Genomic DNA, 57,671 nt, shown 5'->3' on the forward strand with positions numbered 1-57,671 from the left:
TCATCACCAGGCTCCTAATTAGAGAGACCCGTTGCACCAGTGCAGCGGGTTTTTTTATGCCTGTAGGCCAGGCTTCAGCCTTGCGTCACCCTAGTCAGGATAAATCCTGACCCACAACACAGCAGTCTAGTCCGGGTAAACCCCAACCTACAACACAGCACCACCTGCCACCATACTTGTAGGCAAGGCTTTAGTCTTGCAACATCTTAGTCAGGATAAATCCTGACCCACAACACAGCATCACCCTTTACCACACCTGTAGGCCAGGCTTCAGCCTTGCAGCATCTAGTCAGGGTAAAACCCCGACCTACAGCACAACCAAACAATTAAAAAAACCACACCTGTAGGCAAGGCTTTTAGCCTTGCAACATCAAGTCAGGGTAAACCCCGGCCCACAACACAGCAGTCTAATCTGGGTAACCCATGATCTACAATATTAGGCTTTTAAAAACATGATTAGGGGGTGCCAAATGGCTATATATTTTTGGTCTTTTTCGAGTGGAATTGTTAGGCTAGAGAACAGATTTTGAATTTATTAGGGCTGACTTTTGACCCTTCCGTTACTTGCTTACTTATTGATCTTTGCGCTGTTTGGTGTAGCTGCAACGTATTTCGTCAAATTCCTTTACTTTCATTGGTATAAGAATGAGATAAAGCCCAAATTTATTATTCGAGCTTTGGTTTGTATTGCCGCCGTTACTGTATTGTCGCTGGTGTTGAGCGCCTTCGGTTATTAATACGTTTCTTTATTGGCATTGCTCTGTACTGCGACGCACTGCTTTGCTTTGCATTGTGCTGCGGGTCGCGTAAGGTGCTGACAGATACTCACCATGCCTTTTTCAGCATTTAGTTGGCTTTCCTGAGCAGCCAAACTGTTTGCTAACTCAGACACTTGCTGCGGATCTGCTGATTTACTTGAATATACAAGATATTGGCTTGGACCGCCGCAAGCACGGCTACCCACTGCAACCACCTTACATTGGCTGGCACTGTCACAAGATTTGTCCTGCGTCAGTGCTTCTAAACGTTGATAATCAGCTTTGATGGATTGCTCGGTGGCACTAATGGCGCGCTCTTCGTTAATCGGTTGGCTAAGCTGTTCGCCGTCGATCCGCTTATCTTTTCCTAGGTTATCTGTTGTTGACTCAGAGCTAGCTCGCTCTACGGCTGTCTCTACTTCATCGGTCGTGTTTTGTGGCTCATTATTTTGACATGCAGTGAGGGAGAGCAGTGCAAGGGGGATAATTAAGTGGCGCATAGTATTTATAATTGTTGATGAGTATAGTGACCATAATACAAACATTGCGCTAATGCGCAAATGCAGATGTTATGGTCACCTAGCTCAGGCTATCTATTTTTGAATGCCCCCTAGGGTAAGCCCTTTAGGATCGAGTAATTTCTCTAGCTCTTTATAAGGAATGTCGGTTTGTGCTGCAGCTACATCGAGAATAGCTTTATTCTCTTTGTAAGCTTGCTTGGCAATAGCGGCCGCCTTCTCATATCCAATAATGGGGTTAAGCGCTGTTACCAGAATGGGATTCTTTGCTAAAGAACGCTGTAAGTTATCCTCTCTGACGACGAAGCTGGCAATTGCCTTATCAGCCAAAGCATAGCTGGTATTGGTCAGTAACTCGATACTCTGCAATACGTTATAGGCGATAACGGGCAACATTACGTTTAGTTCAAAGTTACCAGCCTGACCGGCTACGGTAATAGTACTGTCATTACCTATGACCTGCGCCGAAACCATGGCTGTGGCCTCAGGGATCACCGGGTTCACTTTGCCAGGCATAATGGATGAACCAGGTTGCAGTGCTTCGAGCTCTATTTCACCAATCCCACCTAAAGGTCCAGAGTTCATCCAACGTAAGTCGTTAGCGATTTTCATAAACGCGACCGCAGCAGTCTTTAGTTGCCCGGATACCGCAACCACCGAATCTTGAGTTGCGATGTGGTAGAACAGGTTTTCTGCCCCTTGGAAGTGACTATCGGTTTGGGCAGCGAGCTGTTTAGCGAAACGTGCCGAAAATTCAGGATCAGCATTGATACCTGTGCCTACAGCAGTGCCGCCTTGGGCAAGTTGATGTAAGTGCTCAGCACTAGCGCTGACTTGTTGCTTCGCCTTAACGACTTGTTCGCGCCAAGCCGACATGCTTTGAGCGAAGGTAACAGGCATGGCATCCATTAAATGTGTGCGGCCGGTTTTAACATGGCTGCCCACTTGTTCAATCTTAGCTTCTATCACACTAATGAGGTGATCCAGTGCTGGGATCAGCTCTTTCTCTATCGCCAGCGCACTACTTACGTGAATTGCTGTTGGGATCACATCATTGGAGCTTTGCCCCATATTTACATGATCATTGGGGTGTACATTATCACCCAGTAACTGACTTGCCCGCGTAGCAATGACCTCATTCGCGTTCATATTGGTACTGGTCCCTGAGCCGGTTTGAAATACATCCACAGGGAAGTGCTCAAGGTGCTCGCCAGCAATAATTTCGCGACAGGCATTGTCTATTGCACCACCCACATTGGCATCGAGATGCCCTAGCTCGGTATTAACGGTGGCGGCTGCGCGTTTTATCTGTGCCAATGCCTGAATAAAACGTGCTGGCATACGCATGGCACTGATGTGAAAGTTGTTCACAGCGCGTTGGGTTTGTGCTTGATATAAGGCATCTGCTGGGACCTGTAGCTCACCCATGCTGTCCTTTTCATGTCGGTACTCTGTGCTCATAATGTGCTCCTTAATAGGGGTTGAACTCATGACAGAGAACGCGAGCTTCTTGGCTGAGTGCTCTGTACTTATACATACCCTGTTGCTGGCGATAAAAACGCTGAAGGGCAAGCTGGGGTTTGTGCAGCTGACAAAGGCTTTGTTTCCTTACTTGCTGTTCCAACAAAGGGTCACAGATGATATTAACCAATTGGTAAAACGTGCGACGTAAATAAAGCTCTTGTAATAAATACATCTGTCGAGCTCCATAGTAGCGAGCCCAATGCAAACCCGTTTCAATAAACTGTGCAACTAAGTTGGGTGCTTGGCCTCGCTGACACCGCGATAGACGGCGCAGTTGAGCTCCAAGAAATTCAAGCGAAATCTGTGGCACGGTGCAAATCCCTCTTTGGCTGTATTGATAATAATTATCATTACAGCCAAAGAGGGAAGATGCAAGTGGTTTTGTGATTAATCCAAATAGGCTTTTAACATCCAAACAAGCTTCTCTTGTTCTTTAATGTAATCGCTCATTAACGCGGCTGTACCTTCGTCTTGGTTATCGCCGGCATCACTGAGCACCTTACGCTGCATTTTTATTAGTGTTGAGTAGCCATCGACGAGTGATTGTACGGCTTGGCCGCCGTCGCTGACATTTTTCACTTCGTTAATTTGGCTTAATTCGATAAAGTCCGAAAATGCGTGTAAGGGCTCACCGCCCAAGGTAAGAATACGCTCAGCTATTTCATCTACTTTTTCCAACAGCAAATTATAAATTTCCTCAAACTTCACGTGCAGCTCGAAGAAATCACGACCTTTGATGTTCCAATGGAAGCCACGGGCATTCATATACTGAATTTGATAGCAACTTAATAGCCGATTGAGTGATTCAATTACGTTTTGAGTTTCTTCACTATCTAATCCAATGGCATTGATTTGCGACATAGCTGTCTCCTGTGCATGGTTGTTTGCTGATAATCAGTATGGCCTAAAGGCATCTGATAACAAGCAGATAAATTCGATGCCTGACATCACTTTTAGCGATAACAACACCGACCCTATAATCATACTTGGGCATGATGTATGCCAAAAACAAGGCCGAGGAGATGAATTTTTGATCTAACGCAACAACTCGATACCGATGATTTATTGCCCAGTGAAAACTTGATTTAACGCAAGGTTACTTTCCTTGTGCAGGCCATACTGAAACCATCAACGATGAGGAGATAGGGCAATGACAAAAGCAAAAAAAGCAGAAATCACAGTATGTATTATCGCCGTACTAACCTTTGTAATCGGTCTTGTTGGTCATTTAGCTGGAGCCAGTTATGCCAACTCTGATGCGTTTGGCATTATTGCTGCGCCAATCCCATTGATAGTCGGTGTTATTGCGGTAATTGCGTATAAAATCGCAGCGGCTGCTGAGGATTAAGTCTTTAGCTGCGCCAAGATATAATCGACCACCTTACGCGAGTAAATGAGGCTGGTGTGGCTAAGGTGAAAAACTTTATGCTGCGCCATACCTGAGACGCGGGTTTCATCAACCATGACCGTACCATCTGACGGCTTGCCCTGCTCAAATAATGGCAGTAAGCCAAAGGGCAAGTCTCCGGCGATACTGTAGAGTTGGGCTGAGAAGGGCCAATCTTGGCTTTCACTCACGAGGTACTCAAGGCTATTCTTCAACAGTGCTTGCATGCCCCGGTCCTGCATATGGCGGGCTATTTGTGCCCCTTTGTGTGGGGTACCAAGGGTAAAGACCTTTTTTACCTGGTCCGTCTGTGGAAACGCCTGACTGAGGTATTGCCGAGCAATAAGGCCGCCCAAGGAATGACAAACAAAAGCGCACTGGTCATCGGCGATGAAGTCATTAATTTGCGCAAAGATTTTATCGGTATCTGGGTTCAGGGTGTTGTATGACACATTTAAAATGCCATACCCCTGCTTTTTAAGACGTGCGCAAAGAGGGCGCATTACGAAGCCAGACATATACAATCCGTGTAATACAACTACCTTAGTGATCATAGTGACTCCGTTGATAACAATGGCGTTAGTATTTAGCCTTGTCCTTGCAACAAGGTCAAGGGGATTTGTAAGCTGGTCTCGCTATCACTCACCCACACTTCATTATCTTCGATGGTAATCGTTAAATCTAAGCTTCTGGAGGCCATTGCTGCCAGCTTCTGCGTATCTTCATAAGCAAGGCTGACGATACGCAGGTTATCAAACCCAGCGAGTTTCGCTTGGTGTTTTTGCCACCAAGCTTGCTGGCTTCCTTCACCATAGGCATAAAGTAATACTTGCTGTGCTCGGCTACAGGCCTTTTTTAGGCGCTTGTCATCAGCGAGACCAAGTTCTACCCATAAGTGAATGCTATCATCGTCGTTTATCCACCACAGCTCGGGCTCATCATCGGCACATAAGCCTTTGGTGAAAACTAGATTATCATTAGCATTTAAGGCAAAGGCAAGCACTCTGATCATCATCCGTTGGTCGGTTTCTGATGGGTGCTGCGCGAGGGTAAAAGAGTATTGCTGATAATGATGGCGGTTTAAATCACTAATGTTCAATCGTGCCTTGATGATCGTTGCTTTTAGGGCCATGCCTGTTCCATAAGAGAGAAGAAAAGCGGGCAGTATACACATTAACGGGTGATCTTGGCGTGTCTCGAAGGTAAAATAATTATTCATCACTTAGGGGAGAGAAAACATGGCAATCCAGTGGTTCCCAGGCCATATGAATAAAGCGCGTAACGAAATTAAAGAGATCATGCCACAAATGGATGTCATCATTGAGGTATTGGACGCGCGAATTCCCTACAGCAGTGAGAACCCTATGGTTGGCGCGTTGCGCGGTGATAAGCCAGTCATTAAAATCCTAAATAAGGCTGACCTGGCCGACCCGCAGATGACCACTCAATGGATGGACTACCTTGAGCGCGAAAATGGTGTCAAAGCCATGCCGCTCGCGAACGATAAAGCGGGCCATACTGGCAAAGTCATTGATCTGTGTAAAAAGCTTGTGCCGCACAAAGTAGGTGCCGATAAACAGATTAAAGCCATGATTATGGGGATCCCTAACGTTGGTAAGTCAACGCTTATCAATACGCTTGCGGGGCGCATCGTTGCTAAAACCGGCAATGAACCTGCGGTCACCAAAGCGCAACAGCGGATAAAAATAGACGAAGGGATCATGCTTTACGACACCCCTGGGATGTTATGGCCTAAGGTTGAAAACGAGAACTCCGGCTATCGTTTAGCGGCAACAGGCGCTATTCGTGATACCGCTATTGATTATGAAGAGGTTGCCAGCTACACCTGTGAGTATTTGCTACAAGCGTATCCGGCATTATTGAGCCAACGCTATAAAGTGTCACCACTGCCAGAACATGACTATGACTTTATGCTTGCAGCGGGCAAAAATCGCGGCTGTCTGCGTGGTGGTAATCAGGTTGATCTTCATAAGTTCGCTGAAATTCTCATTAACGAGTTACGTGATGCGGTGATTGGACGTATTACCATGGAAACTCCGCAGATGCGTGAGCGAGAGGAACAGATGGTTGCCGAATTGCGCGCGGCAGCAGAGGCTAAAAAGGCGGCTAAGGAAGAAGAAAAGCGGCAACGACGTGCAAGAGCACGGAAAAACCGTCGCTGATATCACGACAAATTTTAGACATAAAAAAAGCCCTTTCGGGCTTTTTTGTTTTCATATCTACCGTCACCGATATGAGCAATGTAGCAAGTAAAATAGTAGGGTGGTTGGCGGCCTAACAGTTCAAGGGGCGTTGAGGAGTGCAGCCACCAACCAAAGCGCATTACGTGCGCAACACGTGTTTCAGGGTCGAGAAACAAAGTTGTCCGCAACAAAACGTTTAATGACATCACTGCTTTCGAATGCGTTCCCGTTTTGTTGATATTGATTATCAATAAGATTCGCCTTTGTGTCAACGCTTTTTGCAAATAATTCTCATTAATATCTGTGTTTTTCTATAACAACCTGAAATTATTAAAATTTATTTTTCTTCTTTTTTATTGGAATGGTTCTTGAGTAAGCATTAAGGACAGTAACGATAGAAGGAGCCATGTTATGGGTTTAAAAATTCCTACCTCTGTATCCAGTGAACAAGAGCAAGATATTGAAATTATTGATCAATTAATTGAGTCTTTAGAAAATGAGCGAGTCCTAATTCAAGATGTGCAAAAACACGCTGAAGACGAATCTTTGCAAGCACGCATGAAAGTCTTACATGATCATAAGCGTTATTTGCAAACCGAGTTAGCAAAAGCGGTAGGGCAACAGCAGCAACTCGACGAAGTCGACACCAGTTTATTAGGAGATTTGAAGGAGTGGCAGGCAAAGCTTGAGTCCGTAGTGGGCGACAGTGTGCAAGCTTTCCTCGAAGAGTTGAATTCACAGCAACACAAAACCTTAGTGCAATGTCGTAATGCCGCGCAGGTGATGAATGATAGTCAGGGAGCCCAACAGGTTGAGACCGTGATTGCCCAATTGGAAACTCATGAGCAGTACCTCAAGCGTTTTCTGAATGCGTAGTCTATGGTTAATGAAAACAACAAAAGGAAGTAATTTATGAGCGAGAATTACCCCCAGGGACACTTTTGCTGGACCGAATTGTGTTCATCCGACTGGCAAAGTGGGAAAACATTTTACAGTGATTTGTTTACTTGGTCGGCTGAGGACCAGCCTATCGGCAATGGGCTTTACTATACCATGCTGAAAAAGCCACAAGGGGATGTGGCTGCGATGTATCAAATGCCCGCCGATCAACATGCTCAGGGTGTTCCCAGTTATTGGTTGAGCTATATTGCCGTTGATGACGTAGACGCTATGGCAGACAAAGCAAAGTCGCTGGGGGCAACCATAGTACACGGTCCACATGATGTGCCCGAGGCGGGCCGCATGGTGTTGTTGTGCGACCCTGTGGGCGCCATGGTAGCGCTATGGCAGGGCCAGGGGCACAAAGGGGCCAGTGTGCAAAATGAGGTTGATACGCCGTGCTGGTTTGAGTTAGCGACCCGCGATATTGAATCTAGTACTAGTTTTTACAGTGAGTTGTTGGGCTGGCGCGCCGAACTAAAAGCCATGGAAGGAATGGATTACACCCTGTTCAAAGCGGGTGACACTATGGTCGGTGGTATGGTGGCCATGGATGAGCAGTGGCCTGATGATATTCCGCCACATTGGATGATCTACTTCAGTGTCAACGATTGTGATGCACAAGCAGAGCAAGCTAAAAAACTTGGTGGCGAAGTATGTGTGCAGCCCATGGATGTACCTGAAGTAGGCCGTTTTTGCGTCCTCACAGATCCACAAGGAGCAGTCTTTTCAATCATAAACCTTAATCAATAACTTGGGTTTTATTGATTTACCCCCACCCTAAACTCATCAACTTAAAAAGAGGATGAGTGATTATGAGCCAACATGTGGTGATCACCGGTGCCAATCGGGGCATCGGTTTACAGCTAGCAAAAATTTATAAAACTGCTGGAGCTAAGGTTATTGTCGTGGTCAGGCGTAGCAGCGATGAGCTTGATGAGCTAGATGTTGATGTGCGCACAGGGTTTGATGTAAGCCACGCTGATGATGTGGCCCGCTTGCGCACTGAGCTTAAAGACGAGCACATCGATTTATTGATTAATAATGCCGGTGTGTTTCGTAACGAAACCCTGGCAGAGATGAACTTTGACACCATCAATGAACAGCTCTCGGTCAATGCAGTGGCTCCTGTGCGTGTGACTCATGCATTGCGTGATAACTTTAACAAAGGCGCGAAAGTGGCGATGATCACCTCACGTATGGGCTCTATTGCCGATAATGGTTCTGGAGGCTACATAGGCTACCGTATGTCTAAGGCCGCGTTAAATGCAGCCTCAGTGAGCTTGGCCCATGAACTTAAAGCACAAGATGTGGCGGTGGGGTCAATTCACCCCGGATTCGTGCAAACCGAAATGGTCGGTTACGCTGGCGATATAGGCCCTGACGTTGCAGCACAGCGCATCAGTGAGCGTATTGACGAGCTAAACTTAAATAACAGCGGCGGCTTTTGGCATGCTAACGGTGAAACCTTACCGTGGTAAGCTAGCAATCGATACCATCTATCTCTAAGCAGGCAGCAAGCGTGTAGAGCAGCGTTTGCTCCGCCTCGTTAATGTGTGCATCGTGCTCTACGCATACACGACAAGCCTCCAGTAACTGTTGCCGTTTGACCACAGGGAGGCCTTTTATGACTCGCAGGGCGCGCTGCAATCGTGTCAGCTGGCATCGCGCTTCATGCTCTAAGCTAAGCGGTATCTGTAGATGCTGCGCCGCTGCAGCAAGCGCCAGGCGTTGTTGCTCTGGGTTAGCATGGCCATAGCTTGCCAAAGCGCCAAGAAGCTGCTCACAAGCTGCAACAATCACTGTTTTATTCATAACCGGCAATGCACCAACGGTTTTATCAGCGAGGGCATGAGCGCTCAGCTGCTGAAAAGACCAAGGAACAAGCTCCCAGTTCTCACACAGCGCAGCGAGCTCTTTTAGCTGGGCAAGAAATTGGCTGCGTTGCGCTTTGGGCAAACAGCGAATCGCACCAATGGCAACCTCAAGCAGGCGAAATTGAGGTTCGGTGCTGAGCTTCGTTAATGCAAGCTCAGCCCTATCCAGCTTATATATATCAACATAAGGAAGCGCGGCGATAAACGTTAGCTGTGCTTGGCGATTCGGCCAGTGTTGATGAAGGCACAGTAACATAACTAACCATCGCGCATCGCTCGGCTCATGAGCTAAGTAGCTTAGAGAGTCCTCTATCCCCATGAGTTTTTCTCGAAAGTCGCCATACACTACTTGTGGCTGCGGATTGCGCCCTTGGCTGGCACTAAAAGCCATGGTATTTGCTTGGCTTGGCGCCGTGCGTGGGCGCTCTTTTAATTGTCCATGCCAATGTGGATCAAGCCTGCGAATACGTTTCGTTAGCGGCGGGTGAGTGCTTAACCAGGTTAACCATGGACTCAGTGCATCACTAAAAAAATAATGACTGAATAGGTGCGCATTATTTTGCCTTAAGGTGTTTTTGCGAGGATTTTCGGCAATAGCCAGTAAGGCCCCGGCCAGTGCTTGTGGGTTACGGGTAAACTGCGCTGCACCAGCGTCAGCAAGGTATTCCCGCTGGCGACATACCAGCGCTTTGATAATGTCGCCAAGTTGTGTCCCCAGCCACCCAAATAGTGTCAGAATAACGCCGAACACTGTGGTAAACCCTGCGCCATCTGTGCGTTGCGCGTTGTGGCGACGGGACGCATTCATGGCGCTATAAATTAAGTTTTCACCGGCTTGGCCTATAAAGGTGATGCCATAAAGTAAGGCAGACATACGCACATTAAGGCGTACATCACCATTGACTATGTGGCTGAATTCATGGGCGACGACCGCTTGTAGTTGCGCTCGGCTGAGCTGCTCGAGCGCGCCTTGAGTGATGGCAATGACACTATCGCGACGATGGTAGCCCGCTGCAAACGCATTAATACTGGGCTGGTTGGCAAGTAAATAGGTGCTCGGAACGGGCATCCTGGCGGCAATAGCGACCTCTTCAACAACATTCAGTAGCACCCGCTGTTGTTCATGGTAGGTGTTTGTTTGCACCAGCTGCCCCCCTAGTTGCTCAGCAATAACACTGCCACCACGGCGCAATTGCCAGTACTTATAAAGTATGGCTGTACTGATAATTGCAGTGATGGAAAGGGTGAGCCCGAGGTGGATTGAAGCGTCAGCTCCATGCGCGATACCATAGTTAAACAGGGTGTATGGGTCAGTTGAAAGAATGCTCATCAGCCATAAAAATGGCCAATGTGCGAGGGCGATGAGAGCACCCACAGCGAGCACAAATAATACCAGCAGTAGCCAAGTCTTACGCCTTGCTTGGCGCTGCTGAGAAAAGAAACCGCTCACGGCTACTTAAATGAGACGCTAGGAGCTTGGCGTTGTCTTTGTGGGTCATCCAGTTCTAGCAGTTTGGCATCTTGGTTATGACCTGTCATGTTGGCAATCAACACCGGTGGGAAACTTTGTCGGTAACTGTTATAGGCAAGTACTGAGTCATTGTATGCTTGGCGTGCGAAAGCGATACGGTTTTCGGTGCTTGATAACTCTTCACTTAGATTGGCCATAGTCGCGTCGGCTTTTAATTCGGGGTAGTCTTCTATGCTCACTTGTAAGGCGCCAAGGGCACTGCTCAAGGCGCCCTCCGTTTGCGCTAAATGGGCAAGTTTAGCCGAAGATAATTCACCACCCGAGAGGCTTTGTAGGGCACTTACAGCTTGATTTCTTGCTTGGGTAACCGCTTTTAAGGTCTCACTTTCATGGTCTAAATAAGCCTGAGCGGTGGCGACTAAGTTAGGCACAAGATCATGGCGGCGATGCAGCTGCACATCTATTTGCGCAAAGGCATTTTGGTATTCGTTTTTATAGCGTACCAGCGAGTTGTAAATCACTATGGCAATGACGACTACCACTGCCGTGATGATTAAAAATAGTTCCATAATAAAGATCTCGCGCAAAAAATTGGGTTAACTATACCTGAATTGTGCACAAAATCAGCCAACATGTAGACATTTTTTGCTATCATGAAAGCTGTTTTAGTCTTACCTAATTGGGGCTTGCCATGGAGTTATCGCAAGGCGCTGTACTCAGCCTACCGCTTTTTCAATTCAACGATGAATTACCAAATCGTGATTTAGACCACCCAGATTTATACTTAGAAGTGGTTCTTGACGAGCAGTTACTTGCTCACCTGTGCCAAAACCCAGCGCAAGATCAGAGCGTCAGCTTACAATTGGCCGATTATCAATTGCTGGCGCATACCGAGTCTGTTCCAAGTGAATCCCACAGTGCCATGTTAATGCTCACTCATGGGCCACTTTTAGCAGCCACTTTAGAGCGCGATAATGGCGTTAGTTACGTATCACCCCAACTGGAAATGATGCCGACCTTTGATCTAGGGGATGATGATGAATAAACTGACGTGGGGTTTGCTGTTGCTGCTATGTACGGGCTGCGCCGTATTAGGTGCGCAGAAGTATGATAGCCTTTTTGGCCCTGAGCAGGTTCAAAACCGCAGTAACAATGTAAGTCCTGCACAAAGCGACTTTTTTACCGAGCAAGTCAAACCCGTGATAGATAACCGCTGTGTCGTCTGCCACGGGTGCTATGATGCGCCTTGTCAGTTGAAAATGTCATCTCCTGAGGGTATTGAACGTGGTACCTCTACAGACTTGGTCTATGATGGCACCCGGCTACTTGCGAGTAAGCCGAGCCGCTTATTCGTTGATGCCCACACCACGCAACAGTGGCGTGAGCGTGGCTTCTCACCGGTGCTTAACGAGCGTGAGCAAAGCGCCCATGCTAATTTGGTGGGCAGCGTGATGTATCAAGCTCTGGCATTGAAACAGCAGCACCCGCTGCCAGATCAAGCCATTCTGGGTGAGGAATTTGACTTTGCTCTGGATAGAGACCAAACCTGTCCCACTATTGGCGAGTTTCAACAATACGCTCAAGATAAACCTCATGCGGGCATGCCCTATGGTTTGCCAGCACTGACCAGTAAAGAAATGTCGGTGCTCACACAGTGGTTGCAAGATGGCGCGAAAATGCCCGAGCACGCACCCATTAGCGCTGAGCTGCAAACTGAAGTGAACAAGTGGGAACGTTTTCTTAATCAAGATGATAACAAACACCGCTTAAGCGCTCGTTATATTTATGAGCACTGGTACCTGGCCAATATCTATTTTGATCAAATCAGCACCTCGGAGTTTTTCACCTTAGTTCGTTCGCGCACGCCTCCCGGTGAAGCCATCGATGTTATTGCCACTCGCCGCCCTTATGAAGACCCTAAGGTAGCGCGCGTTTATTACCGCCTGTTGCCTCGAAAAAGTACCGTACTGGCCAAAACCAATATTCCACTGGCGTTGAATAATGACAAGCTAGCTCGCTTGCGATCACAATTTATTGCGCCGGAATATGCCGTGCCGTCACTGCCAGGGTATGACATAAAAGTCGCTTCAAACCCGTTTAAAGTCTTTGCAGCTATTCCCGTAGGCTCTCGATATCAATTTATGCTCGATGAGGCTGAGCTTATTATTCGTGGTTTTATTCAAGGGCCTGTCTGTCGAGGTCAGATTGCTTTGAATGTGATTAATGACCAGTTTTGGGTCGCCTTTGTTGACCCTAAATTCGTGAGTCAGCCCAAAATTGATGAATTCTTAATGCGCCACGAAGATATGCTCGATATGCCTGCCCAAGAAGATTCGAACGCTTTGCCTATTTCTAGCTGGGTCAAATACGCCGCGAAACAAAGTACATATTTGGAGGCCAAATCGAAGCTTGCCAATGAAGTTTTTGCCAATGGCCAACACCTCACCGAAAACCTTATTTGGCAAGGGGAAGGGCATAATGACAATGCCGCATTAACGATTTTCCGGCACTTTAACTCGGCAACGGTGGTCAAAGGCTGGGTCGGCGAGCAACCCAAAACCGCTTGGATTTTAGATTACTCATTATTTGAACGAATTCATTATCTGCTGGTGGCTGGGTTTGATGTATACGGCAATGTTGGTCATCAACTGATCACTCGTCTGTACATGGACTTCCTGCGCATGGAAGGCGAAGATAACTTTCTTGCCTTACTACCTAAAGAGCAGCGCAAGGCACTACGGGCTCATTGGTATAGAAAATCACCCACCAGTCTTGTCGAGTTTATGAAAGACACCAATGTGCGCTTTGAGCAACCGACAGGCATTGATTACAAAACGTCACAGCCACAACAAGAGCTTTACCAGCGCTTAGCCACAAAGCTCTCGGCGGTATTAAGTCAGCGTTATGATTATCAAAAAGTACCTAATGTGCTGCGCCAACTGAATGCCATGCCAAGCACAGCGGTGAACTTATTACCACAAGTGAGCTATATCTTGGTGGCCAATGCTGAGGATGATTATCAGGCGTATACTTTGCTGCATCACAATGCCCACTACAACATCAGCAGCTTATTAGACGAGGAAGATCAGCGCGCCTACGATGAAGATAAAGCACTCGTCATCCCCGGCTTTATTGGTGATTACCCTGAAGCGCTATGGTTGTTACAACCACAGCAGCTGGAAGATTTTGCTGCGCATATGCAAAAAATGACCAGCGAGGCTGATTACCGTACCTTAAAAAGTCGTTTTGCCGTGCGTCGTACTGACCCGCAATTTTGGCGCTTTAGCGATATTTTGCACCAGCAGGTGAAAAAATATCGGGGAATAGAGTATGGCTTATTAGATTATAACCGACTTGAAAATCGTTAACCTTTCTAGAGCTAATTGTTTGTTAAATATAGATAAATAATTAGCTTCTAATGATTTTATAGCAGTCTTTTTTAGCAAATTGGTACAGAAATGAAAATGTAACAATTTGCAAAGACTTGTTTACCTGTGGCGGTTTTGGCAAAATTGCCGCTGTGCCTAAAATTAGAGAACAACAATGCACTATTGGTTTGTATTATTGCTCGCCCTGAGCGCAACATTCGCAGCGCAGGGCAATGAAAAAAAGCTCAGTAAATGTATTAGCCCCGCAGGTAAAGTAACCTACACCACTAAACGCTGTCCTGCAGGGCATCGTGAAGAGGTTATGCGTGAGCAGTTATCGCTTATTCAGTTTGCTGAAAAAGCGCGCAAAACACCGGATGTGGGCCCTAAAGAAGCTGACGAAAGTGACCTGACTTATTACTTGCGTTCTAACTACGGCGGTACTAACTGGGTAGAAAACATTCAACGTAGCTACTTAGAAAAATACAACGCTGTAGTGGTAGTTGATACCTTCCGTTTGCATAAGCTTGAAGGTATTTGTCGAGCGACACAAAAGTGGATCAGTGAACACCCACACCCTATCTTTGAGCTCAGAGATATGCGCTTTGAGTTTACCACGGGCTCTTCATTTGATACCCGTTACGTGACGCAAGGCAAATGTGATTATCGCCTACGTTAATAACGAAAAGGAGCCTAGGGCTCCTTTTTTAATGACTCATAACTTGTTTTGCAGCGGCCAGTAGTAACGGCTCTGATAAACGAACACGATAATTTGGATTGGCGTACTGGAAATGCACCATCCCTTGCGTATCGAGCACAAACACGGCAGGCACTGGCAGCGCCACTTTTTGCTCACCATCCAAGCCAACAAAGTTTACGCCCAACTTATTACGATAAACTTTAGCCGTTTTATCATCTAAGAAAAAAGCTAACCCCATTGCTTGTGCCAATGCCAGCTGATCGTCTGAGAGCAGTTGGTAGGTCGGTGAGCTAATAGTGCTTTGCGCAAGCTTTGCAGGACTATCTGGTGAGACGGCGATGATTTGCAAGCCCACCTCGGCGATCTGTTGCTCGATATTTTGGATATTCTTTAATTGCTTTGAACAGTAAGGACACCAGCCACCACGGTAAACAACCAACACTGTAGGCTTATTTGCTAATAGCTTTTTTAGTGCAACAGGTTGGCCCTGGGTGTCTTTCAACGTGACATCGGGCACGCTCAAGCCGGGCAGAAGCGGACTTACGCGCTCAGCTGAATCGCTGATATTGGTAATGACCGCTGCACTGGCGACACCACTGAATAACAATAAGATGGCTCCTACAACAGAGCCCGCAAGTGTTTTAGATAACATAAAATTCCTTTATTAATACTGTGAAAGCAATGCAACTAGAACGGCCCTAGGGTGATAATCTTTCACGCTATAGGTATGATAGGCAAATACACAGACAATGAGAGATTAAAGAATGTCTAGCGCAGCAAATAAAATTGCCATCATGTTAGAAATGCAGCATGCCATGAATACCAAAGTTCACGAGCAATGGTTTGAGCAAGGGTTTGAGTGGTATCGGGCTATTTGGGTTGAGTGTGCGGAAATGCTGGACCACTATGGTTGGAAATGGTGGAAAAAACAAACTCCGGATACAGAGCAAGTGATTTTGGAGCTGGTGGATATCTTCCACTTCGGCTTGAGTCTGCGCATTGACGGCCACACTTCGTTTGCTGAGTTGGCGGCGCAAATTGAGCAGGAAATGCAAAGCCCTATTCAAGGAGCTGATTTTAAAGTCTCGTTGGAGACGTTAGCAGCTAGCGCGGTAGCTGATAAAGCTTTTAATGCTGCTGCTTTTGCCGGCTGTATGCAGCAAATTGGAATGAATATCGATGATCTTTATCGTGGTTACGTTGGCAAGAACACCTTGAACTTCTTCCGTCAAGACCATGGGTATAAAGATGGAACCTATATCAAAGTGTGGCATGGTCAAGAGGATAATGAGCACTTGGTCGACGTGGTAAAAAGTCTGGACACTGATAACCCAGACTTCGCCAAGCTCGTTTATCAAGGCTTGCAGCAGCGCTACCCCAGCTAGGCAGGCAAAATGTCACGATAATCGGTGACATTTTCATATCCGGCAAGCGGCTTGTGTGGCTGCTTGCTGTCGGGGTTAGCCACTGCTAGCAGATGATTGATCCCAAAGCACTTCGCTGCATCGAGTACCGCTGCGCTATCGTCGACGAACAACGTCCGCTTTTTATCAAAGCCTAAGTCGCTTTGCACCTGCTGCCACAGCGATTGGTGCTCTTTACTAACGCCGTAGTCATGGGTAGAAACAAGCTTATCAAGATAGCGGTCCAGCTCAGTGCGTTCTACTTTTAAGCTCAAACTATCTCTATGCGCATTAGTGAGCAAAATAAGCTCTTTTCCTGAATTTTTTAATGCCTGCAAAAACACCTTGGCATCGTCACGAATACTAATCAGGTGCTGAATTTCACGCTTTAACGTCATAATGGGCAACTGTAATTGTTGTTGCCAATAATCTAAGCAATACCATTGTATTTGTCCTTGTACTGCTTCATAGCGGGCCGCCATTTGCTCTCTGGCTTGTTGCAGCGGAATTTGTTGCTGTTTAGCGAGTTGGTGGGGGATGACTTCGAGCCAAAAATGGTTGTCAAAATGCAAGTCTAATAAAGTGCCATCCATGTCGAGTAATACGGTGTCGATATTGGACCAATTTGGCATGGGCTTTTCCTACTAAAACAATTATCATGGATTTATGTTGATAATAACAAAGTCGCGGCTATGACACAGAAAAAGCATCCAACGCCTCCAGAAATACTTGATAATAACGTGGTGGCAAAAAGTAGATTATTTACTGTTGAGGCCCTAGAGCTGCGCTTCTCGAATGGCGAGCAACGTCAGTATGAACGTATTCGAGGCGGAGGCCGTGGTGCGGTCATGATCGTTCCGGTTAACGAACATGATGAACTTATATTAGTGCGTGAGTACTGTGCCGGTACCAATGACTATCAGCTGGGGTTTCCAAAAGGCTTAATCGATCCGGGGGAAACGCCGTTTCAAGCTGCCAATCGAGAGCTGCAAGAGGAAGTGGGCTTAGGCGCTCATGAGCTTAACGAGATGAAAAAAGTGTCGCTCGCGCCTAGCTACTTTAATGCTCATATGCACATTATCACCGCCCGTGACCTTTACCACCAAACGTTGGCTGGTGATGAACCAGAGCCATTAGAGGTAGTGCATTGGCCAATGGCGCAATGGCAAGCTTTGCTTGGCGAGCCGGACTTTACCGAAGCACGAAGTGTGGCAGCTTTGCTATTATTAATACAGGCATCTAATTAAGCCACGAGGTTCAGCAGTAAAAAAGGGGGTCGTGTTGCAAGATTTTCTAGCTCCATGCATTGAGTTGGCCGAGCAAGCAGGTTTGGCCATTATGGCTATTTATCGCCAGAATGATATTGGAGAGCAGGTAAAACAAGATCACACCCCAGTGACCAAAGCAGACATTGCAGCGAATGATGTGCTTATGGCTGGGCTCGAGAAAATGGCGCCTGACATCCCGATTATGTCCGAAGAGACGCCCATTCCCAGTTTAGAAAAACGGCAGCACTGGCAGCGCTATTGGCTGCTGGACCCAATGGATGGCACCGGAGAGTTTATTCTCGAAAGCGGTGACTTTGCCGTCAACATTGCACTAATTGAAAACAATCGACCGGTGCTCGGCGTGATTCATTGGCCGGCGAAAAACACCACCTACTTCGCAACTTATCAACAAGGGGCGTATAAGAAAACGCCCCAAGGGGTTGAGCGCATCAGTGTCGCCCAACCGGCAAACCTTACTTTAGCGGTTAGCCGCAGGCAAAAACTAGAGGCCGTTAGTCAGTACTTAAATGCCACCTTCGACACCGTGCCGTTAGGGTCATGCTCACTCAAGGCCTGTATTATCGCTGAGGGGAAAGCCGATTGCTTTATGCGTATTGGTCCAACCGGTGAATGGGACACCGGCGCTTCGCAGGTGATTGTCGAAGAAGCGGGCGGGTGTATTACCGATGCAGAATTTAATCCACTCACTTATAACCAGCGTGAATCAACAGAAAATCCCGACTTTATTGTGATGGGGCATCCCGATTGGGAGTGGCAAAAAATGATTAGCCCTCATCAGCGCTCTCATCATAATTAGTCTTCAATGGTGGAAAAACCAGCAGCTGATATGGTTTCGGTGTAATTAAACTTGCATTTAAATTTTGTTGCTATATTATGGCGCTCTCGTTGGCGAAGGGGCTTCCCTAGACCCAACAATGTGGACGCGGGATGGAGCAGTCTGGTAGCTCGTCGGGCTCATAACCCGAAGGTCGTCGGTTCAAATCCGGCTCCCGCAACCAACTTCTAAAAGTTGCAAGCGTCCACAGATAATTGGCGCGGGATGGAGCAGTCTGGTAGCTCGTCGGGCTCATAACCCGAAGGTCGTCGGTTCAAATCCGGCTCCCGCAACCAACTTTTATCGCCAGTTATCACCTTATATTGACGCGGGATGGAGCAGTCTGGTAGCTCGTCGGGCTCATAACCCGAAGGTCGTCGGTTCAAATCCGGCTCCCGCAACCAATTCTTCCAATTCTTAGTAGACCTCACTACCAATTACTATTTCAAATCTATTCGACCTAAGGTCGTCGCCACTGCGTGTCGCGTTCACATCCGGCTCCCGCAACCAATTCTTAGAAACCTCTCTAGTTATATTCTATTTTTAAGTTAAAAATTCACTCGACTTACGGTCGTCGCCATGGCGTGTCGCGTTCATATTCAAGCCTTACAATGAATTACCCTGCGTTGTTTTAAATAAAACGCTATACCCCTTTTGGCAAATTTTTATATTGCTATTGTGGCGTTTTATCGGCGTGAAATCATATCTTTCTAGCTCCGGCAAAGCCGCATCCTACCTTGGCTCAAACGATTTTATTGGCGACCCCAAGATTTTCCTAATTTGATTGCATTTTAAGCGGTTTCTATGATGATGTTCGCCACAAGAGGTGATATACTCCCGCCGAATAATTTTTCGACCAATAGAGTAAAGCAATGGCAGATTTATCAAAATACAGAAATATTGGTATTTTCGCGCACGTAGATGCGGGTAAAACGACCACGACAGAGCGTATTCTGAAGCTCACCGGTAAAATTCACAAAACCGGTGAAGTACATGACGGCGAATCAACGACCGACTTCATGGACCAAGAAGCTGAGCGTGGTATTACAATCCAATCAGCAGCTGTAACATGTGAGTGGAAAGGTCACCGTTTAAACGTAATCGATACTCCTGGACACGTTGACTTCACAGTAGAAGTATATCGTTCACTTAAAGTACTTGACGGTGGTATCGGTGTATTCTGTGGTTCTGGTGGTGTTGAGCCGCAGTCAGAAACTAACTGGCGTTATGCGAACGAATCAGAAGTAGCACGTTGTATCTTCGTAAACAAACTAGACCGTATGGGTGCCGACTTCTACCGCGTTGTAGAGCAAGTGAAAAAAGTACTTGGCGCAAACCCACTAGTGATGACTCTTCCTATCGGTATCGAAGACCAGTTCTCTGGTGTTGTTGATGTACTTGAGAAGAAAGCATACGTTTGGGATGACACAGGTCTTCCTGAAAACTACGAAGTACAAGACGTTCCAGCTGACATGGTAGACAAAGTAAATGAGTATCACGAGATGCTTGTTGAAACTGCCGTTGAGCAAGACGACGATCTAATGGAAGCATACATGGAAGGTGAAGAGCCTTCTTTAGAGCAAATCAAAGCGTGTATCCGTAAAGGTACTCGTGATCTTGCGTTCTTCCCAACTTACTGTGGTTCAGCGTTCAAGAACAAAGGTATGCAGCTAGTTCTAGACGCTGTAGTTGATTACCTACCTTCACCAACAGAAGTAGATCCGCAGCCACTAACTGACAAAGACACTGGTGAGCCTACTGGTGAAGTTGCAACTGTATCTGCAGATGAGCCACTTAAAGCGCTTGCGTTCAAAATCATGGACGACCGTTTTGGTGCACTTACCTTCATCCGTATCTACTCGGGTCGCATGAAAAAAGGTGACACAGTACTTAACTCAGCAACAGGTAAAACTGAGCGTATCGGCCGTATGGTTGAGATGCAAGCTGACGAGCGTAACGAACTTACCGAAGCGCAGGCGGGTGACATCATCGCTGTTGTTGGTATGAAGAACGTGCAAACTGGTCACACATTATGTGATCCTAAGCACGAATGTACGCTTGAAGCGATGATCTTCCCTGATCCAGTAATCTCAATCGCTGTTGCACCTAAAGATAAAGGTGGTACAGAGAAAATGGGTATCGCAATCGGTAAAATGGTTGCAGAAGATCCATCTTTCCAAGTTGAGACTGATGAAGACTCAGGTGAAACCATCCTTAAAGGTATGGGTGAACTACACCTTGATATCAAAGTTGATATCCTTAAGCGTACTTACGGCGTAGACCTTGTTGTTGGTCAGCCTCAGGTTGCTTACCGTGAAACTATCACCAAAGAAATCGAAGATAGCTACACGCATAAGAAGCAATCAGGTGGTTCTGGTCAATTCGGTAAGATCGATTACCGTATCAAGCCAGGTGAAGTAGGTTCAGGCTACAAGTTCAGCTCAAGCGTTGTTGGTGGTAACGTTCCTAAGGAATTCTGGCCAGCAGTTGAGAAAGGCTTCGCATCAATGATGGAAGAAGGTGTTCTTGCCGGCTTCCCAGTACTAGACGTTGAAGTTGAACTATTTGACGGTGCTTTCCACGCAGTTGACTCATCAGCTATCGCGTTCGAAATCGCTGCAAAAGGCGCATTCCGTCAGTCTATCCCTAAAGCGGGTGCACAACTTCTTGAGCCAATCATGAAAGTTGACGTATTCACTCCTGAAGACAACGTGGGTGACGTAATCGGTGACCTTAACCGTCGTCGTGGTATGATCAAAGACCAAGAAGCGGGCGGCATGGGCGTACGCATCAAGGGTGAAGTACCACTATCTGAGATGTTCGGTTACATCGGCCACCTACGTACTATTACTTCTGGTCGTGGTCAGTTCTCTATGGAGTTCTCACACTACGCACCTTGTCCGCAAAACGTTGCTGACGAAGTAATCGCTGCAGAAAAAGCGAAAAAAGAAGCGAAGTAATAGTCGCCTCTTCTAAGAAAAACCCAGGCTAGTTGCCTGGGTTTTTTTATGCCTATTCCTCTGCCTCCGTATTCGCTGTCATATATTCATCATCTGTCCGTCAATAAATGGTTATATTTTAGAAACATTCGTTCCCTACAGTAACGACGCCAGTACAACCCTTGCTGGTACATATTTGTGGTTAAGAACAGCTTCTTAACAGCGCTAAATAATAAAACTCACGGGAACAAAAAATGAAAGTATCAAAGTTAGCCTTGGCGATGGCGGCAGCCTCGGCCATTTCCTCGCTGGTGTGCACACCAGTGCAGGCCGGAGTCTTGCCTGACGTTCAGACCAATAGTCAGTGGTATCAAACAGATAAGAATAAGCTCAACGAGAAGCAGCAATTGGCCAATCAGCAAAAACTGACTAAGGCCAAAAATGTGATTCTGTTTGTTGGCGATGGTATGGGGGTGTCCACACTCACAGCAGCCCGTATTCTACAGGGCCAAAATAACGGCAAAATGGGTGAAGAAGGTTACCTTAGCTTCGAGAAGTTTCCTTACTCGGCGCAGGTAAAAACCTATAATGTTGATGCACAAACCCCAGACTCAGCAGGCACCATGACCGCCATGGCGTCAGGGGTTAAAACTGATGTGGGTGTGATTGGTGTAGATGAAGATATCGAGCGCGGAAATTGTGCCACAGTAGCTGGTAATGAACTGATTACTGCTTTGGAGCTTGCAGAAATTCGAGGTTTAAGTACTGGTATCGTCAGCACCGCTCGTATTACCCACGCCACTCCTGCAGCAACCTATGCCAAATCAGCAGATCGTAACTGGGAAGACGTGTCAGACATGCCTGCGCAGGCAGTTGCGCAAGGGTGTGAGGATATCGCTACGCAATTGGTTAACTTTGAACAAAACCTTGAAGCGCGCTTTGCTGGTACTGACGTGGATGGTATAGAAGTGGTTATGGGCGGTGGCCGTCGTCACTTCCTACCGAAAGACGAAACGTATAACACTCTTGATGCCCGCAGCGCTATCGAAGGAGACCGCACCGATGGTCGTGACCTGACTCAGGAATGGCAACAAAAGTATGCCGATGGTGTCTATGTATGGGATCGTGCTGGCTTTGATGCTATAGCCGATGACGCTCAGCGGGTGTTTGGACTGTTCAATGAATCTCATATGCAATATGAAGCTGACCGAGGCAATGATCTTGCTGGTGAGCCTTCCCTATCGGAAATGACCGCTAAAGCAATATCTGTGCTTGATAATAACGATACAGGCTTTTTCCTTACGGTTGAATCCGGGCGTATTGACCACGCTCACCACGCGGGTAATGCATACAATGCGCTGAACGATACAATCGAACTGGCTAATGCCGTGCAGTATGCCATCGAGAACACGAACCCCGAAGAAACATTGATTTTGGTGACTGCGGATCACAGCCACGTCTTTACCATTGCCGGTTACCCTAAACGTGGTAACCCTATTCTGGGTCAGGTAGTGGCGGTAGGGCAGCAGCAGCCGACGCTTGCAGCAGATGGTAAGCCTTACACCACGCTCGGTTATGCCAATGGCTTGGGCTTTCGCGACCTAGGCATGGAAACTAATGCTGATGCCAGCTACAGCGATGCGCCGCAAACCGGGCGTCAAAATCTGGCGGGTATCGATACCACCACCCCAGGTTTTCACCAAGAAGCAACCATTCCACTTAGCTCAGAGACACACGCAGGCGAAGATATTTCCCTTCATGCTATGGGTCCCAGCGCGCATCTAGCGCAGGGAGTGATTGAACAAAGCATGGTGTTCCACATTATCGACTCAGCCCTTGAGCTCACTAAGTAAGCAGGTATTACAATGAACAAGCTAAATATTCTTTCTCTTGCCGTGGTTGCGGCACTGGCGGGTTGCTCTGACGATGATGGCGCACCGACTCTAACTGTTAACACCGACATAGCTGTGGGTGATAGTCAATGTATTAATGGTGGTGTCTACACTCAAGTGGGTGCCGATGACAATGGCAATGGCGAGCTTGATGGCGATGAAGTTGCAGCGCAAACGACCAATTGTAACCCGATTAAAACCACATTAGACGACGATGAACTGGCTAACCTAACGGGCAACGCTTGGTTTAGCGATGCTCAGGATAAAGTCGCGCAGGCACAACAACGTGCCGAGCAGCTAAGCAGCAGTAATCAAAAAGCGAAAAACGTGATTCTGTTCGTAGGTGATGGAATGGGCATCTCCACGGTCACAGCTGCACGTATTTTAGCTGGGCAACTACAAGGAAAAATGGGTGAGGAGCACCAGCTGAGCTTTGAAACCATGCCCTATTCTGGCTTTGCTAAAACCTATAATGTTGATGCGCAAACTCCTGACTCAGCTGGCACTATGACGGCTATGGCAACAGGCGTCAAAACCGATGTCGGTGTGATTGGCGTGGCTGAAGGGATTGCCCGTGGTGACTGTGAATCGGTGTCCGGCAATGAGTTAGTAACCGCCTTAGAGTTGGCAGAAATCGCAGGTAAATCAACAGGAATTGTGTCAACCGCGCGGATCACTCACGCCACACCGGCTGCCACCTATGCCAAGTCGGCCGACCGTAACTGGGAAGACATCTCCGATATGCCTGCTGATGCGGTCGCTGCTGGGTGCGAAGACATTGCCTCGCAATTAGTTAACTTTGAGCCTAATCTGGAAGCGCGATTCGACGTCGATATTGATGGTATTGAAGTGGTAATGGGCGGTGGTCGTCGTCACTTCCTGCCAAAAGATGCCGCATTTAATAGCAATGATGCGCAAAGCAGCACCGAGGGTGACCGCACCGATGGCCGTGACTTAACGGCGCAATGGCAAGCGGCTTACCCCAATGGCACCTATGTGATGGATCAAGCGGGCTTTGATGCTATCGATCCTGCCAGCACTGAGCGCATCTTTGCGCTATTTAACGAATCGCACATGCAGTATGAGCAAGATCGAAGCAATGATATCGCCGGTGAGCCGTCGCTGGCGGCGATGACGGAAAAAGCCATTGATGTTCTTGATAATAACGACGAGGGCTTCTTTCTGACTGTAGAGGCGGGCCGTATCGATCATGCTCACCATGCAGGAAATGCCTATAACGCACTCCACGACACGGTGGAGTTGGCCGAGGCGGTGCAAGCCGCGATGGAAAAGACCAACAAGGATGAGACCCTGATCATCGTAACCGCAGATCATAGCCATGTATTTACCATTGCTGGCTACCCTAAACGAGGTAACCCTATTTTAGGTAAAGTGGTTGCCGTTGGCAGCGACGAGCCTACCTTGGCAGCCGATGGCATGCCTTACACCACTTTGGGCTACACCAATGGCAACGGCTTTAAGAACCTTGGCGCACAGACCAACGCTGATGCTGGCTACAACGGTGAGATTGTCACTGGTCGTGTGGATTTGAGCACCATTGACACCACCACAGCGGGATTCCACCAAGAAGCGCTGGTGCCACTTAGCTCAGAAACTCATGCGGGTGAAGATGTGGGTGTGTATGCCCAGGGTCCTGGAGCCCACCTAGTGACCGGAACTAATGAGCAAAACTATATCTTCCACGTGATTAATCACGCTGCAGATTTAGTGAGTAAAGCAGAAGCCAAGCTAGGTAATTAATCACCTAAGGTCGAGGGCATAGGTTGCTATGTCCTCGGCCCTAAGTGGAGGATAAAATGATGAAGTATGTCAAATTAGCCACGTTGGCAGTCGCCATGTGTAGTGCCAGTGTGTATGCGCAACAGCAATGCCAAGCGAATGCGCAGGTGTTAAAAGCCAATTATATACAGCAGCAAGGCGTTCAAGAAGAGCAGCTATTTTCGCTTTGGCGGCTGCATGATCAGGTAGCGCATCAGGCCAACAGCCAGGGGGTCGTTGAGCTCTGGCAACGTCTATCTAATCAGCAAGTGCGGCCTATTCGTTATTTTGAGCATTACCAAAGAGGCATTGAGTACCAACCTGGTGAGCTAAAAGAAGGCGGGCAACCAGTCAGTTGGTCACAAAAATATCAGTTAGTGCACAGTGACCTACTTTCACAATCGCCATCACGTACGCAAGGTGAGGGCTGCGGCCAAGAGCAGCACTTCGAACGCCAGCAAAATGGTTATAAAGTGACGCTAGTATGGCTGCCAGCATTGCAGCTGGTCAAGCAGCTTGTGGTGGCACGTGAAGACGCTGATCATCAAGACAGGTGGCAACAAATAAGCAGACTCACGTTGCAAAGTTACCAGCTTAACCCGCAACAAGTGCAGCAACAATTTGCTCATTGGGACCGTTATCAAACTACGGACTATGCCGATGTGGGCGATAATGAACATGATCCATTTTTGGCGAAAATGATAAATCAGGGCTTTATTGAGCACGGTGCATCAGGGTTTTATCACAGTGATGGCCAAGCTATGTCAGGCGGCCACCACCATTGATCATGTAGATATCTAGGATAATTTGTCGCGACCAACCAAGCAGTGCCTATAATAAAATAATTTGTGGTGTGCTGGAGAGAGCATGAGTCGCGGCTGCCTATTTCTTGCCTTGTTGTTTCTGATTGCACCTTGCCAAGCCGAGCGCGTGGTTATTGCTGCTGAAGACGCATGGACTCCGTATGCCAATGCCGATGGTACGGGCATGGCGAATGATATAATCACGGCCGCTTTTGCAGCGGTAGACGTGTCAGTCGACTACCATATTTACCCTTATGCGCGGGTGCTGCATTACCTCGATACCGGTGCTTATGTGGCGGGGTTCAATGTGCCTATCGATGCTATCAGTAAAGAAAAGTACTTACTCGGTAGTACACCTCTTTATAAGGCTTATTCTGCGTATTATCACAATACCCAACGGGCTCTGAAAATTACTAATCGTGCGCAGTTTAATGGCGAGTTAGTAGGTGTTGTCAGAGGATATGGCTATGGCGACCAGTTTCTTGCTTTGGTGGCCGAACATAAAGTGGTGGCGGCGTATGCCAACTCCGATTTACCTAACATGCGAAGGCTGATGTTAGGGCGCTTAGACAGTGCACTTATTTTCATTAAATCAGCAAATTATCTACGTCGTACCCAAGGGATTAGCGATAATATTCAAGTGGCATTTATTAATGAGGGAACCGATATCTTTCTTGCTTTTTCTCCCCATCACCCAGATGGCGAGCGGCTGCAAAAGTTATTTGAACAGGGGCTAAAAAAGATAATCGAGAATGGCGCTCGTGACGCCATTCTCGCTCGGTATTAAACCCTATTAGTCGGCTTTAACCGCACGGTAGCGTAACGTGACATTCCCATAGGGCAGAGGGCCAAGAATACGGGCTTTCCACTTTCCAGCAGCAGGGTTATCAAAGTGACATTGCTCTGCAGTCCCCCAGTTACGTGAGGCACAATCGGCACGGAAAATAGACGGGCGACGTTGGTGGCTAACGTACAGATCAACTTGACCCCAGCCACCCACGAGCTCGATATCTAGCGTTTGGTAACCCTCTGGTAGGTCGATAGTAAAGTCGCGAGGCCAAAACCATCCACTAAGGCCAGTAAACTCTCCCACAAGCTCTTCGGGCTCAGATTGCTCGGCAGCAATGGTGACGATGACAGGGTCATGATCTGAGGCGCGGTATGCATGCTCGGCATACAAGCTGGCCTGCTGCGCCTGGGTTTTGTACTCTAAGTTGTAGTCTAACACCCGAGGCTCATCAGCATTAATATGCCAATCGGTAGCAGCGACCACTTTGTTCATAAGGCTGGGTGATGCCAAAGCGTGGTCTAAGCTGCCTAAGCGGCCTTGGAAGTTATATGAGTAACCCAACGTATTACCTTCCAGCGTAGGAATGACATTGGCAAATCCAGCGTCGGCAAAGGTTTGGATGGGGTCTTCCTGCGCATAAGCATTCATATCACCGACAATGATCACATCGTCATCAGCCACACTAGTGGGTTGGCTCGCCAACCATGAAGCGAACTGCTCGGCACCGGCTACGCGCGTTGCGTTATAGCAGGCTTGACCATCATTTTGGTCTTGATCGAGCCCTTCGGCACGGCTACAGCCACCTTTGGATTTTAAATGAGCGACAGCAACGGTTAACACTTCATCACTTTCAATATCACGGAAGCTCTGTGCGATCGCCGCGCGGTTACCATAGGATAAGGCGTCTTCATCATTGATGCTGGCTGTGCCAACTTCTTGTACGCGGTCGCTACGGTAAATGAGTGCGGTGGTAATGGCGTCGGTGCCAACTTCGGCTACGGCAAAATCAACGAAGGCATATTCGCCGTTATCGGTTGCATCGTTCAGTGCAGTGACTAACGAACTTAGAGCACTGAACTCGCCAAAGCCATCGTTTTCAATTTCCATTAAGCCAACAATGTCGGCATCCATGGCGGTGATGGCGGTAACGAGCTTTTGCTCTTGGCGAATAAACTCTTGCAAATCATCGGCGCCGCGAGAGGTTGGAAAGCCGCCTTGCTGGCCATCACCATTGAAGTAGTTTAAGACATTAAAGCTAGCGATTTTAATATCGCCCTGCTCATTGAGTACGGGTGCTTCAGTGCGAGGGTTGCTGGCAGTGAATTGTACAGCCGTGGTTGGATGTAAACGGTAGCGATCAAAACCATAACCTAGTACCCCAGTGAGGCCTTCTACACTATCGCCTAAGCGCACGGTATTGTAGGCGTCTAGCCCAGCTCCAGGATAAGGAATCACTTCAGGGTTTTGCTGTGTTGAGCCATCATCAAGTAATAACTGTTTTAGCTGGTTTTGCGCTTCTAGCGCATTGGCGGCATCACCTGGTAGCGCCACTTGGGTGCCTTGATATAAGCGCTCTGTTGCTAGGCCAAGCTCTCCATAGCGCGCCAAATTATAGCTATCTACTACGTACATTGGCTGGGCGACACTGATGAGCATGCCTTCATAGGCTTCAAGCTCATCGATATTGTCAACCGGTAGAGTGATTTCAGTGATATCGGCTTGTGCAGTACCACAACTCTTCAGCGCCGTCACATTCTTTAATTGTGTGGCGCCGTAGTATTCATCAACGGTGGCCTGAAGTCGTACACGGTCGCCGACATTAACGTCATCATCACTGTGATAAACAAAAATACCTTCAGAGGTGAGGGGGTCATTATCAGCGTTGAGTGATGCTAAGAAAAAGCCATTAAGGGCGTCACTTTGTTGGTAATCAGCACTGACCACCGCTTCGACAATAACTTGCTCGCCTTGCAGGGGACTGGCCATGCCTGGCCCTTGGATTTCGCTAATCGTAGTGGCTGGATCAGCACATGTGAGCTCCGGGGTTGGCTCTGGATCAGGGTCGGGGTCGACTGGGCCGGAACCTCCTTGGTAGGTGCCCAGATCACTGAAATCGTCTTGCTCGTAGCCAATAAAGAAGTCGCTAGGGATATAGGCGGTGTCTAGGGCGGTGCGAGCACCGGTGCCATCAATACGGCGCAGGGTGTTATTTTGCGTAGAGGTAAGCCCTTCACCCCATTGCGAGCCAGGATCGAGGCCAACCTGACCAAGGCTATCAATGACGTCACCCTGTTTACGAAGCACAATGGCATCATCGCCGTTGAACCAACCACCGCCTGCAATTTGATCAGCGACTGCTAGAATTGCAGCATCTGCTGATTCATGTGCGGCAACAAAAACGCCTTCAGCTGCCAGTGAGCCTGAGAGATCGAGAGTATAACCAGCCGTAGTGCTGCCGTTAAAGTAAAACTCAATACTATACTGGCTTAAATCGACTGACTCTGAATTGGGGTTATACAGCTCGATGGCTTTATTATTGCTACTGCCTTCGACATATTCTGATATTAAGATATCTGCTTGAGCGCTGAGCGATGCCAACGAGGCCGCCACCGCTAGAGCGATAGGTGTGACTGTGTTTTTCATTAGATAGCTTCCCGTGTATTGTTATTTATCCCTAAAGGGGGACATATTATGCCCCCAATAAGTTACACGAAAATTTCAAGTTGTTAACTTGTTAGCGCTTTTTATCAGAAAAAAGTTGGGTGTTAAGCTTAAGATTCGTTAAGCCACTGCGCCGCGCGTTTAGCAAAATAAGTGAGAATACCGTCAGCTCCTGCACGTTTGAAGGCAAGCAAAGACTCCATGACTATGGCTCTTTCTTCTAACCAGCCGTTTTCAATAGCAGCCATGTGCATGGCGTATTCACCACTGACTTGATAGGCGAAGGTGGGCACGGAAAACTCATCTTTAACGCGTCGAACAATATCTAAGTAGGGCATGCCTGGTTTCACCATGACCATATCAGCGCCTTCTTGTAAGTCCAGCGCGACTTCTCTTAGGGCCTCATTGGAGTTTCCAGGATTCATTTGGTAGGTCTTTTTATCAGCCCCTTTGAGGTTACCCGCTGAGCCGACCGCATCGCGAAATGGGCCATAATAGCTTGACGCATACTTGGCAGAATAAGCCATAATTTGGGTATTGATCAGGCCTTGCTCTTCTAGCGCCTCACGAATAGCGCCGATACGACCATCCATCATATCTGAGGGGGCAACGACATCGGCACCCGCTTGGGCGTGTGACAGCGCTTGTTTCACCAACACCTCGGTGGTGATGTCATTGATAACATAGCCTTGCTCGTCAATGATGCCGTCCTGACCATGCACGGTGAAGGGGTCCAAGGCAACATCGGTGATCACCCCGAGCTCAGGCAGTTCGCTCTTCAAAGCGCGCACCGTGCGTTGTGCTAACCCCTCTGGATTATAGGCTTCTTCGGCATGCAGAGATTTCTTTTCATTGGGTGTGACTGGAAATAGGGCAATAGCGGGCACACCTAAAGCGACCAACTCTTTAGCTTCTTCAATCAATAAGTCGATAGACAAGCGCTCAACGCCAGGCATAGATTCAACCTGTTCGCGGCGGTTTTTGCCTTCCAAGACAAACACTGGATAAATTAAGTCATTAACGCTGAGCTCATGCTCTTGAGTTAAGCGTCTAGAGAAGTCATTTTTACGTAAACGACGCATACGCGTATAAGGAAACAGATCGAGTCCTGATTGGGCCATAATGCTCTCCTAAGGCAAAGATTGTGAGCTAATTACTTGATTACGACCATGCGCTTTAGCATGGTATAGCGCCTCATCCGCCATATGGGTGATGTTGCCAGCGTGAGCGGTGGTTTTCCCGTAAGCGGTATGCACGCCAATACTAACAGTTAATGAAAATTGGTGCTCTGAGAATTCAACCTGTTGTTGACCTACCTCAGTGCATACTTCTTCGCCCAGCTTGAGGGCGCCTTCGTGCGTGGTATTGGGTAAAATAACGGCAAACTCTTCACCGCCGTAGCGGCACACATGGTCAAATGGCCGGCGCAAACAGGCTTTGATAGTGTGTGACACCAATTTAATAGCTGCATCGCCGGCGGGATGACCATAGCTATCGTTGACCTTTTTAAAGTGATCTATGTCTATCATTAGCAGGCTCAACGGAGCGTCATCCCGTTGTGAGCGCCGTAACTCATGCTCTAAACGTTTATCGAAAAAGCGGCGATTTTTGACACCCGTTAATGGGTCCTCGTTATTAATGCGCTCTAGCTCAGTATTCTTTTCTTCTAATTCCCGCAGGGTAATTTGTAGCTCTATAGTGCGCTCTTCTACTTTATTTTCTAGTTCTTCTTTAGTTTGTTCCTCTAGTGCCAGCTGCTGAGCCAGTAATTGGTCTCGCGTTTGCTGCTCCGCCAGTGCTTGTTGCTGTGCGCGCATGCGTTCACTATGCTGGCTTAATAAATTGCGAATAACTACAAAACAGACAAGCAAGGCACTGCTCGCTGGAGGCAAGAAAAGCCACCAACTGGTTTTGTTAACCGGCAATGCGAAACCAAAATAGTTGAAACAAAAATAGCCCATAAGCGCGAGTAACATTAGACTGGCAATACTGAGTACCCATAACTGTTGTTGTTGCTTGCGATACCCCTGCCAAGCACTATAGACCGCGCCGAATAAACAAAATAAGGTACTCGCAACAACCACGATCGGGTCGGCAATAGCGGCAGGTAATAGGTTTGGAAGTAGGCCGATAACCACAGTAATGAGCATGACTGTAACCACTATTTTACGTTTGACTGGCGCTATCAGTGTTTGATTCAAGGCAACTAAGAGGCTTGGTGCAGCCATCAGTAGTAGGGGCAGTACTGTCGTTTGTAGCCAAGGTGTATCGGGGTGCAAATAGCGATAGCCATAGCCAAACACGTAAATACCTATCAGTGCCAAAGCACTAATGTATGCCGTGGCCAATAAGAAGCGGGCTTGTCGTGACAGAATAAAAAAGAATAAAGTGGTCAATATCAGCGTTGCAGCGAGGCCCATCACCGCCCCGAATAAGCTATTGAAGCTGCTTTTGTACTCAAAGTAGCTTTTTAGAGTATGCACCTTAACCGGCAGTCTAAAGCCGTCACTGGCGATCACCTCGATGTAGACCCAGTGCTCCCCGGGGCTACGGGTATCAATATAAAAGGACAGTGATTCATCTTTAAAAAGTCTACCTGCAGTATCAACTTGACTACCTATAGTGTGCGTGTTGATTAGCTTATTATCACGTAAATGAAACGCTTTGAGGCTGTCTATTAATGGGTTATCAATGGCAATAATATACACGCTGGGTGGGTGTTGGTGAGAGCTTAAATTCACCCGCAGCCAGCCATAACGCACTTTGTTGCCCAAGTTGATAAACGGCTTATTAAGGGGTTGCCAATGGGGTGAATTTTGCGCTGTTGCTAAGGAGCCTACTTCGGTATTGATACTCATGCTTGAGGCGAGCGCTGAGCACGACCACAGCAGCATCATCGCCCAAGCAAGCACACGCATAACTAACGCAGCTCCACATTAAACAATTGGCTAAAGTTTTGTTTGGTCTGCGCGATGATCTCTGCCTCAGTGCATGCGTAGCGTTGAGCTAAGTGGGTGACTACATAGCCAAGGTGATGGGGTTCACAGCGCCGTGACTTTGGTTTTGGCCGTATTGTCCGAGGCAAGAGGTAAGGAGCGTCAGTCTCAACTAGTAATCGCTCCCTAGGAATATGCGCCAAGGCTTCATTGAGCGCTTGCGAGCGACGTTCATCACATACCCAGCCTGTGATGCCTAAATATAGGCCCAACTCAAGATAGTGCTGAGCCTGTTCAGCATTGCCGGTAAAGCAGTGCACAATTCCATGCGGTTGATACTCTTGCAGCAGTGCTAGCATATCCGCACTGGCATCACGTTCATGTAAATATACGGGCAGCGCTAATTCATTTGCCAAAGCTAGCTGGCGAGCAAAAATCTCGCGCTGTACAGGTCGCGGTGAGAAGTCGCGGTTGTAGTCGAGGCCGCACTCACCAATAGCCAGTACTTCACTTTGACTGGCTAGCTGGGTGATAACTTGCTCGAACTCGGCGCTTGCATCTTTTGCATTGTGGGGATGGATACCGGCGGTGCAAAACAACTGATGGCGACGTGCCAGCTCAACTGCATGCTGGCTATCGCGCTCGTCACAACCAATCACTACCATATTGGTGATACCTGCGTCGCGCGCACGAGCAACCACAGCGTCAGTATCTGCTGCAAATTGGCTGCTTGTGAGGTTGACTCCGATATCTATCATGGCAGCGACTTAATCAACGCGTTTAACACGGATAGACTTATTTGCACCTTGCTTTTTCAGTAGGAAAGAGTTGAACATGCCACGGCTAATAATCACTGTATCATTGCTATTCAAACGAAAATGTTCGGTGCCAATTTGGCGCCATTTTTGGCCGTTGTCGAGAGTCAGAATTAGCTCGCCATAAGGGGCTTCATCAACTTGGCTTACACGCGCGCGAAGCTCGTTATTATCGTCTTTTTGTTCTTTTTCTTTTTTATGCTCTAGGCCAAAGTCTGCTTTATTGGCTTTGCTATGTTTTGCTGGCGCACCAGCAACACTTGCGGCTTGCGCTTTTTTATTACTTTGCGGTGCCGCGTTGGTGTTTTTCACTTCGCCTTTAGGCATGGCATCAATAGGTTTGCCGGCCATGATGTTGTCGTAGCACAGCAGGCGACGAAAATCATTTTCAATAAAGCTACAGGCCTTTAGCGCTTGAATATTCACGCCGTCATTGGCTATGGCTGCGGGAGAAAGTGTTGCCACCCAAGCGGTGAGCACGGCTGATACTAAATATTTTTTCATTGTTTTTCTTCCTGTGGTGATTTAGCGCTATAAAAGGCGGCCAAAATCAGGCCGAGCTCAAATAATAACAGCATCGGTAAGGCGAGCAAGGTCTGTGATAACACATCGGGGGGCGTTAGAAACATCGCGACCACAAAAGCCCCAACCACGATATAAGGGCGCTTTTGCTTTAAACTCGCGGTGGTCGTTGCCCCACTCCAACAGAGCAGCATGATGGCTACCGGGATCTCAAAGGCAATACCAAAAGCGAAAAATAGCTTTAATGCAAACCCTAAATAGCTACTGATGTCTGGCGTAAGCGTCATAACCTCAGGGCCAATACCGGTAAAGAAGCTGAGTACGATGGGTAGGACAACGAAGTAACAAAAAGCGATACCACCATAAAAAAGTAAGACGCTTGAAAGCAAGATAGGGATCAGCATGCGCTTTTCGTGTTGATACAGTCCCGGCGCGATAAAAGACCATACTTGATGCAAGATAAAGGGGATGGCAGCAAATATGGCAACAAAAAGTGTAAGCTTAAAAGGCGTAAAAAACGGTGCGGTAACATCGGTGGCGATCATCTGGCTGTTTGCTGGCAAATGTGCAAGCAGAGGCGCTGCAACAAAGGCGTAAATGTCGTTGGCAAAATACACGAGCGCAACAAACACCAACAATACGCAAAGCAATGAGCGCATCAAGCGATTACGTAATTCGACCAAGTGGGCAATAAAGCCGCTCTGTTGGGGTTCACTCATCTTTGTTACTGCTGTCTTTTTTTGGTGCGTTGTCATAACTGCGAGTGACTGATTGCGCCGCTTTATGCAGCTCTGCCACCGAGTCTTTTACATCGTCAGGAAGGTTTTCCATATTTTGCTGCTCAGCCTTTTTAAGATTCTGATGTAGCTCATGTACACGCAGTTCCTCGTTGACCTGTGCAGAAATATTGTTGGCCATGCCTTTGGCTGTTTTTACCCAGCGGCTTACCGTTCGAATGGCCACAGGTAAGCGTTCGGGTCCAAGTACAATAAGACCCACAACGAACACCACCAATAATTCCCACATGCCCATGGGTGGCTACACCTTATCTTTGTCTTTTTGACTTGAGTTTTCTTCAGCCTGTTGTTTCGATTCAGAAATTTTAGCGTCATCTGATTTAGCATCGGGCTTATTATCGTCATCCGAGACCGCTTTTTTAAAGCCTTTTACTGCATTACCCAAATCACCGCCTATATTACGCAGCTTTTTAGTGCCAAAAAGTAGCACGATAATCGCTAATATAATCAGTAACTGCCAAATACTAATACCACCAATCATAACCGTCTCCGAAATGTCCTACTAAACTGTGGCGAAGTATACCGCGCACAGCAGTGTTGTCATAGTGTTGTTAACCTTTACGCCAAGCAGCAAACAGCGCTGCAAATCCGGCGACGGCACTGACTGCTGAAAATACAGGATGTTGCGCAAGCGCGACTAAACAAGCAACGATCAGTCCTGTGCAGCCAGCTAACGCTAAAATAATCGCTTTGTGATTGGTTGCTGGTGGCGCAGGAGGATGCTGTTGACGCCTCAAATTATGGTAGATCAGATCCGGTAGCTCAGGAAACTTCTCTGCCCAAAATGGTAAGTTGGCGTACATTTGTTTGGCGACCGCCCAAGGCCCTACTTGCTGTTTAACCCAGTCTTCTAAGAAGGGTTTGGCGGTTTTCCACAGATCTAGCTGAGGGTAAAGCTGTCGCCCTAATCCTTCGACATAAAGCAGTGTTTTTTGCAGTAGTACGAGCTGTGGCTGCACTTCCATATTAAAACGTCGAGCGGTATTGAATAAATTAACCAATACATGACCAAACGAAATTTCCGCTAGCGGCTTGTTAAAAATGGGCTCGCAAACGGTGCGAATAGCGAATTCAAACTCTTCAATACTGGTATCGGCAGGGACCCAGCCAGAATCCACATGCAGCTCAGCAACCTTACGATAATCACGATTGAAAAAGGCGATAAAGTTTTCCGCTAAATAGCGTTTATCTTCTTTATTTAAGGTACCAACAATGCCACAGTCGATGCCGATGTATTGCGGGTTATGAGGGTTATCAAAGGAAACAAAAATATTGCCAGGGTGCATATCCGCATGGAAGAAGCTATCGCGAAAAACTTGCGTAAAAAAGACCTCAACGCCACGTTCTGCCAATAACTTCATATTGGTACCTTGCTTTAATAAGGCATCGGTGTCGGATACGGGAATGCCATATATACGTTCCATAACCAGCACATTGGTGCGGCTAAAATCGCTATACACAAAGGGGATATAAAGTGATTCCGAGTCTTCAAAATTACGTCGTAGCTGAATCGCATTGGCGCCTTCGCGCATCAGGTCGAGTTCATCGAGAAGGGTTTTCTTATACTCCTTAACAACCTCCACCGGACGTAAACGGCGGCCTTCTTTAAGCAGTTTGGCGACAACTCGGGCGCATTGCTGCATCAGCGCTAAATCGGCATCTATTTGCTTTTTGATGTTAGGACGAATGACTTTAACGACCACATCTTGGTGGTCACCGTCGTTGTCAATGAGAGTGGCCGTATGCACCTGCGCAATTGATGCGGAAGCCAAGGGAGTCACATCAAACTCACTGAACACGTCGCTGATATCATTAACTTCCAGTGCTTGCTCGATAATGGCTTTGGCCTGATCACCTGCAAAAGGAGGAACTTGGTCTTGTAGCAGAGCCAGCTCACTGGCGATTTCCGGTGGTAGCAAGTCGCGACGGGTAGAGAGCATTTGCCCAAACTTAATCCACACCGGCCCTAATGTTTGTAGCGCTAAACGTAAACGCACGCCTGCGGGTTTATCCTTATGGCGATTACGTAACCAAAAAATACTGCGTCGAGCCAATTTGGCAAACCAAGGAAGCTTCTGCTGTGGCAGCAGTTCATCGATGCCATACTGCAATAAGGTTTTAGTGATGAAATACAGTCTTGCCGCAGACAAAGGGCACCTCTTTACTGTGTTTGCTGAACGTGCGTCAACAACGCATCTATACGTTGTTCAAGATGCTGGACGTCGGATTTTAGCTGGCGACTCTGGCGCGTGAATTGTTCTAATTCTAGCGGGTGAATACTCACTTTAAGCTCATCCTGCAAGAGCGTGGGCACGATATGGTCGAGTTTAGTGAGGCTCTGCTGAGCTTGCGCTTTACCTTTACTGAGAGTTTGCCATAGCAACTGTGCTGGAGCATCACCGATATATTTAGACCAGTGCTCGGGCCAATCAATATCCAAATCATTAAAGGCTTGGCTGTAGGCTTGGGCCAGATGAATATCGCCTTCAAGGTCGAGCTTATCTTGGCGGATAAGCTGGGTGAGCAAAGAGGGATCCTTTAGCTTCATTAATGTATCAGTATCAGCGCTAATAAAGCATTGGTGTTGCTCGGGTGCTTCCTTATGGGCTTGCAGCATTAGCCCTGCATCACCATAGTGAACACTTACATACTGCTGCCAGTCACGAATGTGCAGTACCAGCACTTGAGTGTTTATCTGTTGCAGCCTTTGCTGCAACTGCGGATCAAGCAGTATCAGTCGGTTAGCCAGCTTTTCAGCGCCGGCTACAGCAAAGTGAGAGAGCATATTTGCCTCTTAAAATTTAAAGCCACGGTGGAGGGCAACAATGCCCCCGGTCATATTTTGATAACTGGTTTGCTCAAAGCCCACTTCTTTCATCATGGCTTCCAAGGTGTCTTGGTCCGGGTGCATACGGATTGATTCTGCTAGATACTTGTATGACTCACTGTCATTGAGTACCGCTTTACCGACCTGCGGTAAAATGTTGAATGAGTACATATCATACAGCTTAGTAAGCACTTCATGTTCAGGCTTGGAAAACTCGAGAATCAGTAATCGTCCACCGGGTTTTAATACGCGAAACATCGAAGCGAGGGCCTTGCTCTGATCAGTCACATTACGTAAACCAAACGCAATGGTGATCACATCTATGCTGTTATCGGGAAATGGCAGCGCTTCGGCGTTCATTTGTACATATTCAATGTTGCTGACTAGGCCTCGGTCGCGCAGTTTATCGCGACCCACTTTAAGCATCGAGTCATTGATGTCGCCGAGAATCACCTTACCAGTCTCTCCCACTAGTTGGCTAAACTTAGCGGTTAAATCGCCCGTACCACCGGCCAAATCTAGTATGGTCTGCCCTTTGCGAGCTCCTGAACTGGCAATCGTAACCCGTTTCCACAAGCGGTGGATGCCAAAAGAGAGCAAGTCATTCATTAAATCGTATTTGGCAGCAACAGAGTGGAAGACATCGGCTACGTGGTTAACTTTGTCGCTTGTAGCAACCGTTTTATAGCCAAAGTGGGTGGTTTTTTGCTCAGCTTCTTTCATCTAATTTAAGCCCAGAGGGAGAGTTTGTCATAGTGTACTTGAGGCCCTGTAACAGCTCAAGGATTAAGCCGTTTTTAGCAAGCGCAGAAGCTAATGAGTGGATGAGACGAGGGCGCTAAAGTTAGGTTCTTGCTGGCGATGTATGGTTTGGCATTGAAACGCCACACCAGGGAGCTGTTTACCACTGCGTGAACTTACAAAGCGAAGCTTACTGATACCGGCTTGTACTTTTTCGGCAATGAGGTCCACGGTTTGTGCCTCGACGTCGGCCATCATAATGGTAAATTGCTCATTTTGGGTGCGCCCGCAAAAACCACTTTCTTTGACATATTTGTCTATTTTGGTGGCCACTTTTTCGAGCATTAAATTACCAATGCTGTCGCCGTAGTCATGACAAAACTGTTGATAGTTTTCGACATCAATACGGATCAAAGAGATTTGATGTTGCTTCTTGGCCCAATATTGAAATTTTTTATCGAGATAATGACGGTGATAAAGGCCGGTGAGTGGGTCTAGGTGGTGTTTGTCTTTAAGGCGTTTTAGTTGCGATTTAGTACTAAGGTATTGCTGCTTTATTTGCTCCAGTAGTTGCTTAAACTTTTGCATTTGCCCTTTTAACACTAGGGTATGCTCGGCTAACTTACGCAGCTGGTGTCGGCTTTTATCAACATCATGTTCATCTAAAGCGCGAGCACAACGATCAATTTCGAGGTGGTAATGGTCGATGTGTTTTTGATTGCTTTTGCTATTGCGCTCTAGATTACCTATCAATTCGCTAATACGTTCAACCATAGCGGTCTGCTTTTGATGATCCGGTGTGAGATGTTGTATATACAACTCTTCCATTAACACTGAGTCAATGGTGCGGCCTTCGGTTACAGCAGCTTGTAAGGCCTCACTCAGTGCACTTTCGCCTTCACTCACATGCTGGTACAGCACATGGTAATTTAAAGGTGTTGGCGGCAGCGCATGCAGTTCGAGCAAATGACAGACTTGGGTCATTTTCTCTTGCGCGTTGGCCATGGAGTCATGGAACATCATAATCACAATCACCAGGTTGAAATGGAGGTGCAGCCAATCCTAGCTTGCTTATACATCCCTTGGCGGTATTAAAAAGCAAATTGTTCTCTTTTGGAATACTCTGGTTACATAATTGCGACCAAGCGCCCACTTTATGCGCAGAACCGACATTTGGACGCTGGTCGCAAGCGGTTGGCTCGCGCGCTGTGGTAGGCTAGAGTATGGCGAAATGCACAATCAATGAGAATAAAGCATGAACCTAGGAACACATATTAAGCAACTGGCATTGGCCTGTGCGATTCCCCTTGCTTTGGGTGGCTGCGCAAGCTCAGCACACAAGACCAATACCAATAACCAGTTCACCACATTGGCTGAGCAGGTTGTCAGTTATCGAGAAAGCGTAAACCCCTATAAGCAAGAGGTTGACGGGTATTTGCTCCCCAATTTATCGCCTGAATTCTTAGAGCAGCAATACCAAGATAAAACAGCATTATTGAATAAGCTTAAAGCTATCGATAAAAGCACGCTCAGTGAAGAGAATCAGATGAATCTGCAAATTTTGACTGCGCAGGTGCAAAACAGTGTCGATGAGTATGTGTTCAATGCGCACTATATGCCCCTTACCTCCGAATATGGTTTTCACTCATCCTTGTCATTTATGGTGCAGCGTGGAGATTACAGTTCTGCTCAAGGGTTTGAAACCTACTTAGCGCGCCTGCGCCAAGTGCCTCGGTTCTTTGAGCAAAACATCTATTGGATGAAAAAAGGGCTCGAAACAGGGTTAACGCAACCTAAAGCCGTGCTTGCCGGCTACGAGGAGTCGATAAGCGCGTACTTGGTCGATGATGTCACCGAGTCTGCATTTTATGCCCCTTTCAAGCGTAACACCGCAGGGGTGAGTGATGAGGCCTTTGCTGAGCTGCAAGCGCAAGCTAAGCGCGTTATCGGTGAACAGGTATTGCCAGCATACCAAGGCTATTACGATTTCTTTACGCAAACCTATCAGCCCGGAGCACGTGAATCGATAGGGATTTCTAAAGTGCCAAATGGCAAAGCTTATTATGCTAACCGAGCGCGTCATTACACCACCACGCAGATGACTGCGAAAGAAATTCATGAACTCGGTCTGCAAGAAGTGGCTCGTATTCGCGGCGAAATGCAGGCGATTATTGATGATTTAGGGTTCGAAGGCAGTTTTGCTGAGTTTATTGAGTTCTTACGTACCGACCCTCAATTTTACGCCAAGACACCGGAAGAGCTATTGAAAGAAGCTTCATTCATCGCCAAAAAAATGGATGCGCAGCTGCCTAAACTATTCAAGCAGTTACCACGCAAACCGTACGGTGTCGCGCCGGTGCCAGCGAGTATTGCGCCAAAATACACCACAGGTCGTTATGTGGGGGCAAGCAAAGATGATGAGCCTGGTTATTACTGGGTTAATACCTATGCACTGGATAAACGGCCATTATATGTTTTAGAAGCTTTGACCCTACATGAAGCCGTACCGGGTCACCATCTACAAATTGCCCTCAATGCTGAGCTTGATTACCTACCTAGCTATCGACGCGACGCCTATCTATCGGCCTTTGGCGAAGGTTGGGGGCTGTACAGTGAGTATTTAGGCTTAGAAGCGGGCTTCTATCAAGATCCATACAGTAATTTTGGCCGCCTCACTTATGAAATGTGGCGTGCGGCGCGTTTAGTGGTCGACACAGGCATGCACATGTTCGGTTGGAGCCGTGATAAAGCGCTGAACTTTATGCGTGATAATACCGCGTTGTCGCTGCATAATGTGAAAACCGAGACTGATCGCTATATCTCATGGCCGGCTCAGGCGCTGTCATACAAAATTGGTGAGCTCACCATTAAACGCCTGCGCGCTAAAGCGGAAAACGCTTTAGGTCATGATTTTGACGTGCGCGAGTTCCACTACCAGGTCTTGCGCCATGGCTCAATTCCTCTTAATGTACTGGAACAACAAATAGATAACTATATCGACGAGGCACTTGCTAACAACCAAAACGGTGCCAAAGCGAAGTAAGGGAAGGGCGCCACTGCGCCCATAAGTATACTAATAAGGCGAGCTATGCCGATTATTTTAAAGCGTGTGCTACTGACGATACGCAATCATATTGACCAACTTAGTTGGCAGGTTGTGGTATTTGTTACCTTGGCACATATGGCACTCACTTGGGTGCTATTGTCAATTGCTGGGGAGCATGCGCTTACCTCTGCGAATACCTTTTTTTATTATTATGTCGTGACTACCTCAACGGTGGGTTACGGCGACTTTAGTCCGACTACAGAGATGGGCCGCTTATTGGTGGCTTTGGTTCAGATCCCCTTCGGCTTGGCCTTGTTCGGCATGTTGCTGGGTAAAGCAGGGCAGTCCATCACACATTTAATAAGGCGCGCTATGACAGGTGAAAAAGACGTGACTCATTTTGCTAATCACATCATTATTTTTGGTTGGCACCCAGTGCGCACCAGAAAAATGGTGCGCTATATTCTTGCTGATGAAAAGCGGGTAAAGCGTGAAATTGTACTCGCGGTAACCGATGATATGGAGCATCCGTTTTTCTCCGAGCCCGATGTCAGCTTTGTTAAGCTCAGTAGTTACACCGATGAAGAGCAACTTAAACGCGTAGGCATTGCCACAGCAGATAAAATAATTGTTGAGGGAGCCGATGATAACCAAAGCTTCACTACGGCGCTAAAAATTAGCAAGCTGGTGAAGGAAAGTGCCCATATTTGCGCTTATTTTGACGATGAAAGTAAGGCACAAATGCTAGGTGAACATTGTGCTAATGTGGAGTGTAGCTCTAACCGCACAGCGGAAGTCTTAGTGCGCTCTATGGAGGACCCAGGGGCGAGTCGGGTGCAACAGGAAATTATGTCTAGCCTGCATGGGGATACCCATTTTTCTATGATGATCCCCAACGATGTCGGCCAGTTTACCTACAACGATATTTTTACGGTATTCAAACACCAATACGACGCCACTATTTTAGGGATTGCTCATAATCGCAGCGCCTTAGATATGGATTTAAATCCGCCGTTGGATTATGCCATCCAAGGTGGCGATATCATTCACTACATTGCCCCTGAGCGGGTGTTGGCATCCGAGGTTAAATGGCCTTAACGATTGCTTGTACTCATAGCCGCTCTCGCTGTTGTACAAGTAAATAGCTGCCTGCGGGCCCGGCCCCATGGGCTCGCGGTTGACGCTCATTCCCCTAATGCGCTGAGCTGTATCGCTTGCTGTGAGAAGGGATGTATTTTCATCGCAGTGATAAAGCTCAAAGCAACTCGTACTTTCGCTAAGGACAGTGACGTCCACGGAGGCGGATATTAGCCCTGCACCTCATGCTTTGTTGGCTGAGTCGGCCGGCATGGCTGATGTACGTGCTCCCTCTTGGTTTTTGCGCTACACGTTCATATGGGCGATAGCGGCAATCAAGCATTATTTATTTTCAATATACGTGAACCCTTGTAAGTCATAGCGCGTCTTGCCAATAAACACCTGGAAAGGCTATGAAACAATCTTATACGGCATTGCTGGTCTTGGCAGCGCAGGGCGGTGATAAGCAGGCGTTTAACCAATTATGCGAGCTACACTATCAAGGGAGCTATCGTTTTGCTTACAAGCTGTGTCAATCTCCCCAAGATGCTGGCGATATTACTCAGGAAGTATGGAGTAAGGTAGCCAAAGATATACGTTCGTTGCTGGAGCCCGGAGCATTTAAAGCTTGGTTATTTCGTGCTATTTACCGGCGCTTTATTGATGTAACACGGCGTCAGCACAAAGAGCAGTGTATAGCTGCAGCACCGTTGGTGGCGGCGCAACCTATAAGTTTGGAGCAAAGCTTAGATATGTTGAGTCTGATAGCCAGACTGCCTTAGGGGGAGCGTCATACAGTGTATTTGTTTTACCTTGAAGAGCTAGCCATTAGCGACATTGCAGTGGTGTTGGATATTCCTCAAGGCACAGTGAAGTCACGCTTGCACAAGGCCAGAAAAAGATTAAGCCAATGGGCACAGCAATAGGAGAGAGCGTTATGAGTGTTGAGCAACAAATTAAAGCGAGTTTACACAGTGAGCAAGCGCAGTTAGATCAGATTTTATCTTGTGAACAGGGCTTATTTAATCGCCTTGGGCACATCTATAGTGGCTCTATGCGCCGCTGGGTTTGGCTTTCGACGTTGCTTGCTCTACTCGCGACGGCGGCTTTTATTTATGCTGGTTACCGATTCTACATGGCCACCGTTATCAACGAGCAGGTATTTTGGGGAGTGTGGTTTATCGCTGGGCTGTTGGTGCAAATAGCCATCAAATTGTGGCTATTTATGGAAATGAACCGCACTTCAATATTACGTGAAATAAAGCGCAGCGAGTTAAACTTGCAGAGCGCGGGCGCGGCGTCGCGACAATCAAGCTAATCATTATGCATGCGTCGGCAGGGCATGTGTGAACGGTTCAGGTAATACAGGCCGACCGGGCGTCGGCCTGTGAATGCAGTTAGTCTAGTGCTTTAAAGCGAATGGCGGTGCCGCCGCTTGGCGCCAAGCGCAGGGTTAAGCTATCTTGGCTGCTCACGTTTTCGGTGTGAATGTCCATGCTGTAGGGGTTGTTTACCCACTCAGCATCTTCACCATCGGCATATATTTGCGCTTCAAAACGCTTTCCTGGCTCGAGGAAGTCAAGTTTAATGGTGATGTCTCGAGCTTGCTCATCGGTGATAGCACCGAGGTACCAATCCTTGCCAGAGTAGTTATCGCGTTGACGCTCTTTACGAGCAAAAGCCACATATTCACCCATTTCGCCAGCAATGGCTTGGCTCTTTTCCCAGTCGGTGGGTACATCTTGAATAAATTGAAACGCTGCTGGTTTGGCGAGATAGTTACGTGGCAAATCGGCGGCCATTTGAATCGGGCTGTATAACACCACATACAGTGCTAACTGCTTTGCCAGCGTTGTTTGCGGGCGATTAGTGTCAGCCCCTAAGCCGTTGAAACCCATGTCGAAAATGCCCGGCGTAAAATCCATAGGTCCGGCGAGCATACGCGTATAAGCCAGCATCGGCGTGTGCGCGGGCGGGTTGGGCGGCGTTCCCCAGGCATTAAACTCTTGGCCTCGGGCTCCTTCGCGAGTGATCCAGTTTGGGTAGGTACGGCGCAAGCCGGTTGCTTTAATTGGCTCATGGGTATTGATACTGAGCTGATACTTGGCGGCAAGTTTAATATTGTGGAGATATTCATTGACCATAAATTGGCCGTCATGCCACTCATAGCGAGCAATGCCTTGCTCATCAAGGCGCTTAATATTGCCACCATCGGCAACATAACCGGTTTTGATCTGGCTAACACCATGGCGCTGATAGAGGGCGAAGGCGGCGTCCATTTGCTGGCGATAGTTACTAACATTGCCGGAGGTTTCATGGTGACCAATCAATTTTACGCCACGCTTTTCGCCGTGTTTGGCAATGGCCTCAATGTCAAAATCATCGTAGCTCTCAGTGAAGCTAAATAAGTCACCGTTATAGAACCAATCACCATCCCAGCCTTGGTTCCAGCCCTCAACCAACACTCCGTCAAAGCCATACTCACTGGCGAAGTCCATATATTTGCGGGTGTTTTCGGTGGTGGCTCCGTGCTTGTCGCCACTGCCCCAGGTGTTTTCATTGATGTGCATGCCCCACCAAATACCAACATATTTACCGGGTTTAACCCAAGACACATCACCTAGTTTATTGGGCTCATTGAGGTTTAAAATCAGGTGTGAGTTGAGTAGTCCAGTGGCTTTATCAGCAATTTGGATGGTCCGCCAAGGAGTGGTGAAACCATTTTTTGTTTTCACCGCGATGCCATCGGACCAGGGAGTTAAATCGGCCTTGAACGTGCCTGGTCGGCGTTGGTTCAAAGTCATGCCCGCGTAGTCGACCAGTGCTGCCTCGTGAATACTGAGGTGAATACCGTTTTGCATTTTTACGGTGAAGGGGGTGTGTACATGGGCGGCTTCAGCAGTGTTAGTGCGGTTGTAAACGTATTCATAGCGATTCCAGCCTCGAGCTGGGATCCACAGCGCTTCATTGTCTTGGCCAGCAAGGGCAAATTCGGTGAGCTCATCGGTAATACGGTAATCGGGGCGCTCTTTACCGGTAAGCTCATAGCGAAATCCAAGGCCGTCATTAAACACTTTTACGCGCACGGTATAAGACTGCTCAGCTGCTTCTGGGTCGCTAAAAGTAACCGCCAACTCATTATGGTTATCGCGAATTAAACGTTGCTCACCCCAGGGTTGTTGCCAGGTGGTGTCGGCACTGTGGCGTTCGCTGTGGCTAATAGTTAAGTCATCGCTTAGCGGGGCGGCATGGGCAAAATAAAAACCCAGTTTAGATGGGTTAATCACCGCTTTGCCAGCGTAACTCACATGATAATGTGGCGCCCCTTCGTCGCTTAATGTAAGCGTGATTTTGCCATCGGGAGAGCTAACATCGACTGTTTTTGCCAACGCCAAAGGTGAGGCCAGTAGTAAGGGAAGTAATAATCGCATCAACCTATCCTGCTTGTTATACCCGAGGCTAAAGCGATGGCTGTTACGTGTGCTGGCAAACGCAGGCCTACAGGTACTTGTATTGGAAGCATTAAGAGTAAGGGGGTTAGCGATGAAATACACGACTCTGCATACGTATTCACATATTACATAGCGAGAGTCAGGGCGAATAGTCGCCCATCCGATTAGCCTTGCTGATTGAAGGCCTTAGTCATAAAAGGTGGCTCCGCGAGCGCACCTTGGTGTACGCCCGGCGTGTAATATAAGGTGTTGAGGGCGTCAGGGTCACAGGCTCTAAAGCCGTCAAAACCCAGGCCTTTGCGTGCTAAGGTGACTGACCACAGCCCCGATGGGTAAATCGGCTGTGGAAAAGGCAAGGTTTGCAACGCGCCAAAACCAACCTGCTTGATGGCCGCTCGCATTTCCAGCAGCAATGGCATATGCATAAGCGGGCTTTCACTTTGTTGTACCAACACACCGCCAGGACGTAATGCTGCGAGGCAACTTTGATAAAAAGCATGATTAAACAAGCCTTCGCCGGGGCCTACAGGGTCAGTGCCATCGACAATAATGACATCAATCGACTCGGCTTGCGCATCGCGCATGTATTTGATGCCATCATCAAAGAGCAAGGTGGCACGGGGGTCATCATTGGCACTGCACAACTCAGGGAAATATTTCAGCGACATCTCAGTGACAACTTGATCAATGTCGATTTGCGTGACAGTTTCAACACTGTCGTGTTTTAGCACTTCGCGCAGGGTTCCGCAGTCGCCACCGCCGATAATCACTACGTTTTTTGGGTTCGGGTGGCTAAATAGCGCTGGGTGGGCGATCATTTCATGATAAAAGAAGTTTTCTCGACTACTGACCATAGTGCAGCCGTCGATCACCATCAGGTTACCAAAATCGGTGGTTTCATACATTGCCACGTGTTGAAACGGAGACTGTTGCTGTTCAAGCAACTTATTAATACGCAGTGAGAATGCGCTACCGTCACGGTCGCTTACCTCGGTAAACCAGTGGTTTTTATCTAAACTTGTCATGTGCTCAATAATCGCCAGTAAAGTGGAGGGACAATTTTGCCAGTGAGCGTCATAATGCTCAATGAAATTTTAGCCCAATCCGTACGATTTTCTATTCGCTAGGAACACTTTAAGGTATTACACTAGCGGCAAATTCACAGGTCAATATTGAGAGTGCTTTATGCAATGGGGTTACCAGGCTGCTCAGGCCGTATATAACGTAAGTCACTGGAGCGACGGTTACTTTGATATTAATCCGCAGGGCGAGCTCGTGGCGTATCCCGATGGCGATCATAGTCGCCCAGGTTTGCCTTTAAATAAGCTGGTGGAAAGCTTTAAAGAGCAAGGTCTGACGTTACCGGTATTAGTGCGCTTCACCGATATTCTGCAGCACCGAGCCTCACGGCTTATTGGTGCCTTTGCTAGGGCGAATGAGGCGAAGCAGTATCAAGGCGGCTATACCTGTGTTTACCCAATTAAAGTGAATCAACAGCGCTCGGTGGTGCATAAGTTATTGGCCCATGATAGCAACCAAGTCGGTTTAGAGGCGGGCTCCAAGCCGGAGTTAATGGCGATATTGGGACTGGCACAAAAAAATATCACCATAGTGTGTAACGGCTATAAAGATAGTGAGTTTTTGCGTCTCGCATTAATTGGTCAAGCCATGGGCCACAAGGTTAATATTGTTATCGAAAAGCTCTCTGAATTGGATGCCTTACTCAAAGAAATGGCGGCCATGAACCTAGAAGCAGCAATAGGTATACGTATTCGCCTCAACTCTGTGGGTAAGGGCAAGTGGCAAAATACCGGCGGCGAAAAAGGCAAGTTTGGCCTGACCGCTTCGCAGGTACTGCAAGCGGTCGAACTGCTGCGCCAGCAAAGCAAGTTACATTTGTTGGAACTCGTGCATTTTCATATTGGCTCACAGGTTGCCAATATTCGCGACATTCAACGCGCACTCAAAGAGTGTGCTCGCCACTACGCGCAACTATCGCAAATGGGTGTGCCGCTAAAAACCGTTGATGTCGGCGGTGGTCTAGGTGTGGACTACGAAGGTTCGGGGTCGCGCAGCAGCTGCTCTATGAACTACACCGTGGAAGAATACGCGCGCAATGTGGTGGCCGCATTTAGTGAGGTAAGCGACAGCCATGATTTAGCACATCCACATATCATTACCGAGTCAGGACGAGCACTGACGGCTCATCATGCCGTGCTGATTACCGATGTGGTGGATGTCGAGCGCATCCCAAATAACGATGTAGCCATCGACCAGTACCAAAATTTGCCTTCTGTAGTGATAGAAATGCAGCACACCTGTGAAGCGGTGAGCAGTCGTATGGCGTTGGAGAGCTATCACGATGCCATGCATTTATTTAGTGAGGCTCACAGCCAGTATGTTCATGGCATGTTGGGCATTATGCAGTGGTCGTTGGTGGAGCAGCTTTATTTCCGCACCTTACATAAGGTACGTGATTGTTTGCGGGATTCGGTGCGTGCCCATCGCGAGGTATTGGACGACCTTAACGAAAAGCTCGCTGATAAACTATTTGTGAATTTCTCGCTGTTTCAATCCTTGCCTGACGTGTGGGGTATTGGCCAATTATTCCCGGTACTACCTATAGAAAACTTAGATAAGCCATTGGAACAGCGTGTGATTATCCAAGACATCACTTGTGATTCCGATGGTCAAATTCGCGATTATGTTGACGGGGCGGGGATTGAAACGAGCCTGCCGATACCGCGTTATGAATTCGGCCAACAGTATCATGTCGCTATGTTTATGGTGGGTGCGTATCAAGAGATTCTTGGCGATCTCCATAACCTTTTCGGTGATACCGACTCGGTGCATGTGCACAGTGATAATGGCGAGTTTAAATTAAGTCATAAACTCAAGGGCGACAGTGTTCAGGACGTATTAAAATTTGTGCATTACGATAGCGATGACTTAGCAGCAGTCTATCACCAGCGTATCAACGCGCTTGATATCGATAGTGATATCAAAAAGGCGTATATTGAACAGCTACAACAAGGTTTGAGCGGATACACCTATTTCGAAGATTAACTTTGTTGTTAGTAACACCAACAGATCGGTTTTCTGTTGTCGATAAAAAGCGCTATTATTAGCGCTTGTTTTTTATACCTATATAGGAAAGTCGTTTTGCGCGCTGTAGTAGCTGTAGTTAGGCAAGTTTTAAGTGTTAGTTTGTACACGATTAACACCCTGTTTTGGTTTTTCCCCATCGTGCTTTGCGGGTTACTGAAATTATTGCCAATCAAGCCTTGGCAAAAGTTAATGAGTGCGGCGGCAAAAGCCATGGCAGGGTTATGGGTGGGTGGTAACTCATTGAATCAGAAATTGCTTACTCCCTATAAGATGACAGTGAGTGGCCTTGATAAGCTGCGCAAAAAAGATTGGTATCTCGTGATTGCCAACCATCAAAGTTGGGTCGATATTTTGGTGATGCAGCGCATCTTTCGGGGCCGCATACCATTTTTGAATTTCTTTTTGAAAAAAGAGCTACTGTACGTGCCTTTTCTAGGCCTAGCTTGGTGGGCATTAGATTTTCCTTTTATGAAACGCACCAGCAAGTCGCAACTAAAGAAAAACCCTAAACTACGTGGCAAAGACATCGAAACCACACGCAAAGCCTGTGAAAAGTTTAAAGAAATGCCGGTGTCTATTGTCAACTTCGTAGAGGGCACGCGCTATACCGAGGACAAGCATCAGCGCCAACGCAGTCCGTTTAAGCATTTACTGAAGCCTAAAGCGGGTGGTGTCGCGTTTGTGCTGCAAGCGATGGGAGAGCAGATCAGCAAGATAGTGAATGTGACCATTCATTACCCCGGCGGCATCCCCACATTTTTGGACTTGGCTGCAGGCAAAGTGAAAGAGGTTGCTGTGCATGTTGAGGTACTCCCGCTTGATAAAAAGTTGGTGGGGGATTACAGCAATGACAATGAATTTCGGGTATCTTTTCAGCAGCATCTTAATGATATGTGGCATGACAAAGACCGTGTATTTGACGATTTAGCAAAGCATAACAGGAGTTAACTATGCTCAAGCGATTTCTACCCAATTGGTTAGCAGGGATTTTAGCTGGCTGTGTGTTGCTAGTGAATACACTGGTGTGGGGAGTAATCGTATTCCTCTTAGGCTTAGTGAAGTTAGTGTTGCCACTGCATGTAGTGACCGTATTATTACATAGCGCCTATAATGGCTGGCGTGGTGGCAATCGTTTAGGGTTAAAGATCGGCTGTGAGAACTTTGATGTGTCGTTCAACGGTGAAGTGCAAAAAGGCGCTTGGTATTTACTGATATCTAATCACCTTAGCTGGCTTGATATCGTTGTACTTAGTGCGGTGAATGAGCTACCCGCACCGAAGTTCTTCCTCAAAGATGAGTTAAAATATGTGCCACTGATTGGCAGCGGTGCATGGGCTATGGGTATGCCCTTTATGAAGCGTGCTAGCAAAGAGCAAATAGCCAAGAATCCAAAGCTCAAAGGTATGGACGTAGAGCGAACCAAACGCAGTTGCCATAACTTTAAACAGTATCCATCGTGTATCGTTAATTTTGTCGAGGGTTCACGTTTCACTGCCAGTAAACATCAACGCCAAGAGAGTCCATTTCGCCATTTGCTCAAGCCCAAGGCTGGTGGTATTGCCTTTGCACTGCAAGTGCTAGGGGAGCAATTTGACGGTCTGTTAGATGCAACGTTGCACTACCAATCACAGGGCAGCCATATCTGTCGCGACTTTTTAACTGGCCGACTTACTCATATTGAACTCTCAGTAGAGGTGCGAGAAATTGCACCACAACTTGTGGGGGACTATCAGCAAGATAAAGCCTTTCGCGTTGAGTTTCAAAAACACCTCAATGTTATGTGGCATCAGAAAGATGCGTTGATTGCTAACAATTATGCACCTGTCACTGAGGTGTGTCCTGACGTTGCGAATTCAACAGGTGAACTATGAATGAGAGTCAGTTACAAACCCTAGTCGAGCCTTGGTTTGAGGGCATGGAGCAAGCCAGTTTATTCAGTGCAATTACCGCGACAGGTTTGGGGATGCTGGCGATTCTATTGCTGTATTTTTTCCTACGCAGTTTGATGTTGCCAGGAGTGCAGTCGCTGGCCGCAAAGTTATCACCAGAGCGCATTACCATGCTGGCACCCTTGCTACAAAAGCTGAATCGTCGCGTCGCCGGTATTATTTGCTGTGTGGTGTTTTTAGCCTTTTTCCAGAACGTTTTTCCAAGCACCGAGCTGGTGGGTGGCGTTGTACGGACCTTGGCGCAAATAGCGCTTATTGTGTATGGCGGCTTTATTGTCAGTAGTGTCGTCAGTGTCGGTGGTGCTATCTATAATCAGTTTGAGTTTGCCCGAGAAGTCCCGATTCAAGGCCTTATCCAGCTGGTAAAGCTGGTGACTTTTATAATCTGTGCCATCTTAATCTTCTCATTACTGCTGGAGAAGTCTCCCACCTATATTATCTCTGGTTTTGGTGCTATCGCAGCGGTCACCATGTTGGTGTTTAAAGACACGATTTTGGGCTTCGTTGCCAGTATTCAAATTGCCGCTAATCGCTTGGTTACCTACGGAGATTGGATTCAGGTTGATAACTACGGCGCTGACGGTGAAGTTATCGATCTTGGCCTGAACACCGTTAAAGTGCGCAATTGGGATAACACTATCACCACAATTCCAACTTATATGCTGGTGGCCGGCTCATTTAAGAACTGGCGCGGTATGCAAGAGTCTGGTGGTCGCCGGATAAAGCGCTCGCTGAATATCGATATGAACAGTATTCGCCTCGCCGACGAGGCATTGCAGCAACGTATCAGCGACAGCATTAATATTGATGATTATGTCAAAGCCAGTAACTTGCCGGAGCAGGTCACTAACCTAGGGTTATTTCGCCGCTATGCCGAGGGCTACTTGAAGCAGCATGAGCGCATCAACAATGAGCTGACCTTAATGGTGCGCGAGATGCAGCCACTAAACCACGGTCTGCCTATTGAATTTTACTGCTTTAGTGCCGATAAACGCTGGATCTCTTATGAGCACTTGCAGGCTGAGATTATGGATCATCTGCTCGCGATGCTGCCTGTGTTCGAATTACGTCCATATCAGAGTATTACTGGGCAAATGAGTAGCCCTAACTAATCGGTGATTAGGGCAACTTTGCCAGCAATAGCCCCAGCGCTGCAAAACTGGCGATTACCATAAGTATTGGCGGCTTATACTGGCGCAACACCCACAGCCCGATAATGGCAACAAGACCATACCACCATTGGCTTACGCCTGCGGGGATGATCGGGTTGTATAAAGCGGCAGCAATAAAGCCCACCACTGCAGCATTAATGGCTTTACTCACGCCAGCAACGAGTGGGTTGCTCAATAACGACTGCCAGTGGCGATGAAAGCCGATAACCAACAAAAAACCAGGCGTAAAAATGGCTAAGGTGGCTAAGGTAGCACCGAGCAAAGGCGCGTGCGGTGTCATGATAGCACCAAGGTACGTAGCAAAGGTAAACATCGGCCCAGGAATAGCCTGGGCGGCTGCATAGCCGGATAAAAATGCATCGCTGTCAACATCCGTTAGAATAGTGTCTAACAGCGGTAACACCACATGGCCGCCGCCAAATACCAAAGATCCCGCTTGATAAAACTGCCCAGCCAGTTGCCAATAGCCAGAAGCCGCGCTAAAGGTAAGTAAAAACAGCACTGAAAAGAGCAGTAAAGCCGGCCAGTTAAGTCGTGTAGGCGACTCGGATTCGGCGCACTCCATCGGTTTTAATAACCAAGCACCCGTTACGCCAGCTACGGCTAAAATGGCCAGTTGCGTGTAAAGGGAAGGAACAAAAATAAGTGCCAAGGCACTGAGCAATGCTAACGCTTTTGTTTGCCAGTTAGGGCAAAAGCTTTTAGTCATCGTTATCAGTGCATCAGTAACAATGACGACTGCGAAAAGTTTTAGGCCAATGATTAACCCAGACAGCCCCCAGCCTAATTGCTGTGCGCCAACAGCCAATAACACCATAATCAACATTGAGGGCAAGGTGAAGCCAACAAAAGCAACGATGCCACCAAGCACGCCCGCATGGTGTAAGCCAATTGCGAAGCCTACTTGCGAACTGCCGGGACCTGGTAATAGCTGGCTGAGCGAGATCAAGTGTCCGTACTGCTGCTGTGATAACCATTGCTTGTTTTCAACGAAGTGGCGTTGAAAGTAACCTAAATGTGCTGCTGGGCCACCAAAGCTAGTGCAGCCGAGGAGGAAAAACTGGTAAAATAACGATAAAAGTTTCATCGCTAAACTATACTTCGATTAGTTGTCATTAATATGACAGTACAGGCACAGCGGTATTAGTTGCAAGGGGCACAGGTGGTAGTAAGAGCACGCGTCTTTTTTTTGCTGATAGTTACGTTAGTATATTCGCTTTGTGCCAGTGCTCGCACGGTTGTTAGTGTGGCCGTCGATCATGCGCCGCCGTATAGCAATACCGAATCGAGTGCACCTAAAGGGCTGATTATTGATATCCTGCGCCCGATAGCCCAAGAGCTAAACTTTGATATCAATGTAATTGCATGCCCGTTTTCTCGCTGTGTTTACTTACTCACTCATAATGAAGTCGATATAATGGGCGGACTAATACGCACCCCAGCCCGTGAACAACAACTGCAGTTTGTCACGCCAGCTTACATGGCATTGCACTCATCATTTAGCTTTTATTCACTAAAGACACCCAGCTTTAACATCGAGCACTACAACGACTTGTATGGGAAACGTATTGCGGTGATGCGCGGAGCGGCGCACTTTGCGCGCTTTGACAATGATGAAAAGCTGATAAAAGTACCAGTGACATCAGAGCAAATCGCTTTAGATATGTTACTCAAAGACCGCGTAGACCTGTTTATTGGCGTTGAAGCGACGGCAGAACATGCCATGGGCGTACTGCAACGTCCGGCACATCAACTTATGAAGCACCCATATAGGTACCAAGACGCCATTTACGGCCATATGGCGTTTGCATCGCGTTTTGCTGGTAGCACACTGGCTGAGAAAATTAATCAGCAGTACCAGAAAATGCTTAAAAGTGGCGAGTTAAGTGCATTGGTCAAACCTTATGCGCTACCTCCAGTGATGCCTCAAAACGGAATTAATTAGCACTGTTTTAACCTCTAGTTCATTAATCTTTGCTAGTATCACCCGCATACTCAAATATTTAGGAATTCACAATGGTTAAACGTATGACTCGTTTTTCTACAGTGGCTACAGCAGTAGCGGTAACAGTGGTGTTGTCAGGTTGCCAAGCAACCAATACGCAAAAAGGTGCAGGTATCGGTGCCGGTATAGGCGCCGTGCTAGGTAAAGCGACGGGCGACCATGACGACAAGCGTATTTTTATCGGCGCCGCCATTGGCGCCTTAGCGGGTGCTGCGGTAGGTGACTACATGGATAAGCAGGAGCAGGCTTTTCGAGATGAATTAGCGGGCTCGGGCGTGGAAGTGGTACGCGAGGGCGATAACATCCGTTTAGTGATGCCTTCAAATATTACCTTTGCCACCGATCAATCTTATATCTCTAGTGGTTTCCACCGTACTTTAGATGCAATTGCCAGTGTTATGAATAAGTACGAGAAAACCTACCTGAGTGTTCAAGGTCATACCGACAGCACCGGCGCCAGTGATTATAATCAACGTTTATCTGAGCAGCGCGCTCAGAGCGTTAAAAATTACTTGGTGAACAAGCAAATTTTAGCGGCGCGTGTGAGCATTCAAGGCTTTGGCGAAAGTCGCCCTGTTGCGGATAATTCCACGGCTAACGGTCGCGCCTTGAACCGTCGTGTAGAAATCCAAATCGTGCCTAACGTTAAGAACTAGATAACTGCGAAGGCTGATTAAACTGCAACTCGCATAGGCGCTGATACAGTGCCGATTGTTGCAATAATGTCGGGTGGTCACCAACGGCCACCACTTTACCTTGGTCCATAACCACGATGCGATCCGCATGCATCACCGTACTTAAACGGTGGGCAATAATTAGCGTTGTGCGGGATTGCATGAGTCGGGTCAGCGCGGCTTGCACATGAAACTCACTTTCGGCGTCTAAAGCGCTGGTCGCTTCGTCTAAAAGTAGAATATTGGGGTCTTTCAAAATCGCACGAGCAATGGCAATGCGCTGTTTTTGTCCTCCCGATAGGCGCACACCCCGCTCCCCCAAAAAGCTACTGTAGCCATCAGGTAAGTCGTTTATAAATTCATGTGCATAGGCTTGTTTCGCGGCAGCGATAACTTGTGCTTGTGTGGCGTCTTCGCGCGCATACGCGATATTGTGATAAACATCGGCGCTAAACAGCACTGGATGCTGGGCCACCATGGCCATTTCGTCACGAAGCGCGTGTAAAGACAAAGTGCTAAGTTCTTTGTTGTGCAACTTAATTTGGCCACTGCTCACGTCATAGAAACGCTGTAACAACTCAAACAAGGTGCTTTTCCCCGCCCCCGAAGGGCCGACAATTGCAATGGTCTCGCCAGCGTTAATGGTTAGGTTAAATCCATTAAGGGCGGGTTTATCTGGTCGCGAGGGGTAGCAAAAACTCACCTCATTAAAAGCTAAAATGGCCGTTTCGCTTTGCTTGTTATCAAAGCGGGCTGGAGTCGTTGGGTCGATTATATCGCTGCGTACTTGCAGTAGCTCTACTAGGCGCTTAGCGGCCCCTGCCGCACGTTGCAGTTCGCCATATATTTCCGCCACTGTGCCTACCGACATCGCCACCACCACAGCATAAAAAACAAAGGCTGCCAGCTCACCGCCAGTCATAGCGCCATTGAGAACATCCACGCCGCCGCTGTAGAGCATAAAACTGATCCCCGAGAAGGTGATAAAAATCACGAGGGCTATCAGGATGGCGCGCTGAAGTATTCGTCGTTTGGCGACTGAGAAAGCTTTATCTACTTCACCATTGAAAGCGTTTTGCTCCATCGCTTGGCGGTTAAAACTGTGAACAGTTTTGATGTTTTGCATGACCTCGCCAGCATAGGTGCTGATATCAGCGATAGCGTCTTGGGAGCTACTTGCTAACGTGCGTACGCGGCGGCCGAATAACTTCATAGGTAAGAGCACCAGCGGTACACACAGCAGTACGATCAACGTCAGCTTCACATTAGTGATAAACAGCATAATGATGCCGCCGATAAGCATCAACGCACTGCGCAGCGCCATGGATAAAGACGAGCCGACGATGCTTTGCAGTAAGGTGGTATCGGTGGTTAGGCGTGACATAATCTCGCCGCTGCGATTCTCTTCAAAGTAACTTGGGTGCAGGGAGGCGATACGCGCGAACACCGCCTTGCGAATATCGTTACTAACGCGCTCACCTAGCCACGACATCATGTAAAAGCGGCAGAAAATTCCCACCGCCATGATCGCGATTAGGGCAATAAGTACCATCACAGATTGTCGTAGCTGAGTAATTGAACCCGCAATAAAGCCGTCATCAATCACTTGCTTGAGCCCTTGTCCCAAGGAAAGGTTAATACCTGCGGTCAGTAGCAGTGCTGCGAGGGCGGCGATAACCACCCATTTATAAGGCCACACAAATTTAAAAATAGGGCGGAGGTAGCGCAAAGCGCTTTTTTCGTTACCGGCTGTGTTCATATGTGTACTTTGCTGCGGATTAAGTGCTCAGTGTATCAAACCTGTGCACTGGCGCCATGGTTGCTATGATACCAACGTTGCGTTGTTGGTGGTTTTTCTATACAACTAGAGTACAAGGACTAACCAACAGGAAGCCACCATGCAAGCAACAGGAACTTTTACCGTTAAATTAAACCCGCAACAAAGTTATGCCACTGGGGTAGACGGTATTGATTTAGGAAGAATGTCGATAGATAAAACCTTTAGTGGTGAGCTCCACGGTATTAGTCAAGGTGAAATGCTCAGTGCCCGCACGCCAGTGCAAGGCTCCGCTGGTTATGTCGCCTTGGAGCAGGTCACTGGGACACTGGGTGACAAAAAAGGCAGCTTCGTACTCCAGCACTTCGGTACCATGAACCAAGGCAAAGATACACTGATCCTTGAGGTGGTGCCGGATTCAGGTAGCGGCGAATTGCGAGGCTTGAGCGGGAAAATGACCATCAATATGGACAATGGCGCTCACCATTACGTATTTGACTACCAGCTAGGTAGTACTAATGAGTAGTGAAACGATTTTACACAGCGCGCAATTTAACCCCAAAGTGAAACAATACTGGTTGGTCTTGTGGTTATTGGTTGCCACAGTGACCTTGTTTGGTATTGTTTTTATCCCCGTTATTGCCATTGTTGTGTGGCTCGTATCAGGGCGTATGTTGGCGGCCATGTCGGCAACCTTGAGTGAAAAAAAGCTGTTTGTTAAACGCGGTATTTTGGTGCGCACTGAAAAGACTATTCCCCTTGATAAAATTACCGATGTGGGGTTAACGCAAGGGCCATTGATGCGACTGTTTGGTATTCATCAATTGAGTTTTGAAACAGCGGGCCAGTCGGGTACCGGTGCGTTAGTGTCACTCATTGGAGTGGTGGATGCACAGCAGTTCCGTGAGGCCATTTTGGCACAAAAGGAGCGTTTAGCTGAGCACCAACAAACACAATCAGAGTCTATGTCACAACCTAGCGACCAAGCGCTGTTGGCACGCTTGGTCGAAGTTGTAGAACGGATTGATACGCGACTCAAGCATCTCGAGCAGCGTTCAGATTAACTTATCAGCTGACGACTACCGGCATTCACCGATAACTGCTTTGAACGTGTTGAAAGCACTTGGTAATTGCTGTCTTTTACTGTGTTGATGTAATGCCACTGCGCCTGTGCCTGCTCGGCGGTGAACGTCACCGTGAGATAACCCCGATCCACTAAGTTATTATAGGTAAGGTCGTCAATCAGCAAGGTGATGACCTGCTCTATTTGTGCTACTGCCTGCGGATCCTGAGTGTTCAGGGATAAATAACTTTCAAGTCCAGGGGAAGAAACCGAAGCGGTGGCAAACTCAACGCCAGCCGCTTGGTTAGCAGCAATGGGATTAGTGGCGTCGGTTCGCAATTGACCTGCCCAACCATTATGGGTATCGCCAGCAAGTACAACTAAATCCTTTTGCGCAGCTACGGCGCTGGCGAGCAACATCTCGCGCTCATAAGCGTAACCGTCCCAGGCATCAAGGTTGTAGGGTACTTTGGTTTCTACCCGGGCGCGCTCGTTGGCACTAACAGTGGGATCCCCAGCTAGTATGCGTGTTTTTATTTGCGCCAACTCAGCGAACAATGCATTGGCTTGGGTGAGCAGGGCGCTTGTATCTTC

The 57,671-nt window shown here is 47.7% G+C and carries 56 protein-coding genes and 3 tRNA genes (1 of these 59 running past the window's edge); 32 read left to right on the forward strand and 27 right to left on the reverse strand.

Going from position 1 to position 57,671, the window contains the following annotated elements; all coding sequences use genetic code 11:
* Positions 1-733: 733 nt before the first annotated feature.
* From MHM93_RS13465 to MHM93_RS13480, 4 genes are all read right to left on the reverse strand, one after another.
* The gene (locus MHM93_RS13465; RefSeq protein WP_239449429.1) at positions 734-1,258 is read right to left on the reverse strand and encodes a hypothetical protein; all 525 of its coding nucleotides are present in this window, start codon (positions 1,256-1,258) and stop codon (positions 734-736) included.
* Positions 1,259-1,351: 93 nt separating this feature from the next.
* Positions 1,352-2,737, reverse strand: a complete 1,386-nt coding sequence (locus tag MHM93_RS13470; RefSeq protein WP_239449430.1) for a class II fumarate hydratase — start codon at positions 2,735-2,737, stop codon at positions 1,352-1,354.
* A 10-nt stretch (positions 2,738-2,747) separates the two neighbouring features.
* Positions 2,748-3,110: a hypothetical protein gene (locus tag MHM93_RS13475; RefSeq protein ID WP_239449431.1), complete on the reverse strand. Its 363-nt coding sequence runs from the start codon at positions 3,108-3,110 to the stop codon at positions 2,748-2,750.
* Positions 3,111-3,187: 77 nt separating this feature from the next.
* On the reverse strand, positions 3,188-3,661 hold the full coding sequence (locus MHM93_RS13480; RefSeq protein ID WP_022946252.1) for a Dps family protein: 474 nt from the start codon (positions 3,659-3,661) through the stop codon (positions 3,188-3,190).
* A 289-nt stretch (positions 3,662-3,950) separates the two neighbouring features.
* Between MHM93_RS13480 and MHM93_RS13485 the strand changes: the two genes are divergently transcribed.
* Positions 3,951-4,148 carry a hypothetical protein gene (locus MHM93_RS13485; protein WP_022946254.1) on the forward strand — a complete coding sequence of 66 codons (198 nt, stop codon included), beginning with the start codon at positions 3,951-3,953 and terminating at the stop codon, positions 4,146-4,148.
* Here the strand turns inward: MHM93_RS13485 and MHM93_RS13490 are convergent.
* Together MHM93_RS13490 and MHM93_RS13495 are read right to left on the reverse strand one after the other, a co-directional pair.
* Positions 4,145-4,741 carry an alpha/beta hydrolase gene (locus MHM93_RS13490; RefSeq protein ID WP_045980247.1) on the reverse strand — a complete coding sequence of 199 codons (597 nt, stop codon included), beginning with the start codon at positions 4,739-4,741 and terminating at the stop codon, positions 4,145-4,147. The two genes, MHM93_RS13485 and MHM93_RS13490, sit on opposite strands and share 4 nt — an antisense overlap.
* A gap of 32 nt (positions 4,742-4,773) precedes the next feature.
* Entirely contained in the window at positions 4,774-5,319 is a 546-nt protein-coding gene (locus MHM93_RS13495; protein WP_022946256.1) for a YaeQ family protein, read from the reverse strand.
* 106 nt (positions 5,320-5,425) lie between these two features.
* On the opposite strand from MHM93_RS13495, the gene ylqF reads away from it, so the two are divergent.
* The 4 genes from ylqF (at position 5,426) to MHM93_RS13515 (ending at position 8,811) form a co-directional block, all read left to right on the forward strand.
* A complete protein-coding gene (gene ylqF / locus MHM93_RS13500) occupies positions 5,426-6,370 on the forward strand; it encodes a ribosome biogenesis GTPase YlqF (protein WP_239449432.1) in 945 nt (314 codons plus the stop codon).
* A 432-nt stretch (positions 6,371-6,802) separates the two neighbouring features.
* Complete coding sequence (locus MHM93_RS13505; RefSeq protein WP_130144992.1) at positions 6,803-7,267, forward strand: DUF2383 domain-containing protein; 465 nt, start codon at positions 6,803-6,805, stop codon at positions 7,265-7,267.
* A gap of 36 nt (positions 7,268-7,303) precedes the next feature.
* Complete coding sequence (locus MHM93_RS13510; protein ID WP_239449433.1) at positions 7,304-8,083, forward strand: VOC family protein; 780 nt, start codon at positions 7,304-7,306, stop codon at positions 8,081-8,083.
* Positions 8,084-8,145: 62 nt separating this feature from the next.
* Positions 8,146-8,811 (forward strand): SDR family oxidoreductase, encoded by a 666-nt coding sequence (locus MHM93_RS13515; RefSeq protein WP_239449434.1) that lies wholly within the window; start codon positions 8,146-8,148, stop codon positions 8,809-8,811.
* A 1-nt stretch (position 8,812) separates the two neighbouring features.
* On the opposite strand, the gene MHM93_RS13520 is transcribed toward MHM93_RS13515, so the two are convergent.
* Together MHM93_RS13520 and MHM93_RS13525 are read right to left on the reverse strand one after the other, a co-directional pair.
* The gene (locus MHM93_RS13520) at positions 8,813-10,657 is read right to left on the reverse strand and encodes a M48 family metalloprotease (RefSeq protein WP_239449435.1); all 1,845 of its coding nucleotides are present in this window, start codon (positions 10,655-10,657) and stop codon (positions 8,813-8,815) included.
* Positions 10,658-10,659: 2 nt separating this feature from the next.
* Positions 10,660-11,247, reverse strand: a complete 588-nt coding sequence (locus MHM93_RS13525) for a LemA family protein (protein ID WP_022946262.1) — start codon at positions 11,245-11,247, stop codon at positions 10,660-10,662.
* A gap of 122 nt (positions 11,248-11,369) precedes the next feature.
* Between MHM93_RS13525 and MHM93_RS13530 the strand changes: the two genes are divergently transcribed.
* From MHM93_RS13530 to MHM93_RS13540, 3 genes are all read left to right on the forward strand, one after another.
* Positions 11,370-11,723 carry a hypothetical protein gene (locus MHM93_RS13530; RefSeq protein WP_045980250.1) on the forward strand — a complete coding sequence of 118 codons (354 nt, stop codon included), beginning with the start codon at positions 11,370-11,372 and terminating at the stop codon, positions 11,721-11,723.
* Complete coding sequence (locus tag MHM93_RS13535) at positions 11,716-14,046, forward strand: fatty acid cis/trans isomerase (RefSeq protein ID WP_239449436.1); 2,331 nt, start codon at positions 11,716-11,718, stop codon at positions 14,044-14,046. Before MHM93_RS13530 ends, MHM93_RS13535 begins: the two co-directional genes overlap by 8 nt.
* 175 nt (positions 14,047-14,221) lie before the next feature.
* Positions 14,222-14,725, forward strand: coding sequence for a hypothetical protein (locus tag MHM93_RS13540; RefSeq protein ID WP_053911901.1), 504 nt, complete (start codon positions 14,222-14,224; stop codon positions 14,723-14,725).
* Between the two features lie 28 nt (positions 14,726-14,753).
* Here MHM93_RS13540 and MHM93_RS13545 read toward each other — a convergent pair whose 3' ends face one another.
* Positions 14,754-15,398 (reverse strand): peroxiredoxin-like family protein, encoded by a 645-nt coding sequence (locus MHM93_RS13545; RefSeq protein WP_239449437.1) that lies wholly within the window; start codon positions 15,396-15,398, stop codon positions 14,754-14,756.
* A 112-nt stretch (positions 15,399-15,510) separates the two neighbouring features.
* On the opposite strand from MHM93_RS13545, the gene MHM93_RS13550 reads away from it, so the two are divergent.
* Entirely contained in the window at positions 15,511-16,131 is a 621-nt protein-coding gene (locus MHM93_RS13550; RefSeq protein WP_239449438.1) for a dUTP diphosphatase, read from the forward strand.
* On the opposite strand, the gene yrfG is transcribed toward MHM93_RS13550, so the two are convergent.
* Positions 16,128-16,781 carry a GMP/IMP nucleotidase gene (yrfG, locus tag MHM93_RS13555; protein ID WP_239449439.1) on the reverse strand — a complete coding sequence of 218 codons (654 nt, stop codon included), beginning with the start codon at positions 16,779-16,781 and terminating at the stop codon, positions 16,128-16,130. The two genes, MHM93_RS13550 and yrfG, sit on opposite strands and share 4 nt — an antisense overlap.
* Before the next feature lie 60 nt (positions 16,782-16,841).
* Here yrfG and nudE point away from each other — a divergent pair, with 60 nt between their 5' ends.
* The 10 genes from nudE to MHM93_RS13605 all read left to right on the forward strand — a co-directional run bounded on the left by nudE (position 16,842) and on the right by MHM93_RS13605 (position 26,452).
* Positions 16,842-17,396: an ADP compounds hydrolase NudE gene (gene nudE / locus MHM93_RS13560; protein WP_022946269.1), complete on the forward strand. Its 555-nt coding sequence runs from the start codon at positions 16,842-16,844 to the stop codon at positions 17,394-17,396.
* 34 nt (positions 17,397-17,430) lie between these two features.
* A complete protein-coding gene (gene cysQ / locus MHM93_RS13565; RefSeq protein ID WP_045980294.1) occupies positions 17,431-18,234 on the forward strand; it encodes a 3'(2'),5'-bisphosphate nucleotidase CysQ in 804 nt (267 codons plus the stop codon).
* A gap of 125 nt (positions 18,235-18,359) precedes the next feature.
* Positions 18,360-18,436: transfer RNA gene (locus MHM93_RS13570), tRNA-Met, on the forward strand.
* A gap of 35 nt (positions 18,437-18,471) precedes the next feature.
* Positions 18,472-18,548: transfer RNA gene (locus MHM93_RS13575), tRNA-Met, on the forward strand.
* Between the two features lie 31 nt (positions 18,549-18,579).
* Positions 18,580-18,656 (forward strand) — tRNA-Met (locus MHM93_RS13580).
* A 468-nt stretch (positions 18,657-19,124) separates the two neighbouring features.
* Complete coding sequence (gene fusA / locus MHM93_RS13585; protein WP_022946271.1) at positions 19,125-21,212, forward strand: elongation factor G; 2,088 nt, start codon at positions 19,125-19,127, stop codon at positions 21,210-21,212.
* 233 nt (positions 21,213-21,445) lie between these two features.
* Complete coding sequence (locus MHM93_RS13590; protein WP_138589119.1) at positions 21,446-23,044, forward strand: alkaline phosphatase; 1,599 nt, start codon at positions 21,446-21,448, stop codon at positions 23,042-23,044.
* 12 nt (positions 23,045-23,056) lie between these two features.
* Complete coding sequence (locus tag MHM93_RS13595; protein WP_239449440.1) at positions 23,057-24,844, forward strand: alkaline phosphatase; 1,788 nt, start codon at positions 23,057-23,059, stop codon at positions 24,842-24,844.
* Positions 24,845-24,900: 56 nt separating this feature from the next.
* Complete coding sequence (locus MHM93_RS13600; protein WP_239449441.1) at positions 24,901-25,647, forward strand: hypothetical protein; 747 nt, start codon at positions 24,901-24,903, stop codon at positions 25,645-25,647.
* 82 nt (positions 25,648-25,729) lie between these two features.
* Positions 25,730-26,452 (forward strand): transporter substrate-binding domain-containing protein, encoded by a 723-nt coding sequence (locus MHM93_RS13605; RefSeq protein WP_138510084.1) that lies wholly within the window; start codon positions 25,730-25,732, stop codon positions 26,450-26,452.
* A 6-nt stretch (positions 26,453-26,458) separates the two neighbouring features.
* Here MHM93_RS13605 and MHM93_RS13610 read toward each other — a convergent pair whose 3' ends face one another.
* From MHM93_RS13610 to MHM93_RS13665, 12 genes are all read right to left on the reverse strand, one after another.
* Positions 26,459-29,098: an ExeM/NucH family extracellular endonuclease gene (locus tag MHM93_RS13610; RefSeq protein WP_239449442.1), complete on the reverse strand. Its 2,640-nt coding sequence runs from the start codon at positions 29,096-29,098 to the stop codon at positions 26,459-26,461.
* Positions 29,099-29,226: 128 nt separating this feature from the next.
* Complete coding sequence (gene hemB / locus MHM93_RS13615; RefSeq protein WP_239449443.1) at positions 29,227-30,237, reverse strand: porphobilinogen synthase; 1,011 nt, start codon at positions 30,235-30,237, stop codon at positions 29,227-29,229.
* 9 nt (positions 30,238-30,246) lie between these two features.
* On the reverse strand, positions 30,247-32,034 hold the full coding sequence (locus tag MHM93_RS13620; protein ID WP_239449444.1) for a sensor domain-containing diguanylate cyclase: 1,788 nt from the start codon (positions 32,032-32,034) through the stop codon (positions 30,247-30,249).
* A gap of 2 nt (positions 32,035-32,036) precedes the next feature.
* On the reverse strand, positions 32,037-32,810 hold the full coding sequence (locus tag MHM93_RS13625) for a TatD family hydrolase (RefSeq protein ID WP_239449445.1): 774 nt from the start codon (positions 32,808-32,810) through the stop codon (positions 32,037-32,039).
* A gap of 9 nt (positions 32,811-32,819) precedes the next feature.
* Entirely contained in the window at positions 32,820-33,371 is a 552-nt protein-coding gene (locus MHM93_RS13630) for a hypothetical protein (protein WP_239449446.1), read from the reverse strand.
* Entirely contained in the window at positions 33,368-34,108 is a 741-nt protein-coding gene (gene tatC / locus MHM93_RS13635) for a twin-arginine translocase subunit TatC (RefSeq protein WP_022943903.1), read from the reverse strand. Before tatC ends, MHM93_RS13630 begins: the two co-directional genes overlap by 4 nt.
* Positions 34,101-34,421 carry a Sec-independent protein translocase protein TatB gene (gene tatB, locus MHM93_RS13640; RefSeq protein ID WP_022943904.1) on the reverse strand — a complete coding sequence of 107 codons (321 nt, stop codon included), beginning with the start codon at positions 34,419-34,421 and terminating at the stop codon, positions 34,101-34,103. Before tatB ends, tatC begins: the two co-directional genes overlap by 8 nt.
* A 6-nt stretch (positions 34,422-34,427) precedes the next feature.
* Entirely contained in the window at positions 34,428-34,667 is a 240-nt protein-coding gene (tatA, locus tag MHM93_RS13645) for a Sec-independent protein translocase subunit TatA (RefSeq protein WP_239449447.1), read from the reverse strand.
* A 70-nt stretch (positions 34,668-34,737) separates the two neighbouring features.
* Entirely contained in the window at positions 34,738-36,336 is a 1,599-nt protein-coding gene (gene ubiB / locus MHM93_RS13650) for a ubiquinone biosynthesis regulatory protein kinase UbiB (RefSeq protein ID WP_053911687.1), read from the reverse strand.
* A gap of 11 nt (positions 36,337-36,347) precedes the next feature.
* Entirely contained in the window at positions 36,348-36,971 is a 624-nt protein-coding gene (locus MHM93_RS13655; RefSeq protein ID WP_239449448.1) for an SCP2 sterol-binding domain-containing protein, read from the reverse strand.
* 9 nt (positions 36,972-36,980) lie between these two features.
* Positions 36,981-37,736 carry a bifunctional demethylmenaquinone methyltransferase/2-methoxy-6-polyprenyl-1,4-benzoquinol methylase UbiE gene (ubiE, locus tag MHM93_RS13660; protein WP_022943908.1) on the reverse strand — a complete coding sequence of 252 codons (756 nt, stop codon included), beginning with the start codon at positions 37,734-37,736 and terminating at the stop codon, positions 36,981-36,983.
* Between the two features lie 90 nt (positions 37,737-37,826).
* Positions 37,827-38,777: a diguanylate cyclase gene (locus MHM93_RS13665; protein ID WP_239449449.1), complete on the reverse strand. Its 951-nt coding sequence runs from the start codon at positions 38,775-38,777 to the stop codon at positions 37,827-37,829.
* A 232-nt stretch (positions 38,778-39,009) separates the two neighbouring features.
* Here MHM93_RS13665 and MHM93_RS13670 point away from each other — a divergent pair, with 232 nt between their 5' ends.
* From MHM93_RS13670 to MHM93_RS13690, 5 genes are all read left to right on the forward strand, one after another.
* Positions 39,010-40,797, forward strand: coding sequence for a DUF885 domain-containing protein (locus tag MHM93_RS13670; RefSeq protein ID WP_239449450.1), 1,788 nt, complete (start codon positions 39,010-39,012; stop codon positions 40,795-40,797).
* 45 nt (positions 40,798-40,842) lie between these two features.
* Positions 40,843-41,898 (forward strand): potassium channel family protein, encoded by a 1,056-nt coding sequence (locus tag MHM93_RS13675; protein WP_138547900.1) that lies wholly within the window; start codon positions 40,843-40,845, stop codon positions 41,896-41,898.
* Between the two features lie 392 nt (positions 41,899-42,290).
* On the forward strand, positions 42,291-42,659 hold the full coding sequence (locus tag MHM93_RS13680) for an RNA polymerase sigma factor (protein WP_239449451.1): 369 nt from the start codon (positions 42,291-42,293) through the stop codon (positions 42,657-42,659).
* Positions 42,660-42,674: 15 nt separating this feature from the next.
* A complete protein-coding gene (locus tag MHM93_RS13685; RefSeq protein WP_239449452.1) occupies positions 42,675-42,803 on the forward strand; it encodes a sigma factor-like helix-turn-helix DNA-binding protein in 129 nt (42 codons plus the stop codon).
* 11 nt (positions 42,804-42,814) lie between these two features.
* Positions 42,815-43,195, forward strand: a complete 381-nt coding sequence (locus tag MHM93_RS13690) for a DUF6768 family protein (RefSeq protein WP_239449453.1) — start codon at positions 42,815-42,817, stop codon at positions 43,193-43,195.
* A gap of 79 nt (positions 43,196-43,274) precedes the next feature.
* On the opposite strand, the gene MHM93_RS13695 is transcribed toward MHM93_RS13690, so the two are convergent.
* Positions 43,275-45,308, reverse strand: a complete 2,034-nt coding sequence (locus MHM93_RS13695; RefSeq protein WP_239449454.1) for a glycoside hydrolase family 97 protein — start codon at positions 45,306-45,308, stop codon at positions 43,275-43,277.
* A gap of 185 nt (positions 45,309-45,493) precedes the next feature.
* Positions 45,494-46,354, reverse strand: a complete 861-nt coding sequence (gene speE, locus MHM93_RS13700) for a polyamine aminopropyltransferase (RefSeq protein ID WP_022943916.1) — start codon at positions 46,352-46,354, stop codon at positions 45,494-45,496.
* A gap of 160 nt (positions 46,355-46,514) precedes the next feature.
* Between speE and speA the strand changes: the two genes are divergently transcribed.
* The 4 genes from speA to MHM93_RS13720 all read left to right on the forward strand — a co-directional run bounded on the left by speA (position 46,515) and on the right by MHM93_RS13720 (position 51,498).
* Positions 46,515-48,395: a biosynthetic arginine decarboxylase gene (gene speA, locus MHM93_RS13705; protein WP_239449455.1), complete on the forward strand. Its 1,881-nt coding sequence runs from the start codon at positions 46,515-46,517 to the stop codon at positions 48,393-48,395.
* 96 nt (positions 48,396-48,491) lie between these two features.
* Positions 48,492-49,385: an acyltransferase gene (locus tag MHM93_RS13710; protein WP_045980274.1), complete on the forward strand. Its 894-nt coding sequence runs from the start codon at positions 48,492-48,494 to the stop codon at positions 49,383-49,385.
* A 2-nt stretch (positions 49,386-49,387) separates the two neighbouring features.
* Positions 49,388-50,308 (forward strand): acetyltransferase, encoded by a 921-nt coding sequence (locus tag MHM93_RS13715; protein WP_130145043.1) that lies wholly within the window; start codon positions 49,388-49,390, stop codon positions 50,306-50,308.
* Positions 50,305-51,498, forward strand: coding sequence for a mechanosensitive ion channel domain-containing protein (locus MHM93_RS13720; protein WP_045980275.1), 1,194 nt, complete (start codon positions 50,305-50,307; stop codon positions 51,496-51,498). Before MHM93_RS13715 ends, MHM93_RS13720 begins: the two co-directional genes overlap by 4 nt.
* Before the next feature lie 7 nt (positions 51,499-51,505).
* On the opposite strand, the gene chrA is transcribed toward MHM93_RS13720, so the two are convergent.
* Positions 51,506-52,645, reverse strand: coding sequence for a chromate efflux transporter (gene chrA / locus MHM93_RS13725; protein ID WP_235420072.1), 1,140 nt, complete (start codon positions 52,643-52,645; stop codon positions 51,506-51,508).
* Between the two features lie 159 nt (positions 52,646-52,804).
* Between chrA and MHM93_RS13730 the strand changes: the two genes are divergently transcribed.
* Together MHM93_RS13730 and MHM93_RS13735 are read left to right on the forward strand one after the other, a co-directional pair.
* The gene (locus MHM93_RS13730; RefSeq protein WP_239449456.1) at positions 52,805-53,503 is read left to right on the forward strand and encodes a transporter substrate-binding domain-containing protein; all 699 of its coding nucleotides are present in this window, start codon (positions 52,805-52,807) and stop codon (positions 53,501-53,503) included.
* 83 nt (positions 53,504-53,586) lie between these two features.
* Positions 53,587-54,219: an OmpA family protein gene (locus tag MHM93_RS13735; protein WP_239449471.1), complete on the forward strand. Its 633-nt coding sequence runs from the start codon at positions 53,587-53,589 to the stop codon at positions 54,217-54,219.
* Here the strand turns inward: MHM93_RS13735 and MHM93_RS13740 are convergent.
* The gene (locus MHM93_RS13740) at positions 54,209-55,996 is read right to left on the reverse strand and encodes an ABC transporter transmembrane domain-containing protein (RefSeq protein ID WP_239449457.1); all 1,788 of its coding nucleotides are present in this window, start codon (positions 55,994-55,996) and stop codon (positions 54,209-54,211) included. The genes MHM93_RS13735 and MHM93_RS13740 overlap by 11 nt on opposite strands.
* A gap of 139 nt (positions 55,997-56,135) precedes the next feature.
* On the opposite strand from MHM93_RS13740, the gene MHM93_RS13745 reads away from it, so the two are divergent.
* Together MHM93_RS13745 and MHM93_RS13750 are read left to right on the forward strand one after the other, a co-directional pair.
* A complete protein-coding gene (locus MHM93_RS13745; protein WP_130145051.1) occupies positions 56,136-56,540 on the forward strand; it encodes a DUF3224 domain-containing protein in 405 nt (134 codons plus the stop codon).
* Positions 56,533-57,078: a PH domain-containing protein gene (locus tag MHM93_RS13750; protein WP_022943927.1), complete on the forward strand. Its 546-nt coding sequence runs from the start codon at positions 56,533-56,535 to the stop codon at positions 57,076-57,078. Before MHM93_RS13745 ends, MHM93_RS13750 begins: the two co-directional genes overlap by 8 nt.
* On the opposite strand, the gene MHM93_RS13755 is transcribed toward MHM93_RS13750, so the two are convergent.
* On the reverse strand, positions 57,075-57,671 hold the final stretch of the coding sequence (locus tag MHM93_RS13755; RefSeq protein ID WP_239449458.1) for an alkaline phosphatase D family protein. It continues 1,182 nt past the right edge of the window; 597 of the gene's 1,779 nt are visible here — the last part of the coding sequence; its start codon lies off the right edge, out of view; the stop codon is at positions 57,075-57,077. The genes MHM93_RS13750 and MHM93_RS13755 overlap by 4 nt on opposite strands.

Origin of the sequence: Pseudoalteromonas sp. MM17-2, from assembly GCF_022347945.1 — a bacterium.
In the GTDB taxonomy this organism is placed as follows: Bacteria; Pseudomonadota; Gammaproteobacteria; order Enterobacterales; family Alteromonadaceae; genus Pseudoalteromonas; species Pseudoalteromonas ruthenica.

Excerpts from the sequence above, each read along its gene's own strand:
- MHM93_RS13485 (WP_022946254.1), top strand. The coding sequence starts at position 3,951 with ATGACAAAAGCAAAAAAAGCAGAAATCACAGTATGTATTATCGCCGTA.
- MHM93_RS13540 (WP_053911901.1), top strand. The coding sequence starts at position 14,222 with ATGCACTATTGGTTTGTATTATTGCTCGCCCTGAGCGCAACATTCGCA.
- MHM93_RS13600 (WP_239449441.1), top strand. The coding sequence starts at position 24,901 with ATGATGAAGTATGTCAAATTAGCCACGTTGGCAGTCGCCATGTGTAGT.
- MHM93_RS13670 (WP_239449450.1), top strand. The coding sequence starts at position 39,010 with ATGAACCTAGGAACACATATTAAGCAACTGGCATTGGCCTGTGCGATT.
- MHM93_RS13535 (WP_239449436.1), top strand. The coding sequence starts at position 11,716 with ATGAATAAACTGACGTGGGGTTTGCTGTTGCTGCTATGTACGGGCTGC.
- ubiE (WP_022943908.1), bottom strand. The coding sequence starts at position 37,736 with ATGAAAGAAGCTGAGCAAAAAACCACCCACTTTGGCTATAAAACGGTT.
- MHM93_RS13740 (WP_239449457.1), bottom strand. The coding sequence starts at position 55,996 with ATGAACACAGCCGGTAACGAAAAAAGCGCTTTGCGCTACCTCCGCCCT.
- MHM93_RS13745 (WP_130145051.1), top strand. The coding sequence starts at position 56,136 with ATGCAAGCAACAGGAACTTTTACCGTTAAATTAAACCCGCAACAAAGT.
- fusA (WP_022946271.1), top strand. The coding sequence starts at position 19,125 with ATGGCAGATTTATCAAAATACAGAAATATTGGTATTTTCGCGCACGTA.
- MHM93_RS13590 (WP_138589119.1), top strand. The coding sequence starts at position 21,446 with ATGAAAGTATCAAAGTTAGCCTTGGCGATGGCGGCAGCCTCGGCCATT.
- MHM93_RS13610 (WP_239449442.1), bottom strand. The coding sequence starts at position 29,098 with ATGAAAAACACAGTCACACCTATCGCTCTAGCGGTGGCGGCCTCGTTG.
- MHM93_RS13605 (WP_138510084.1), top strand. The coding sequence starts at position 25,730 with ATGAGTCGCGGCTGCCTATTTCTTGCCTTGTTGTTTCTGATTGCACCT.
- MHM93_RS13750 (WP_022943927.1), top strand. The coding sequence starts at position 56,533 with ATGAGTAGTGAAACGATTTTACACAGCGCGCAATTTAACCCCAAAGTG.
- MHM93_RS13715 (WP_130145043.1), top strand. The coding sequence starts at position 49,388 with ATGCTCAAGCGATTTCTACCCAATTGGTTAGCAGGGATTTTAGCTGGC.
- MHM93_RS13465 (WP_239449429.1), bottom strand. The coding sequence starts at position 1,258 with ATGCGCCACTTAATTATCCCCCTTGCACTGCTCTCCCTCACTGCATGT.
- ylqF (WP_239449432.1), top strand. The coding sequence starts at position 5,426 with ATGGCAATCCAGTGGTTCCCAGGCCATATGAATAAAGCGCGTAACGAA.
- MHM93_RS13625 (WP_239449445.1), bottom strand. The coding sequence starts at position 32,810 with ATGATAGATATCGGAGTCAACCTCACAAGCAGCCAATTTGCAGCAGAT.
- MHM93_RS13545 (WP_239449437.1), bottom strand. The coding sequence starts at position 15,398 with ATGTTATCTAAAACACTTGCGGGCTCTGTTGTAGGAGCCATCTTATTG.
- MHM93_RS13680 (WP_239449451.1), top strand. The coding sequence starts at position 42,291 with ATGAAACAATCTTATACGGCATTGCTGGTCTTGGCAGCGCAGGGCGGT.
- yrfG (WP_239449439.1), bottom strand. The coding sequence starts at position 16,781 with ATGCCAAATTGGTCCAATATCGACACCGTATTACTCGACATGGATGGC.
- speA (WP_239449455.1), top strand. The coding sequence starts at position 46,515 with ATGCAATGGGGTTACCAGGCTGCTCAGGCCGTATATAACGTAAGTCAC.
- MHM93_RS13675 (WP_138547900.1), top strand. The coding sequence starts at position 40,843 with ATGCCGATTATTTTAAAGCGTGTGCTACTGACGATACGCAATCATATT.
- MHM93_RS13665 (WP_239449449.1), bottom strand. The coding sequence starts at position 38,777 with ATGATGTTCCATGACTCCATGGCCAACGCGCAAGAGAAAATGACCCAA.
- MHM93_RS13630 (WP_239449446.1), bottom strand. The coding sequence starts at position 33,371 with ATGAAAAAATATTTAGTATCAGCCGTGCTCACCGCTTGGGTGGCAACA.
- MHM93_RS13695 (WP_239449454.1), bottom strand. The coding sequence starts at position 45,308 with ATGCGATTATTACTTCCCTTACTACTGGCCTCACCTTTGGCGTTGGCA.
- MHM93_RS13655 (WP_239449448.1), bottom strand. The coding sequence starts at position 36,971 with ATGCTCTCTCACTTTGCTGTAGCCGGCGCTGAAAAGCTGGCTAACCGA.
- nudE (WP_022946269.1), top strand. The coding sequence starts at position 16,842 with ATGACACAGAAAAAGCATCCAACGCCTCCAGAAATACTTGATAATAAC.
- MHM93_RS13510 (WP_239449433.1), top strand. The coding sequence starts at position 7,304 with ATGAGCGAGAATTACCCCCAGGGACACTTTTGCTGGACCGAATTGTGT.
- MHM93_RS13480 (WP_022946252.1), bottom strand. The coding sequence starts at position 3,661 with ATGTCGCAAATCAATGCCATTGGATTAGATAGTGAAGAAACTCAAAAC.
- MHM93_RS13735 (WP_239449471.1), top strand. The coding sequence starts at position 53,587 with ATGACTCGTTTTTCTACAGTGGCTACAGCAGTAGCGGTAACAGTGGTG.
- MHM93_RS13515 (WP_239449434.1), top strand. The coding sequence starts at position 8,146 with ATGAGCCAACATGTGGTGATCACCGGTGCCAATCGGGGCATCGGTTTA.
- tatB (WP_022943904.1), bottom strand. The coding sequence starts at position 34,421 with ATGGGCATGTGGGAATTATTGGTGGTGTTCGTTGTGGGTCTTATTGTA.
- MHM93_RS13690 (WP_239449453.1), top strand. The coding sequence starts at position 42,815 with ATGAGTGTTGAGCAACAAATTAAAGCGAGTTTACACAGTGAGCAAGCG.
- MHM93_RS13495 (WP_022946256.1), bottom strand. The coding sequence starts at position 5,319 with ATGGCCCTAAAAGCAACGATCATCAAGGCACGATTGAACATTAGTGAT.
- MHM93_RS13550 (WP_239449438.1), top strand. The coding sequence starts at position 15,511 with ATGTCTAGCGCAGCAAATAAAATTGCCATCATGTTAGAAATGCAGCAT.
- MHM93_RS13505 (WP_130144992.1), top strand. The coding sequence starts at position 6,803 with ATGGGTTTAAAAATTCCTACCTCTGTATCCAGTGAACAAGAGCAAGAT.
- MHM93_RS13720 (WP_045980275.1), top strand. The coding sequence starts at position 50,305 with ATGAATGAGAGTCAGTTACAAACCCTAGTCGAGCCTTGGTTTGAGGGC.
- tatC (WP_022943903.1), bottom strand. The coding sequence starts at position 34,108 with ATGAGTGAACCCCAACAGAGCGGCTTTATTGCCCACTTGGTCGAATTA.
- chrA (WP_235420072.1), bottom strand. The coding sequence starts at position 52,645 with ATGAAACTTTTATCGTTATTTTACCAGTTTTTCCTCCTCGGCTGCACT.
- tatA (WP_239449447.1), bottom strand. The coding sequence starts at position 34,667 with ATGATTGGTGGTATTAGTATTTGGCAGTTACTGATTATATTAGCGATT.
- MHM93_RS13595 (WP_239449440.1), top strand. The coding sequence starts at position 23,057 with ATGAACAAGCTAAATATTCTTTCTCTTGCCGTGGTTGCGGCACTGGCG.
- hemB (WP_239449443.1), bottom strand. The coding sequence starts at position 30,237 with ATGGCCCAATCAGGACTCGATCTGTTTCCTTATACGCGTATGCGTCGT.
- MHM93_RS13470 (WP_239449430.1), bottom strand. The coding sequence starts at position 2,737 with ATGAGCACAGAGTACCGACATGAAAAGGACAGCATGGGTGAGCTACAG.
- MHM93_RS13620 (WP_239449444.1), bottom strand. The coding sequence starts at position 32,034 with ATGCGTGTGCTTGCTTGGGCGATGATGCTGCTGTGGTCGTGCTCAGCG.
- speE (WP_022943916.1), bottom strand. The coding sequence starts at position 46,354 with ATGACAAGTTTAGATAAAAACCACTGGTTTACCGAGGTAAGCGACCGT.
- MHM93_RS13530 (WP_045980250.1), top strand. The coding sequence starts at position 11,370 with ATGGAGTTATCGCAAGGCGCTGTACTCAGCCTACCGCTTTTTCAATTC.
- MHM93_RS13490 (WP_045980247.1), bottom strand. The coding sequence starts at position 4,741 with ATGATCACTAAGGTAGTTGTATTACACGGATTGTATATGTCTGGCTTC.
- MHM93_RS13525 (WP_022946262.1), bottom strand. The coding sequence starts at position 11,247 with ATGGAACTATTTTTAATCATCACGGCAGTGGTAGTCGTCATTGCCATA.